Origin of the sequence: Proteus sp. G2618 (assembly GCF_009915995.1) — a bacterium.
In the GTDB taxonomy this organism is placed as follows: Bacteria; Pseudomonadota; Gammaproteobacteria; order Enterobacterales; family Enterobacteriaceae; genus Proteus; species Proteus terrae.
Genome location: NZ_JAABNI010000026.1, coordinates 1 through 57,671, shown reverse-complemented (window position 1 = coordinate 57,671; position 57,671 = coordinate 1). Strand labels below are relative to the sequence as shown.

The 57,671-nt window shown below is 39.1% G+C and carries 53 protein-coding genes (1 of these 53 running past the window's edge); 8 read left to right on the top strand and 45 right to left on the bottom strand.

The window, feature by feature from the left end:
- Both ligA and zipA read right to left on the bottom strand, forming a co-directional pair.
- Positions 1–377, bottom strand: partial view of an NAD-dependent DNA ligase LigA gene (ligA, locus tag GWJ01_RS16800; RefSeq protein ID WP_161711351.1) — the 5' portion only. The gene continues 1,651 nt to the left of window position 1, outside the view; only the first 377 of its 2,028 coding nucleotides appear in the window; its start codon is at positions 375–377; the stop codon falls past the left edge of the window.
- Positions 378–434: 57 nt separating this feature from the next.
- Positions 435–1,463, bottom strand: a complete 1,029-nt coding sequence (gene zipA / locus GWJ01_RS16795; RefSeq protein ID WP_161711350.1) for a cell division protein ZipA — start codon at positions 1,461–1,463, stop codon at positions 435–437.
- A gap of 223 nt (positions 1,464–1,686) precedes the next feature.
- Here zipA and cysZ point away from each other — a divergent pair, with 223 nt between their 5' ends.
- On the top strand, positions 1,687–2,457 hold the full coding sequence (gene cysZ / locus GWJ01_RS16790) for a sulfate transporter CysZ (RefSeq protein ID WP_088495075.1): 771 nt from the start codon (positions 1,687–1,689) through the stop codon (positions 2,455–2,457).
- 112 nt (positions 2,458–2,569) lie between these two features.
- Here cysZ and GWJ01_RS16785 read toward each other — a convergent pair whose 3' ends face one another.
- The gene (locus GWJ01_RS16785) at positions 2,570–3,100 is read right to left on the bottom strand and encodes a hypothetical protein (RefSeq protein WP_161711349.1); all 531 of its coding nucleotides are present in this window, start codon (positions 3,098–3,100) and stop codon (positions 2,570–2,572) included.
- Between the two features lie 235 nt (positions 3,101–3,335).
- On the opposite strand from GWJ01_RS16785, the gene cysK reads away from it, so the two are divergent.
- From cysK to crr, 4 genes are all read left to right on the top strand, one after another.
- Positions 3,336–4,289, top strand: a complete 954-nt coding sequence (gene cysK / locus GWJ01_RS16780; protein ID WP_109393010.1) for a cysteine synthase A — start codon at positions 3,336–3,338, stop codon at positions 4,287–4,289.
- Between the two features lie 331 nt (positions 4,290–4,620).
- Positions 4,621–4,878 (top strand): phosphocarrier protein Hpr, encoded by a 258-nt coding sequence (gene ptsH / locus GWJ01_RS16775; protein ID WP_006533407.1) that lies wholly within the window; start codon positions 4,621–4,623, stop codon positions 4,876–4,878.
- A gap of 141 nt (positions 4,879–5,019) precedes the next feature.
- Positions 5,020–6,747, top strand: a complete 1,728-nt coding sequence (ptsI, locus tag GWJ01_RS16770; protein ID WP_109393009.1) for a phosphoenolpyruvate-protein phosphotransferase PtsI — start codon at positions 5,020–5,022, stop codon at positions 6,745–6,747.
- A gap of 49 nt (positions 6,748–6,796) precedes the next feature.
- Positions 6,797–7,306, top strand: a complete 510-nt coding sequence (crr, locus tag GWJ01_RS16765) for a PTS glucose transporter subunit IIA (protein WP_036935451.1) — start codon at positions 6,797–6,799, stop codon at positions 7,304–7,306.
- A 207-nt stretch (positions 7,307–7,513) separates the two neighbouring features.
- Here the strand turns inward: crr and cysM are convergent, their stop codons facing one another.
- From cysM to GWJ01_RS16725, 8 genes are all read right to left on the bottom strand, one after another.
- Positions 7,514–8,398, bottom strand: a complete 885-nt coding sequence (gene cysM, locus GWJ01_RS16760) for a cysteine synthase CysM (RefSeq protein ID WP_109393008.1) — start codon at positions 8,396–8,398, stop codon at positions 7,514–7,516.
- A gap of 177 nt (positions 8,399–8,575) precedes the next feature.
- Positions 8,576–9,664, bottom strand: a complete 1,089-nt coding sequence (gene cysA, locus GWJ01_RS16755) for a sulfate/thiosulfate ABC transporter ATP-binding protein CysA (protein ID WP_109401875.1) — start codon at positions 9,662–9,664, stop codon at positions 8,576–8,578.
- Positions 9,665–9,694: 30 nt separating this feature from the next.
- Positions 9,695–10,537, bottom strand: a complete 843-nt coding sequence (cysW, locus tag GWJ01_RS16750) for a sulfate/thiosulfate ABC transporter permease CysW (protein ID WP_109393006.1) — start codon at positions 10,535–10,537, stop codon at positions 9,695–9,697.
- A complete protein-coding gene (cysT, locus tag GWJ01_RS16745; protein ID WP_109393005.1) occupies positions 10,537–11,370 on the bottom strand; it encodes a sulfate/thiosulfate ABC transporter permease CysT in 834 nt (277 codons plus the stop codon). The genes cysW and cysT overlap by 1 nt, the downstream gene beginning before the upstream one ends.
- On the bottom strand, positions 11,370–12,389 hold the full coding sequence (gene cysP, locus GWJ01_RS16740) for a thiosulfate ABC transporter substrate-binding protein CysP (protein ID WP_161711348.1): 1,020 nt from the start codon (positions 12,387–12,389) through the stop codon (positions 11,370–11,372). The genes cysT and cysP overlap by 1 nt, the downstream gene beginning before the upstream one ends.
- A 237-nt stretch (positions 12,390–12,626) precedes the next feature.
- Positions 12,627–13,523: a Dyp-type peroxidase gene (locus tag GWJ01_RS16735; protein ID WP_109401877.1), complete on the bottom strand. Its 897-nt coding sequence runs from the start codon at positions 13,521–13,523 to the stop codon at positions 12,627–12,629.
- A gap of 120 nt (positions 13,524–13,643) precedes the next feature.
- Positions 13,644–14,261 carry an RpoE-regulated lipoprotein gene (locus tag GWJ01_RS16730; RefSeq protein ID WP_227003132.1) on the bottom strand — a complete coding sequence of 206 codons (618 nt, stop codon included), beginning with the start codon at positions 14,259–14,261 and terminating at the stop codon, positions 13,644–13,646.
- 334 nt (positions 14,262–14,595) lie between these two features.
- Positions 14,596–15,033: a GNAT family acetyltransferase gene (locus tag GWJ01_RS16725; protein ID WP_109401878.1), complete on the bottom strand. Its 438-nt coding sequence runs from the start codon at positions 15,031–15,033 to the stop codon at positions 14,596–14,598.
- A 133-nt stretch (positions 15,034–15,166) separates the two neighbouring features.
- Between GWJ01_RS16725 and hemF the strand changes: the two genes are divergently transcribed.
- Positions 15,167–16,075, top strand: coding sequence for an oxygen-dependent coproporphyrinogen oxidase (gene hemF, locus GWJ01_RS16720; protein WP_109393002.1), 909 nt, complete (start codon positions 15,167–15,169; stop codon positions 16,073–16,075).
- 89 nt (positions 16,076–16,164) lie between these two features.
- Here the strand turns inward: hemF and GWJ01_RS16715 are convergent, their stop codons facing one another.
- The 23 genes from GWJ01_RS16715 to trmJ all read right to left on the bottom strand — a co-directional run bounded on the left by GWJ01_RS16715 (position 16,165) and on the right by trmJ (position 42,543).
- Positions 16,165–16,512 carry a hypothetical protein gene (locus tag GWJ01_RS16715; protein ID WP_227003133.1) on the bottom strand — a complete coding sequence of 116 codons (348 nt, stop codon included), beginning with the start codon at positions 16,510–16,512 and terminating at the stop codon, positions 16,165–16,167.
- Positions 16,513–16,648: 136 nt separating this feature from the next.
- Positions 16,649–18,139, bottom strand: coding sequence for a ribosome biogenesis GTPase Der (gene der, locus GWJ01_RS16710; protein WP_098942308.1), 1,491 nt, complete (start codon positions 18,137–18,139; stop codon positions 16,649–16,651).
- Between the two features lie 119 nt (positions 18,140–18,258).
- A complete protein-coding gene (gene bamB, locus GWJ01_RS16705) occupies positions 18,259–19,431 on the bottom strand; it encodes an outer membrane protein assembly factor BamB (RefSeq protein WP_109393001.1) in 1,173 nt (390 codons plus the stop codon).
- A 14-nt stretch (positions 19,432–19,445) separates the two neighbouring features.
- Complete coding sequence (locus GWJ01_RS16700; RefSeq protein WP_109393000.1) at positions 19,446–20,066, bottom strand: YfgM family protein; 621 nt, start codon at positions 20,064–20,066, stop codon at positions 19,446–19,448.
- A gap of 10 nt (positions 20,067–20,076) precedes the next feature.
- A complete protein-coding gene (hisS, locus tag GWJ01_RS16695) occupies positions 20,077–21,360 on the bottom strand; it encodes a histidine--tRNA ligase (RefSeq protein ID WP_075670494.1) in 1,284 nt (427 codons plus the stop codon).
- 122 nt (positions 21,361–21,482) lie between these two features.
- Complete coding sequence (gene ispG, locus GWJ01_RS16690) at positions 21,483–22,604, bottom strand: flavodoxin-dependent (E)-4-hydroxy-3-methylbut-2-enyl-diphosphate synthase (protein ID WP_023581634.1); 1,122 nt, start codon at positions 22,602–22,604, stop codon at positions 21,483–21,485.
- Positions 22,605–22,650: 46 nt separating this feature from the next.
- Positions 22,651–23,622: a cytoskeleton protein RodZ gene (gene rodZ / locus GWJ01_RS16685; protein ID WP_109392998.1), complete on the bottom strand. Its 972-nt coding sequence runs from the start codon at positions 23,620–23,622 to the stop codon at positions 22,651–22,653.
- A 74-nt stretch (positions 23,623–23,696) separates the two neighbouring features.
- Positions 23,697–24,131, bottom strand: a complete 435-nt coding sequence (locus GWJ01_RS16680) for a hypothetical protein (RefSeq protein WP_109401879.1) — start codon at positions 24,129–24,131, stop codon at positions 23,697–23,699.
- An 88-nt stretch (positions 24,132–24,219) separates the two neighbouring features.
- The gene (locus GWJ01_RS16675) at positions 24,220–25,401 is read right to left on the bottom strand and encodes a bifunctional tRNA (adenosine(37)-C2)-methyltransferase TrmG/ribosomal RNA large subunit methyltransferase RlmN (protein WP_023581631.1); all 1,182 of its coding nucleotides are present in this window, start codon (positions 25,399–25,401) and stop codon (positions 24,220–24,222) included.
- 156 nt (positions 25,402–25,557) lie between these two features.
- Entirely contained in the window at positions 25,558–25,983 is a 426-nt protein-coding gene (ndk, locus tag GWJ01_RS16670; protein ID WP_023581630.1) for a nucleoside-diphosphate kinase, read from the bottom strand.
- Between the two features lie 345 nt (positions 25,984–26,328).
- Complete coding sequence (gene pbpC / locus GWJ01_RS16665; RefSeq protein ID WP_161711347.1) at positions 26,329–28,650, bottom strand: peptidoglycan glycosyltransferase PbpC; 2,322 nt, start codon at positions 28,648–28,650, stop codon at positions 26,329–26,331.
- 48 nt (positions 28,651–28,698) lie between these two features.
- A complete protein-coding gene (locus GWJ01_RS16660) occupies positions 28,699–33,792 on the bottom strand; it encodes an alpha-2-macroglobulin (RefSeq protein WP_161711346.1) in 5,094 nt (1,697 codons plus the stop codon).
- Positions 33,793–34,079: 287 nt separating this feature from the next.
- Entirely contained in the window at positions 34,080–34,505 is a 426-nt protein-coding gene (locus GWJ01_RS16655; RefSeq protein ID WP_098942299.1) for an enhanced serine sensitivity protein SseB C-terminal domain-containing protein, read from the bottom strand.
- 27 nt (positions 34,506–34,532) lie between these two features.
- Positions 34,533–35,828: an aminopeptidase PepB gene (gene pepB, locus GWJ01_RS16650; RefSeq protein WP_109392993.1), complete on the bottom strand. Its 1,296-nt coding sequence runs from the start codon at positions 35,826–35,828 to the stop codon at positions 34,533–34,535.
- A gap of 273 nt (positions 35,829–36,101) precedes the next feature.
- Entirely contained in the window at positions 36,102–36,296 is a 195-nt protein-coding gene (gene iscX / locus GWJ01_RS16645; RefSeq protein WP_006533441.1) for a Fe-S cluster assembly protein IscX, read from the bottom strand.
- A 15-nt stretch (positions 36,297–36,311) separates the two neighbouring features.
- Positions 36,312–36,647, bottom strand: coding sequence for an ISC system 2Fe-2S type ferredoxin (gene fdx, locus GWJ01_RS16640; protein WP_006533442.1), 336 nt, complete (start codon positions 36,645–36,647; stop codon positions 36,312–36,314).
- 2 nt (positions 36,648–36,649) lie between these two features.
- Positions 36,650–38,500, bottom strand: coding sequence for a Fe-S protein assembly chaperone HscA (hscA, locus tag GWJ01_RS16635; RefSeq protein WP_109392992.1), 1,851 nt, complete (start codon positions 38,498–38,500; stop codon positions 36,650–36,652).
- An 11-nt stretch (positions 38,501–38,511) separates the two neighbouring features.
- Positions 38,512–39,033 carry a co-chaperone HscB gene (gene hscB, locus GWJ01_RS16630; protein WP_109392991.1) on the bottom strand — a complete coding sequence of 174 codons (522 nt, stop codon included), beginning with the start codon at positions 39,031–39,033 and terminating at the stop codon, positions 38,512–38,514.
- A gap of 48 nt (positions 39,034–39,081) precedes the next feature.
- Positions 39,082–39,405, bottom strand: a complete 324-nt coding sequence (iscA, locus tag GWJ01_RS16625; protein ID WP_006533446.1) for an iron-sulfur cluster assembly protein IscA — start codon at positions 39,403–39,405, stop codon at positions 39,082–39,084.
- 89 nt (positions 39,406–39,494) lie between these two features.
- The gene (iscU, locus tag GWJ01_RS16620; RefSeq protein WP_023581622.1) at positions 39,495–39,881 is read right to left on the bottom strand and encodes a Fe-S cluster assembly scaffold IscU; all 387 of its coding nucleotides are present in this window, start codon (positions 39,879–39,881) and stop codon (positions 39,495–39,497) included.
- Positions 39,882–39,905: 24 nt separating this feature from the next.
- Complete coding sequence (locus GWJ01_RS16615) at positions 39,906–41,120, bottom strand: IscS subfamily cysteine desulfurase (protein ID WP_072063243.1); 1,215 nt, start codon at positions 41,118–41,120, stop codon at positions 39,906–39,908.
- Positions 41,121–41,188: 68 nt separating this feature from the next.
- Complete coding sequence (gene iscR / locus GWJ01_RS16610; RefSeq protein ID WP_006533450.1) at positions 41,189–41,683, bottom strand: Fe-S cluster assembly transcriptional regulator IscR; 495 nt, start codon at positions 41,681–41,683, stop codon at positions 41,189–41,191.
- A 131-nt stretch (positions 41,684–41,814) separates the two neighbouring features.
- Complete coding sequence (gene trmJ / locus GWJ01_RS16605) at positions 41,815–42,543, bottom strand: tRNA (cytosine(32)/uridine(32)-2'-O)-methyltransferase TrmJ (protein WP_088495051.1); 729 nt, start codon at positions 42,541–42,543, stop codon at positions 41,815–41,817.
- Positions 42,544–42,667: 124 nt separating this feature from the next.
- On the opposite strand from trmJ, the gene suhB reads away from it, so the two are divergent.
- The gene (gene suhB / locus GWJ01_RS16600) at positions 42,668–43,471 is read left to right on the top strand and encodes an inositol-1-monophosphatase (RefSeq protein WP_161711345.1); all 804 of its coding nucleotides are present in this window, start codon (positions 42,668–42,670) and stop codon (positions 43,469–43,471) included.
- Positions 43,472–43,535: 64 nt separating this feature from the next.
- Here suhB and GWJ01_RS16595 read toward each other — a convergent pair whose 3' ends face one another.
- The 4 genes from GWJ01_RS16595 to glyA all read right to left on the bottom strand — a co-directional run bounded on the left by GWJ01_RS16595 (position 43,536) and on the right by glyA (position 48,171).
- A complete protein-coding gene (locus GWJ01_RS16595; protein ID WP_161711344.1) occupies positions 43,536–44,207 on the bottom strand; it encodes a CerR family C-terminal domain-containing protein in 672 nt (223 codons plus the stop codon).
- A gap of 26 nt (positions 44,208–44,233) precedes the next feature.
- Complete coding sequence (locus tag GWJ01_RS16590; RefSeq protein WP_109401904.1) at positions 44,234–45,502, bottom strand: M24 family metallopeptidase; 1,269 nt, start codon at positions 45,500–45,502, stop codon at positions 44,234–44,236.
- A 168-nt stretch (positions 45,503–45,670) separates the two neighbouring features.
- Positions 45,671–46,825, bottom strand: coding sequence for a 3-phenylpropionate MFS transporter (locus tag GWJ01_RS16585; protein WP_167394832.1), 1,155 nt, complete (start codon positions 46,823–46,825; stop codon positions 45,671–45,673).
- Between the two features lie 92 nt (positions 46,826–46,917).
- Positions 46,918–48,171 carry a serine hydroxymethyltransferase gene (gene glyA, locus GWJ01_RS16580; protein ID WP_109392988.1) on the bottom strand — a complete coding sequence of 418 codons (1,254 nt, stop codon included), beginning with the start codon at positions 48,169–48,171 and terminating at the stop codon, positions 46,918–46,920.
- 366 nt (positions 48,172–48,537) lie between these two features.
- On the opposite strand from glyA, the gene hmpA reads away from it, so the two are divergent.
- On the top strand, positions 48,538–49,737 hold the full coding sequence (hmpA, locus tag GWJ01_RS16575; protein ID WP_109392987.1) for an NO-inducible flavohemoprotein: 1,200 nt from the start codon (positions 48,538–48,540) through the stop codon (positions 49,735–49,737).
- 89 nt (positions 49,738–49,826) lie between these two features.
- Here hmpA and GWJ01_RS16570 read toward each other — a convergent pair whose 3' ends face one another.
- The 7 genes from GWJ01_RS16570 to tnpA all read right to left on the bottom strand — a co-directional run.
- Positions 49,827–50,474, bottom strand: coding sequence for a hypothetical protein (locus GWJ01_RS16570; protein ID WP_109392986.1), 648 nt, complete (start codon positions 50,472–50,474; stop codon positions 49,827–49,829).
- 267 nt (positions 50,475–50,741) lie between these two features.
- Positions 50,742–51,080 carry a nitrogen regulatory protein P-II gene (gene glnB, locus GWJ01_RS16565; protein ID WP_109392985.1) on the bottom strand — a complete coding sequence of 113 codons (339 nt, stop codon included), beginning with the start codon at positions 51,078–51,080 and terminating at the stop codon, positions 50,742–50,744.
- Positions 51,081–51,095: 15 nt separating this feature from the next.
- A complete protein-coding gene (locus tag GWJ01_RS16560) occupies positions 51,096–52,712 on the bottom strand; it encodes an NAD+ synthase (RefSeq protein ID WP_109392984.1) in 1,617 nt (538 codons plus the stop codon).
- Positions 52,713–52,785: 73 nt separating this feature from the next.
- Complete coding sequence (glrR, locus tag GWJ01_RS16555) at positions 52,786–54,123, bottom strand: two-component system response regulator GlrR (RefSeq protein WP_023581612.1); 1,338 nt, start codon at positions 54,121–54,123, stop codon at positions 52,786–52,788.
- An 11-nt stretch (positions 54,124–54,134) separates the two neighbouring features.
- Positions 54,135–55,178, bottom strand: coding sequence for a two-component system QseEF-associated lipoprotein QseG (qseG, locus tag GWJ01_RS16550; RefSeq protein WP_234566150.1), 1,044 nt, complete (start codon positions 55,176–55,178; stop codon positions 54,135–54,137).
- A complete protein-coding gene (locus tag GWJ01_RS16545; RefSeq protein ID WP_161711343.1) occupies positions 55,178–56,626 on the bottom strand; it encodes a sensor histidine kinase in 1,449 nt (482 codons plus the stop codon). The genes qseG and GWJ01_RS16545 overlap by 1 nt, the downstream gene beginning before the upstream one ends.
- Before the next feature lie 742 nt (positions 56,627–57,368).
- Positions 57,369–57,671, bottom strand: a 303-nt coding sequence (gene tnpA, locus GWJ01_RS16540; RefSeq protein ID WP_161710604.1) for an IS200/IS605 family transposase, incomplete at its 5' end; no start/stop codon positions are given.

The window sequence follows — 57,671 nt, the reverse complement described above, 5'->3', positions numbered from 1 at the left end:
TAAAGTAAACTGACTGCCAATCCATCTAATTTTAATTCACAGCAGAAAGTGATCTCTTCACTATTCTTTAAACGATCACGTAAACGCTTATCGAAAGCCAGATAGCTTGTTTCATCAAAAGCATTATCCAAAGAGAGCATTGGAATTTCATGTCTCACTTGCTCAAATGCTGTCAGGGGTAAGGCGCCGACCCGCTGTGTTGGAGAATCAGAAGTAATTAATTCAGGGTGTTCCGCTTCTAATGCTTTTAGCTCATTCATTAAGCGATCGTATTCAGCATCAGGTATTTCAGGTGCGTCCATGACATGATAGAGATATTCATGGTGACGTAGAGTAATGCGAAGTTTATCAATTTTTTGTTGAGTATTTTTATTCATGATTATCACCAAAGAAGAAAAACCCCCGCAAGCGGGGGCTTTTTTTACAGACAAAAGCTATTGATTTAAATCCAGCGTCCTGCGGATCCTAGATTTATAAAGCTCGATTCTTTGTGGCGTTAAGAGTTTACGTTCATCATCTAGCACAACACCACCTACATCAGATGCTATACGCTGAGCCGTAAGTAACATCAATTTGAAGTTTTGATTAGCATCACCATAAGATGGCACCATCATAAACATAGATACGCCAGGTGTGGTTAATTCAGCCATAGTATCAATGTTAAATGTTCCCGGTTTCACCATATTCGCTAAACTAAACAAAACAGGACCATTCGCTGTTGGATTAAGATGGCGATGGAAAATATTCATTTCACCAAACTGGAATCCAGCCTGAATGATACTTTGCATCAATAACTCACCATCTAACATTTGTCCATGATGTGCACTTACATTTAAAACAATAACCAGTTCTTTCTCCGCTTCTGTTGCTTGCGAAGCTGATTCAGCTTTAGGCTCTTCAACTGGTGCATCATGCGTAACCTCAGTTTCAACAGGAGTCACGTGAGCTCCAGTCTCTGAAATTGAAGGCTCAAAACTCGCTGATGGGCTTACTGTATTAACATGTGATTTTATTTCACTAGCAACATTAGCCGCAGGTGCTTGTTTTGGCTCATCCCTAACAATGGGTTCAGGCTCTTTTTCAATCACATCAAAAACACCAAGACTAGGCTCTTGCTGTAATGAAGTATCGTGAGAGCTCCCTTTTGTTTGGGGTTCAGACATTAATGGATCTCTATCAGCCACTGAAATTTCAGGTTCATGCAGAGGCTCCGATTTTATCGGTGGCTCACTCTCCCGCTTTTCAGTAGAGGATAAAGTTGATGTCTGATGACTAACCTCAGCGTATTGCGGTTCGTCATCGTTCTCATCTGACTGATAATTCTGTTTCTGACGTTTTACTGGGCGATTACGGAAAAGCTTAGAACGCTCTTTTCGACCAATCCATAAGCCGTGTAATAACAAAGCTATGATTAAAATCGCACCAACAACGATTAATATCAGACGCAAATTTTGCTGCATCATTTCTATCTCTGTTGTCTTGAGGTTTAATAGCCACGTTGGCAAATATTACTTTTTACTAAGAGTATTTGCCAATGCTCATAAGTGCAAGCCAATACTTAATTTTCTTGTCACAAAGATACACACATCAATCTCTTATGCGCATTTTTTAGACAATTCATGACTAGTAAGGCTGATTATCTCCCTATATGATACTAGCTTGCCCTCATTGGAGAGAATAGGAAGTATGACAAATTTGACAGAAACGAATAAAAATTTAAATGGATTTCATTATTTTGCTCTTGGTTGGCGTTTAATCACACGCAAAGGGCTAAAACGTTTTGTTATCTTACCCCTACTTGCCAATATTATTATTCTCGGAAGTGCCTTTTGGTGGTTATATGGTCAAATAGGTGGCATGGTCAATTGGATGATGGAAAAAGTCCCGGATTGGTTGCAGTGGCTGAGTTATTTAATCTGGCCATTATCCGTTATTTTTATTTTATTGGTGTTTACTTATTTCTTTAGTACTTTAGCCAATATTATTGCTTCCCCATTTAATGGATTGTTGGCTGAAAAGTTAGAAGGTCAAATAACTGGCATTGCACCACCAGATACGGGCGTTGCAGGTATATTGAAGGATGTTCCACGTATTTTAAAACGTGAGCTAACTAAAATAGCTTATTATTTGCCTCGTGCTATTGTCTTGTTATTGCTCTATTTTATTCCTGCTATCGGACAAACTGTTGCCCCTGTTTTATGGTTTGCTTTTGGTGCTTGGATGATGGCAATTCAATATAATGACTTCCCATTTGATAACCATAAAATTTCATTTGCAGCGATGAAATCTTCGCTGAAACAAGACAAATGGAATAATCTTCAATTTGGTATGGTTATTAATATTTTTACTATGATCCCTATTCTAAATTTAGTCATCATGCCGGTTGCAATTTGTGGTGCAACCGCAATGTGGTGCGATCGTTATCGTAAACAGCATGTACAAGATGGACAGTGGTAAATTTAATTTAACGACTTATTGATAAATGAGAAAAACCCCGTTTTATTAAGACGGGGTTTTATTTTATCGTTTTTTTCTAAATTGTAGTTTGGTTTATTTAGTTATGAGTGCATTACTCAATTAATGAGCGTATATAGTCTTTCGTTTCTTCCCTATCCATTGGCTCACGCTCATTAATGCCCATTTCAAAAATATTTAATGCACCATCTAATTTTTCCATAATTTCTTCATCATCTCGAATACAGAAAATATAAGCATTTTCAAATGGTGTGAGATCCACTAATCGTAATCCTTTATCTGTCAAAAAGTGGTTAATATATTCAAGATAAGGCAATTCATAAGGCAACATATAAGGGTCTACACTCACCTCATCCCAATTAATATTTTCAACTTGAGATAAAATCAATGCACTCGGTGATTCAGGCAAAGAGATATGCTCTAACGATTTTAGATCCGGAATATCACCAAAATATTCTGTCCACTCCACATAGTCCATTAATCCTTGAGCTGAGAGTGATTCATATAACCAATTAAGGACATCTTCTTGAGCATCTGACTCGGGTAAATTTTCACGCAAAGCTTGCGCGTCTAATTCAGGTACAGCGAGTTCAAGTGCGCTAATCAACTCTTCAATGGTTTCCATTATGACCCCTGTATTTGCAATAAATGTAGTTAAAAATAGATTATCAGCCATCAATATACTGTACATCTCTTGATTTATTAATTTGTGAATCGTCTCACTGACTCTTGATTAGAACCTTTTGGAATAAAAAGATGAAAAAGTTATAAGTATATTCATAAAGCTTATTTCCATCTTTAGCTTGATGGCGTATGGTATTTTCATCTGACCTTATAAAAATCATGTACCGAGGATAAAAATGAGCAAGATTTTCGAAGACAACTCGCAAACTATTGGACACACTCCCTTAATTCGCTTAAAGCATTTCGGAAATGGTAACATTCTGGCTAAAGTGGAATCTCGTAACCCAAGCTTCAGTGTAAAATGCCGTATCGGTGCCAACATGATTTGGGATGCAGAAAAGAAAGGTATTCTTAAAGAAGGCGTTGAACTTGTAGAACCTACCAGTGGTAATACAGGGATTGCTCTTGCTTATGTTGCAGCGGCTCGTGGCTACAAATTAACACTGACCATGCCAGATACCATGAGTGTAGAACGTCGTAAATTACTCAAAGCATTGGGCGCTAATTTAGTGCTGACTGAAGGCGCTAAAGGCATGAAAGGTGCCATTGATAAAGCCAATGAAATTCGCGATAGCGATCCTAAGCGTTTTCTTTTACTACAACAATTTAGCAACCCAGCTAACCCTGAAATCCATGAAAAAACCACAGGCCCAGAGATCTGGAATGATACAGATGGTGAAGTGGCTGCGGTTATTGCTGGCGTTGGTACTGGTGGTACAATTACGGGTATTGGTCGCTATTTGAAAAAGACTCAAGGTAAAGCGGTAACAATGGTTGCGGTTGAACCTACAGGCTCCCCTGTTATTACACAAGCCTTAGCTGGTGAAGAAATTAAACCAGGTCCACATAAAATCCAAGGTATTGGTGCTGGTTTTATTCCTGAAAACCTAGATTTATCGTTACTGGATCGTGTTATTCAAATCACTAACGAAGAAGCCTTTGATACAGCTCGTGAACTAATGACTAAAGAAGGTATTCTCGCAGGCATTTCTTCTGGTGCAGCGATTGCAGCAGCAGTAAAACTCGCAAAAGAGCCAGAATTTGCAAACAAAGAAATCGTGGTTATTTTACCTTCATCAGGTGAGCGTTATTTAAGCACCCCACTTTTTGCTGATATTTCTGACAGCTAAATCGCGTCATCTCAATTGTAAAATATTTATTAAAAAAGCACCTAAATGGTGCTTTTTTTGTGGTAGAGATCAAAGTTTGTCATCCAGACAGGTGATTTATTTCTTCGAGTTTAGTATTTAATCAATTAATTATTTCGAAGGTCGAAATTAATCAGAAAATAACCGAGATGACAAAAACAAACTCTTTTATCTTTCTGAACACTATTTTTATCAGATGACGCTTTACGACTTAATATTATCTGATATTGCTACGCAAAGCAGGACAAATTCATCTACACTTACTAAGTCCTGACTTAATGTGAACAATTGAGTTATAAAAGGAAAAAATCCTATGTACCAGCAAGAAGTTACTATTACAGCACCAAACGGCTTACATACTCGTCCTGCGGCACAATTTGTAAAAGAAGCCAAAACATTCTCTTCTGATATCACACTTATCTCTAGCGGTAAATCTGCCAGCGCTAAGAGCCTTTTCAAATTACAAACTTTAGGCTTAACCCAAGGTACTGTAGTGACTATCTCTGCTGAAGGCGAAGATGAAAAACAAGCTGTTGAAGCGTTAGTAAAATTAATGGCGGAATTAGAGTAATTCGCGATTAAGCTTTAACACAGTACTTATTCCCCTGAAACTATTCAGGGGAGATTAATAATCTCAATGATGATTTTAAAACAACAGTATTTTGCAATCCTATTCTTTTAAGATTATCACCAGCAAGTCGTAGGATAAATTATGATTTCAGGAATTTTAGCATCACCCGGTATCGCATTTGGTCAAACCCTTCTCCTCAAAGAAGAACCTATCATCATTAGCCAACGTAAGATCCAAAGTGATGAGATTGAGAATCAAATCGAACGCTTTAAAGACGGTCGTAACAAATCTGCACAACAACTAGAAATCATTAAAGAGCGTGCAGAAAAGAACCTTGGTGCGGATAAAGCCGAAATTTTTGAAGGCCATATCATGTTGCTAGAAGATGAAGAGTTAGAACAAGAAATTGTTACTCTCATCAAAAGCGACAAAAAAACCGCTGAAGCTGCAGTTCAATCTGTTATTGAAGATCAAGCAACTGCATTAGAAGCATTAGACGATGAATACCTAAAAGAACGTGCTGCTGATGTTCGCGATATTGGTAAACGCTTAATGCGCAATATCTTAGAGATGCCAATTATCGATTTAAGCGCTATCTCAGAAAAAGTGATTTTAGTTGCAACTGACCTTACCCCTTCTGAAACTGCACAATTAAGCTTAGACAACGTATTAGGTTTTATCACTGACTTAGGTGGTAGAACATCTCACACTTCTATCATGGCTCGTTCATTAGAAATTCCAGCGATTGTGGGAACATCTAATGCGACACAAACCATTAAAAAAGACGATTATCTCGTTCTTGATGCGATTAATAACAAAATCATTATTAATCCATCAGATGAGGAACTAGAAACATTAAAAGCTATCAAAGAAGAGTACCTGCACGAAAAAGAAGAATTAGCAAAACTCAAAGATTTACCTGCTATTACACTTGATGGGCATCAAGTCGAAGTTTGCGCTAATATTGGTACAGTTCGAGATGTTGCTGGTGCTGAACGTAACGGTGCTGAAGGTGTTGGTCTGTATCGTACCGAATTCTTATTTATGGATAGAGACTCTTTACCAACAGAAGATGAGCAATTCCAAGCCTATAAAGCGGTAGCAGAAGCTGTTGGAAGTCCTGCGGTCATTATTCGTACTATGGATATTGGCGGTGATAAAGACTTACCTTACATGAACCTACCAAAAGAAGAGAACCCATTCTTAGGTTGGCGTGCAATTCGTATTTGTCTTGACCGTAAAGAGATCCTTCATTCGCAATTACGTGCTATCTTAAGAGCATCTGCTTTTGGTAAACTACGCATTATGTTTCCAATGATTATCTCTGTTGAAGAGATCCGTGCATTGAAAGCAGAACTTGAGATACTGAAAAGCCAGCTTCGTGAAGAAAAGAAAGCTTTTGATGAATCTATTGAAGTCGGTGTGATGGTAGAAACCCCAGCCGCAGCAGTAATGGCTCGTCATATGGCAAAAGAAGTTGACTTTTTTAGTATTGGGACTAACGATCTAACACAATATACTCTGGCTGTAGACCGTGGAAATGAGCTGATATCTCATCTATATAATCCAATGTCACCTGCAGTACTCAACCTGATTAAACAGGTGATTGATGCATCACATGCAGAAGGTAAATGGACTGGAATGTGTGGTGAACTTGCTGGAGATGAACGAGCAACATTGCTCCTTCTCGGCATGGGATTAGATGAGTTTAGTATGAGTGCTATTTCAATTCCTCGCATCAAAAAAGTGATCCGTAATGCGAATTACGATGATGCTAAAGCACTGGCAGAACAAGCACTTGCTCAGCCAACTGCAAAAGAATTGATGGACTTAGTAGAAACTTTTACTAAAGAAAAGACACTGTGCTAATCGCATTAGCCAGAGCCCGGTCCCAACTACAATAATTAGGAGAAGATTCATGGGTCTGTTTGATAAATTAAAATCACTGGTTTCAGAGGAAAAGAAAGGCAGTGGCACGATTGATATTGTTGCACCACTTTCTGGTGAAATCGTCAATATCGAAGATGTTCCTGATGTTGTTTTCGCTGAAAAAATCGTAGGTGACGGTATTGCTATCAAACCTGCTGGTAATAAAATTGTTGCGCCAGTCGATGGTACTATCGGTAAAATTTTCGAGACTAACCATGCTTTCTCTATTGAGTCTGACAACGGTATCGAGTTATTTGTCCACTTCGGTATCGACACTGTTGAACTGAAAGGTGAAGGGTTTAAACGTATCGCTGAAGAAGGTCAGCAAGTAAAAGTCGGTGATACTATTTTAGAATTTGACTTGGCTGTCTTAGAAGAAAAAGCAAAATCAGTTCTAACGCCAGTTGTTATCTCTAATATGGATGAAATCCAAGGTTTAACCAAAATGACAGGCCCAGTTACTGTTGGTGAAACCGTTATAATTCAGATTAAAAAATAATTTTCTGTAAAGTTCTCTATTTAAACCGCCACCCATATGTGGCGGTTTTTTTATACTCAAAACCCCAAGACCAAAGACCAAAGACCAAAGACCAAAGACTCTAAATAATTCAAGATGTAGCTAGGCGACAAGGGAACAAGTCGCTAGGAACATACTCAAGTATGTGACTAGTGCGAATGAGCGCAGTCAACAACGCTACAACTTAAATTATGACGAGTAAACGCCTGTCGACAAATAACGATCCCCCCTATCACAAACAATCGCAACAATCACCGCACCAGGATTCTCTCTTGCAACGCGCAGAGCGCCAGCAACAGCTCCTCCAGAGCTTACTCCACAGAAGATACCCTCTTGTCTGGCTAAAAGGCGCATTGTTGATTCTGCTTCGGTTTGTGACATATCTATCACACTATCCACCAGCTCTTTTTTAAAGATTCCCGGCAAATAAGCCGGTGACCAACGACGAATACCTGGGATCTGACTTTTTTCCTCAGGCTGAAGACCAATAATTTGCACGCTATCAGATTGTGTTTTTAAATAACTACCCACACCAGTGATCGTCCCTGTTGTTCCCATACTCGAAACAAAATGCGTAATACGACCTTGTGTTTGTTGCCAAATTTCAGGGCCAGTGGAAATAAAATGAGCCCTTGGATTATCTGGGTTATTAAATTGGTCTAATACCTTACCTTCGCCCCGTTGTTCCATCTGTTGTGCGAGATCTCGCGCACCTTCCATACCGACTTCACGACTCACTAAAATCAACTCTGCGCCATAAGCTTGCATTGATGCTTGACGCTCTTTACTCATATTTTCAGGCATTAACAGCTTTAAACGGTAACCTTTTACCGCTGCAATCATCGCCAAGGCAATACCTGTATTACCACTGGTTGCTTCTATCAGCGTATCACCCGGTTTTATCTCACCGCGTAATTCCGCTTGTTCTATCATCGATAATGCAGCTCTGTCTTTTACTGAACCTGCGGGATTATTGCCTTCAAGCTTAACCCAGATTTCAGCATCTACCTCTTGTGTAAGTCGTTGTAGTTTTACTAATGGTGTATTACCAATAAATTGTTCTAACCCTGCCACAATAAGTTCCTGCTCATTTGTTTGTCTGTATTAATGAAGAAATCACATTTAACTTATTAACGCAATAATATTAACGTAATTCGACAAGTCTCTTTGTTTTCATAGAAACTAAAATACCCATGCCAAAATAAGCATGGGTGAAAAATCGCGAAATGAAATGATAGATTAATAATAAAATTAGGCGGTATAGGCTAACGACACCGTATTTAAGGTAGTATCCCCCGTATATAAACGGGCTTGAGCACCTCCCATATAATAGGTATTTCCTTTTGTTGGCGCCGAAGAAATATCATTCCAGACTGCAGTAATCGGTGCTTCACTCCATCCTAATGGCTGTAAAATCAACTGCCAATAATGCCCTTTTGGTGAGACCTCAATAACCTTAACAGGCAATCGGCAAACACTATTGGCATGTACACTTAATGCTATTTCCCAAGGACGTAAAAACACATCTACTGAACCTTGATAAAGCGGTGTCACCGATAATGGCAAGTGATATCCGCCAATCTGTAATTGAGCGCCATTAATTTCGCCTTGTAGATGATTCACATCACCTAAAAACTCTAAAACAAAGCGACTTTTTGGTGATTGCCATACTTCTTGTGGTGTACCTACTTGCTCTATTTTACCATTTCCCATAATCACAATGCGATCAGCCACTTCCATTGCTTCTTGTTGATCATGAGTAACAAAGACACTGGTAAATTTAAGCTCTTCATGCAATTCACGTAACCAACGGCGTAATTCCGTTCTTACCTTGGCATCTAAAGCGCCAAAAGGCTCATCGAGTAATAAGATTTGAGGTTCGACAGCCAAAGCTCTTGCTAAAGCGACACGCTGTTTTTGTCCACCAGATAATTGTGCTGGATAACGTTGCGCTAAATGAGGTAATTGGATCATCTCTAACAACTGCTGCACTTTTTTATAAATAGCTTCTTTGTTAGGACGCTCTCGTCGAGGCAATACCGTTAGACCAAAAGCGATATTCTCAAATACAGTCATATGGCGAAACAGCGCATAGTGCTGAAAAACAAAACCAACTTTGCGATCCCGAGCATGTAATCGACTAACATCTTGCCCCTCAAAACAAATACTTCCTTGGGTTTGATGTTCAAGGCCTGCAATAATACGCAAAAGCGTTGTTTTACCTGATCCTGAAGGCCCTAACAGCGCCACCATTTCACCTGAGGCTACATCAAGGTTGACATCATGCAACACTTCAGTGCGATCAAAATATTTTGTGACACTATTAATTTCAATACTCATATTTTGCCTCTACTTTGTGAAAATATGATGTCATTGCTGACGAGCTAAATGCCATTGCAATGCACTTTTAAACATTAAGGTGAATATCGCCATCATGGCGAGTAATGCAGCCGCAGTAAATGCCCCAACGGTATTGTAATCTTGATGCAGTAATTCAACTTGTAACGGTAGTGAATAGGTTTCGCCACGAATAGCACCAGAGACCACAGAAACTGCACCAAATTCACCGATGGCCCTAGCGTTGGTTAATACCACGCCATATAACAATGCCCAGCGAATATTTGGTAACGTCACTCGCCAAAACATTTTCCAACCGCTCGCTCCCAATAACACGGCGGCTTCATCTTCTTGACTGCCTTGGCTCATCATCACTGGTACCAGTTCTCTCACCACAAAAGGACAAGTGACAAATACCGTAACTAATACCATTCCTGGCCATGAGAACATAAGTTGGATATCAAACTGAGATAACCATTGCCCTGCCCATCCATTGCTACCGTAAAAAAGCAGATAAAGTAATCCAGCAACCACTGGAGACACTGCAAATGGAATATCAATCAATGTCATTAATAGCTGGCGCCCCGGGAAACGAAAACGTGTGACGAGCCATGCCATGCTGACACCAAACAACATATTGACAGGTACGGTGATTAACGCGATGAGTACGGTTAACCAGACAGCGTGTAACATATCGCTGTCCAATAAGTTCTCAGTAAATATTTCAATACCTTTTGAAAACGCGGTCATAAAGATCCACGCAATAGGCACAACTAAAAATAAAATGGATAACACAACACCGGTAAGGATTAATCCCCACTTCACCCAATCAATTTTACGACAATCAACAGAGCGTTGTTGCATAATATCTGACATCAATGCCCCCTCAACCGTTGGCCAAATCGGCTTTGCAATCCATTAATTGAAAACAGTAAGACTAATGAAACAAGTAAAATCACAGAAGCAACAGCACTTGCCGCAGGATAATCAAATTCTTGTAATCGAATAAAAATCATCAAGGAAACAACTTCTGTTTGCCATGCAATATTGCCAGCAATAAAAATAACAGCACCAAACTCACCTAAACTGCGTGTAAAAGAGAGTGCGGTTCCCGCTATTAGTGCTGGTGATAACTCAGGTAATACAACCTTACGAAATGTTTGCCAACGACTTGCTCCTAGCGTTTCAGCAGCTTCTTCATACTCAGGGCCTAATTCTTCAAGCACTGGCTGAACGGTTCTTACAACAAAAGGTAAACTGGTAAAAGCCATCGCAACAGCTATCCCAATCCATGTATTAATAACTTTGATATCAAATTTATCCAATACAAAACCGTACCAGCCTTGTGTTGAAAAAAGCGTCGCAAGCGTGAGGCCAGCAACAGCCGTAGGCAAAGCAAAAGGTAAATCCATTAAACCATCAAGCAGTTGTCTACCTGGAAAACGGTAACGAGTAATGATCCACGCAAGCAACATACCGAAAACTGCATTAAAAATACTGGCAACGCCTGCTGCGAGTAATGTGACTTTATAAGCAGCCACAATTTGGGGATGCGTTATCACCGCCCAATACTGAGGCCAACTCATATCAGAAAGTTGTACAACCAGCGCACTCATTGGTAACAGTAAGATCAAGCAGGTGTAAAACAGTGTTCCACCTAAACTTAATCCAAATCCTGGTAATACCCGTTTGCTGGCTGTAGTAAACATTATTGACGTCCTTGCGCTAACAACTTATCAAGCATGCCATCTGTCGTGAAATGTGTTTTCATCACGTTATTCCAGTCACCAAATACCTCTTCAATCGTAAATAATGATGTTGCTGGGAACTGTGCGGATTTTTGCGCCATGACCGCTTTATCATTTACGCGATAATTAAATTGCGTGATGATCTCTTGTGCTTTAGGACTGTATAAATAATTGAGGTAAGCTTTTGCCAGAGCTTCAGTGTCATTACGTTGTACATTTTTATCAATCCAAGCGACTGGAAACTCAGCTAAAATATCAACAGGTGGCACAATAACTTGATATTCATCTTCGCCATATTGTTGACGAATATTATTAACTTCGGATTCAAAACTGATTAGCACATCCCCAAGCCCACGCTCAATAAAAGAGGTTGTGGCGCCACGTCCTCCTGTATCAAATACCTCAACATTCTTGAGGAATTTCTTCATCGCTTCTTGGGTTTTTGCATCATTACCATAAGCTTTTTCGAAAGCACCCCACGCCGCTAAATAAGTGTAGCGACCATTGCCAGAGGTTTTAGGATTAGGGAAAACCACTTTGATATCTTCACGTGTTAAATCTTCCCATGAAGTAATGTTCTTTGGGTTTCCTTTGCGTACTAAATACGCCATAGTGGAATAATAAGGCGAGCTATTATTAGGAAGGCGTTGTTGCCAATCAGCAGGAATTAATTTGCCTTTATCATGCAGAATTTGCACATCTGTAACTTGGTTATAGGTCACTACATCTGCGGGTAAACCTTGTAATATTGCAAGTGCCTGCTTAGATGAGCCTGCATGTGATTGTTTGATGGTGACTTTATCATCAGGATGTTGAGCATCCCATTGCGTTTTAAAATCGCTATTTAGCTGTGTGAATAACTCTCTTGCGATATCGTAAGAGCTATTAAGTAATTGAGCAGCTCCAGCATAACTACTAACAACCAAAGACAATGCTGCGGTTGCTTGTAATGCAAAGGTTCTAATTGTGTTTTTCTTCATCAAAAGTACCCATCATTGTAAGTTTTGTTCTAATGGTTACTCTATCGACTTTATTTATAACAGTGTAGTTAGCTTTTGTTATTTGATATAACTATAAGTTATCAAAACTGAATAAAACTCAGGCTAATTAATTAAATTTACATCGATTGTTATTAACGTGAAAAAAATTCAGACAAAAATGCCCGCATTTAAAGCAGGCATTTCATTAATAAAAACGTATTTAGCACGAGATAATGATTACAGCGCTTTTAATACTTCATAAGAAGGTGCGAAGTAATAACTTCCTGTTACAGGTTTACTCATACGTAAGAGATCATCATGTTTGCCATCTAATTCACCAAACATACTCAATAGTTGTTGTTCGATATTATATAAACGACCACAGTAAGCTAAAAAATATAAACCATGTTTACCGCTTGCTGTACCATAAGGTAGGCTGTGACGTAGAATGGCTAATTCTTCACCATCTTCTTCAATCACAACACGAGAAACGTGAGATGTGACATTTCGTTCAGATTCATCAAGTTCAACACTGTCTTTTTTAGTACGACCGATCATTTTTTCTTGATCTGATTCACTAAAACGAGCCCATTTCTTCAGATTGTGCTCATAACGTTGAACTAAAACATAACTACCACCAGCATCAATACCATCATTAATCAGTGCAACACCATAACGCTCATCATCTTGTGGATTTTCTGTACCATCAATAAAACCACTTAAATCACGTTCTTCTATCCAACGGAAACCATGGATTTCTTCTTCAACTTTGATTGCATCACCAAAGGCTGCAATTGCCGCTTGTGCTAATGAGAAATTGACATCATGACGCATAGATTGAATATGAATCAGAAGATCACGCTGTGTTGCAGGCGCTAAACCTTTGCCTAAAGGGCGAAAAGGTTTCAGTTCTGGTGCGCTATTTTCATCGGAAAGTTTTTTCCAAAGATCAGAGCCAAATGCAACAACTGCGCCTAGCGATGCATCAGGAAATTGCTTTTGTAAATCAGATAATGATTGCATGAATTTCTGGCATCCTTCACGCAAAGCTTCTAATTCACCTATGACCATTGCTTCGATAAAAAGACCAAATTTACTATGTGCGACTAAAATGCCACTTTGTGCATGAGACATATTGCTTTCCTAATCAATAATCAAAACACCTAGAATGATGCAGATTATATCGAATATTTTTTCCTGAAGATTTGCCTTTTAACAAAAATCGGGCAGTCTAATTATAAAATCTTCCTTATTTTATAAGGAATAGCGTGAAGGTGATTTGTTCTGCCAAATAATTTGCGTTAATGTCCAGTTAGCTAAAACTTCATCAGGTGGCATTAATCCATCAGGGCCATCCCATTGACCACTAAAGACATAACTCACTGATTTCGCTTCTGCGGATTGGCATAAAATAGTTCTCTGTTTTTCATCTTTAGGGCCTTTGCTACATGCACCAAATGCTTTTTTATAGATATCTTTAAATGGTGTACCCATCGTTGTGCCCCAATCCGTCGTTGCTTTGGCATCAAAGACTTCTATTTTTTCAACAGTACCTTTCTCTTTGCCATAGAAAGCCACTTGAACGTTCTTATCTTCGAGAGCTTGGATGACAACAATAATATCACTACCTTGCATCTCCATACCTTCACGATAATTGAAGCTACCGCCTAGCTCATTTTTTATTTCACTTTCTGTTATTTTTGTCGAATTGGTGATATTACCTAATCCATTGGCAGAAACAGTTAGCGTATTATTTGAAAACCAATTCATCGGATTTAATGCAGAAAAAGACATTCCTCCCATGGATGAACAGCCACTTAATAGCAAAACACTTGCGCTTAAACACAAGGGTAACCAAAACTTAGGCATCATTTGTTTCTCCGTTAAACTTCTTCGTCACACATTAAAATAGATACTGAGGTATTAAACACACCTTATCTTACTCTTTGTATCACCTCAATCATCAGGCTAAAACAGTCGCACTAAGTCAGCATAACAAAATATCTACTGATTTGATCTTAGATAACCACATGAAAAGAAAGCCTAGTTACGACCATTAACAGAACATTTTGTTCCACAGAAAAGGTAATATCAGATTTTACGCATAAAATGAGGGGTACAAAGGTAAGAATAGAAACAAAGAAAAAAGAGATAAATAGAAAAAAAGAGAAATAACCCCTAAAGATATCAGGGGCTTTAAATACAATTAAAGATCAAAATCCTGATCAACAATTAATCGCTTAGTATAAGTTGTGCTTTCTTGGTTTTGATCTTCATACAACAACTTCTCAAACATACAAATTGTTGCATCATTTTCTTCTGGTACAACTAATGTAATTTGAGGACACCCTTTCGCTATTAGCTTTTTCTCTAATCGAGAAATCAATGCATTCGCAATGCCTCTTCCTCGAAAGTCTGGGTGAACGCCTAAATAGTATAAAGAGCCACGATGACCATCGTAGCCTCCCATCACAGTACCCACAATCTCACCAGCCACTTCTGCTATCAGAAATAAATCGGGTGAGTGGTTTAATTTTCTTTCAATATCAATTTCAGGATCGTTATCAGGCGATATCAAATCGCAACGCTCCCAAAGTGTAATAATTGCCTCAAAATCATCTTGGCGAAATACACGTATTTCCATGGTTTTGCCCATTATCGGTCATATAAATCTGAATTTATTATCGCTTGTTTGGTTTATGAATCAACTTGAAAATGAGAACATAGACAATATGGAGTTCTATTTTTAATAAATATGATAAAAATTGTAGGTTATTATGAATTTACCTGATATTCATCGCGTTAAAGAGTTTTTCTTATCACTACAAGATACGATTTGTCACTCTCTTGAAAACATAGACCAAAAAGCCACTTTTCAGCAAGATAACTGGGAAAGAAAAGAAGGAGGTGGCGGTCGTACTCGCGTTTTAACCAATGGTGCTCTTTTTGAACAAGCTGGTGTTAATTTTTCGCATGTTTATGGCGACACATTACCAAAATCTGCCACGGCACATCGTCCTGAATTGGCGGGACGCCGTTTTCAAGCAATGGGTGTTTCCTTAGTTATTCACCCTCTTAATCCTTATATTCCGACTTCTCATGCCAATGTCCGTTTTTTTATTGCTGAAAAAGACGGTGAGGAGCCTGTATGGTGGTTTGGTGGTGGTTTTGACTTAACCCCTTATTATGGATTTGAAGAGGACGTCATTCATTGGCATAAGGTTGCTAAATCAGTTTGTACACCTTTCAGTGAGGATTATTACCCTCGTTATAAAAAATGGTGTGATGATTACTTTTATATTAAACACCGCAATGAACCTCGTGGTGTAGGTGGTCTTTTCTTTGATGATTTAAATACCCCTGATTTTGACCACTGTTTCGAGTTTGTCCAACATGTAGGACTTGGTTATCTTGATGCCTATTTACCTATTGTTGAAAAGCGGAAATCAATGCCTTGGAGTGAGCGTGAACGCCAATTCCAACTCTACCGCCGTGGTCGTTATGTTGAATTCAATTTAGTCTGGGATAGAGGTACATTATTTGGTTTGCAAAGTGGCGGTAGAACAGAGTCAATCTTAATGTCTATGCCACCTTTAGTCCGTTTTGAATATGATTACTCCCCTGAACCAAATACCCCAGAAGCAAAGTTATACAGTGACTTTTTGATCCAAAAAGAGTGGGTGTAGAGAAAATAAATCATTAACGATAAAGCCACATTATAAGTGTGGCTTTATTGAAGTAAAACTACAGGTTTAATGACAAAAATTTTCTAAAATTAATTAAACAAAAACGCCAATACCCCTGTAACTTTATTTTTATTTTCCCAGCCTTCTCCTCTCATACAGGTATTAAAATAATCCCTACGCTGCCATTCATTCGCATCTGAAGAAAAAGATGTCCCAGCCCCTGAATTTGGAATATCTTTACCATTTATTTTCATTGGAGCAAAAGAAGGCTGACTTGAAGCCACATATCTCGCAGGATATCGCGTATTGGCTTCTTGCATACACATATTTTTAGCGATATCTAAAGGAGATGGTGTGCTGGTGTTTGCTTCCCATTTTTCGGATGTTGCACAAGCAGAAAGCATTAAAATTGATATAATGATAATTGTTTTTTTCAAAGTAATAGCTCATTAATACGAATAGGGATTAATTACATTTTAAATTATTATTTAAAAAATTAAATTAAGCTTTTATGAAATATAAAAAAGCCACATAAAAATGTGGCTTTTCATTTAAATAAGAAATTTAATTATCTTATTTCGATTTCTTCAAATGTGACATTAAACGCTTACGTTTACGCAACTGAGATTGTGTTAATTTATTTTTCTTATCCGCATAAGGGTTTTCACCCTCTTTAAATTGAATACGGATCGGCGTACCCATAACTTGCAGAGTACGACGGAAATAGTTCATCAAATAGCGCTTATAGCTATCTGGTAAATCAGTTACCTGATTACCATGGATAACCACAACTGGTGGATTATAACCGCCGGCGTGTGCATATTTCATTTTTACGCGACGTCCACGGACAATCGGTGGCTGATGATCATCTTCTGCCATCTTCATGATACGAGTCAGCATAGAAGTCCCTACGCGACGCGTTGCACAGACATAAGCCTCTTGAATAGATTCAAAAAGATTACCCACGCCACTACCATGTAATGCAGAAATAAAGTGAACACGCGCAAAGTCAACAAAGCCCAATTTAAGATCAAGCATTGCTTTAACTTGTTCGCGATCGTCTTGTGTCATTCCATCCCATTTATTGACAGCAATAACTAATGAGCGGCCAGCATTCAGAATATAACCTAATAATGAAAGATCCTGATCTGAAATACCTTCACGAGCATCAATAACCAGTAATGCAACGTTAGAATCTTCAATAGCTTGTAGCGTTTTGATAACAGAGAATTTTTCTACTGTTTCTTTTACTTTACCGCGTTTACGAACACCCGCAGTATCAATGATGATATATTCTTTCTCATCACGTTCCATTGGGATATAGATACTATCACGCGTTGTACCCGGCATATCGTAAACAACCACACGGTCTTCACCAAGCATACGGTTTGTCAGTGTTGATTTCCCAACATTAGGACGACCAACAATCGCTAATTTTACTGGTAATGTAGAAGGATCGAAGTCGTCTTCTTCCTCTTCTAATGCTTGTGCTTCTTGTTCTGCTTCTAAGGCAGCCCAATAAGCCGCATTCTCTTCTTCTTCAGTTAGCTCTAGCTCTTCTTCCACCACTTTACCTGTAATTGGTAATAGTGCTTGTTCAATCAATTGAGCAACACCACGACCATGGGATGCCGCGATAGGGAAGATCTCACCTAAACCTAAAGAATAAAAATCAGCTAATGCAGTATCAATATCGATACCGTCAGTTTTATTCGCAACTAAATACGTTTTTTTCTCAACACCACGAAGGTGTTTTGCAATACCTTGGTCTGCGGGCATCAAACCCGCACGTGCATCAACTAAAAACAGTACGATGTCAGCTTCTTGAATAGCCTGTAGCGATTGTGATGCCATATGGGTTTCAACACCCTCTTCAGCACCATCAATACCACCGGTATCAATAATAATAAATTCTTCGCCTTCTAACTCTGCTCGGCCATATTTACGGTCACGGGTGAGGCCTGGAAAATCAGCAACTAATGCGTCTCTTGTGCGTGTTAGTCGATTAAATAACGTGGATTTACCCACGTTAGGGCGCCCTACTAAGGCAATAACGGGTATCATTTTTTGATGCCTCATAAAAATACAATCACGAACCTGATTGTATTTTACATGTAATTACTAAAAAGACGAAACGGCTCCTTTAAAGGAGCCGTAAAATAAATAGATTTGTCAGCAATTAATTACCGACTATAAAGATAAAGCTTACCGTCACGAGCTTGGATCATCAGTTTATCTTGTACCGCTTGAGGGCGACTTAACAAACCTGAACTGTTCACTTGGTTTTGTGCAATAAATTTACCTGTGTTGGTATCAATCCAATGGAGATAACCTTCTGCATCGCCAACCACTAAATAGCCATCAAAAATAGCTGGTGCAGTTAAATTACGATGCAATAAATCTTCTTGTGTCCATAATGTCACACCATCAGATTTACGAACAGATAAAACTCGGTCATTTTGGTCAACAAGGTAAAGATTATCACCTAACAGCACCATATCATTGACTGAGCCTAAATCACGTTTCCAAAGGATTTGTCCTGAACGCATATCAAGGCTAACTAAATTACCGTTATACGCCATTGCATAAACGGTATTTTCATCAATGATTGGTGTGATATCCACATCATTTAATCGGCTAATTTCAGTAGAGCCTTTAATTTGTGAAATATTTTGTTGCCAAATTAATTGTCCTTGAGAAAGAACAACTGCACTGACGCGACCATTATCTGCACCAATGATAGCTGCACCATAAGCGACAGCAGGAGCAGACTCACCACGCAGAGATAATGATGGAGTATCTAAGTTAATAGTCCACGAAATTTCACCCGTTAATAAATCGAGTCCTTGCAACATGCCATTACTGGTATGAATAAGTACTAAACCATCACTCACAACAGGTTTTGAAATGGCTTCACCAGCAACATCTGCTTCCCAATCAATAGAGCCATCCTCAATGTTCAGTGCATATACTTTCGCCTTCTCAGTTCCCACAAAAACGCGAGTACCTGAAACGGTTAATCCACCAGAAAGTAATGCAGACTCATTGGATGAAAGAAAACCTGTTTTAATAGAGAGATCTTGTGACCAAAGCTCTTTACCTGTTTCTACCTCTAATGCTTTAACTAAACCATGGCGATCAGCGACATAAACAACTGCGCCATCCCATGTAGGTGACAAGTGAGAATAGTATTTACCAATACCATTTCCAACTGATTTGTCCCAAACCGCTTTAGGTGTAAATTGGCTCTGCACCTCAGGCAATGGAGACATTGTCACATTATCCTGTTCACTAGAACATCCTGCCAACAAAGCAGATGCTAGTAGACCAACCAGGAGAGTTTTACGCAGTTGCATGTCTGAAGATCCCTTTAATTGGATAAATTATTGAGTTTAAGTTCAACCAGTGAACGAATAGCACCCGCATTTTCATCGGTTAATGCGCTACGATAAGCGGTTGCTGCACCTGCGTTATCGCCTTTTTTCGCTAAGACATCACCACGGATATAATTTTTCATTCCATTCCATGCTTTGCCTTTCACTTGCTCTAACGAAACTAAAGCAACATCTGTTTTATCTAATGCTAATTGTACGCGAGCTAAACGAAGATTAAGCATATCTGCAAATGCGTCATTTTTTACTTTTGCCACAGCATTAGTTAGATGACGTTCACCGGTAACTAAATCATTAGCATCGATAGCGATTTGGGCAAGCTCTAATGAAGCTAAAGCGCCATAGATATCATTCGTATCAGTAACAAATTTTTCAGCTAATGCAATATTTTCAGGTGTAGGCTTAGCAAGTGCCTCACTGACAGTTGCAAAAGCACCCGCACTTTCTTGCAGACGATTAGATTGATGCGATTGCCAGTATTTCCAACCAAACACACCACCAAAACCAATAACAGCGGCTAAAACGATAGTTAAGCCGTAGTTTTTAAAGAACTGTTTAATTGCATCAACTTGTTCGTTTTCGGTGCTATAAACTTCCACAAGTCTCTCCTTAACCTAATAACAGAGTCAATTGCTGAGCGAGCTCATTGCGAGCAACGATTGTTTGTTCCCCTGAACGCAAATCTTTCACTGCAACAGTGCCGGCATTAATTTCATCTTCGCCTAAAATCAGCGCAATTTTAGCGCCTTGTTTATCAGCTCGCCCTAACTGCTTTTTAAAGTTACCATTACCGTGATTCGTCATTAAACGTAATGTTGGTAATTGATCACGAATTTCTTCAGCCAGCATTAACGCTGCGCTTTGGCTCTTATCGCCAAATGAGGCAAGATAAACATCAGCCACATTGGTGTCTGCAACAAATTCAGGGTTAACCGCTTGAACCAATAAGATCATGCGCTCCATACCCATTGCAAAACCTACAGCTGGTGTTGGATGTCCACCAAGTTGCTTTACAAGACCATCATAACGGCCACCAGCACACACTGTTCCTTGCGAACCTAATGCACTAGTAACCCACTCAAAAACAGTACGGTTATAATAATCTAAACCTCGAACTAAACGCTGATTAACACGGTATGTAATACCAACAGCGTCAAGTAGTGCACAAAGACCATCAAAGTGCGCTCTTGATTCGTCATCAAGATAATCGAAAAGTTCAGGAGCATCATTCAATAAAGTCTGAATTTCTGGATTTTTTGAGTCTAAAACACGTAATGGGTTAGAATACATACGACGTTTGCAGTCTTCATCTAGCTTATCAACATGCTGTTCTAAGAAAGCCACTAATGCTTCACGGTAATTAGCACGCGCTTCTAATGAACCAATAGAGTTAAGTTCTAATGTTACGTGCTCTGCGATACCTAACGCTTTCCACCAGCGCGCAGTTAACATAATTAATTCCGCATCAATATCTGGACCTTGTAGACCAAACACTTCTGCACCTAACTGATGGAATTGACGATAACGACCTTTTTGAGGACGCTCATAGCGGAACATTGGCCCCAAATACCATAAACGTTGTTCTTGGTTATAAAGTAAACCATGCTCAATACCCGCACGAACACAACCCGCTGTATTTTCTGGGCGTAATGTCAGGCTTTGGGCATCTTCACCGCGATCGGTAAAAGTATACATTTCTTTTTCAACAACATCGGTCACTTCACCAATTGCTCGCTGAAATAGAGGGGTATGCTCTACGATAGGTGTTCTGATTTCACTAAAGCCGTAACCCGCTAAAATTTGTTTTAGCGTATTTTCAATTTTCTGCCATACACGAGTGTCAGCAGGTAGATAGTCGTTCATACCACGAATGGCTTGGATTTTTTGTGCCACTTTTCTTCTCTAATAGTTATTAATTGATTGTTAGGCTGATTATAGAAGCGAAATCAATCAGTATTCAATGTGAAATCAATAGTAAAACTGGCTCATTGATTAATGAGCCAGTTTTTTGAGTATTATTTGTCCAATTGATTTATATTTATACGCATACTGTCATCAAGCATTGATGCCTTAGCGCGAATTTTCGCTTCTAATAAATCAATCATATTAACGTTATCAAGACGCTCTTTTTGTCTCACGCCATCTTCATAAAAACCACTACGTGTTTTAGCGCCCGTTACACCTAACGTTGAAACTTCAGCTTCACCTGGTCCATTAACCACACAGCCAATAATAGAAACATCCATAGGTGTGATGATATCTTCCAGACGCTGCTCTAATTCATTGACTGTTCCAATGACATCAAATTCTTGACGTGAACACGTTGGGCAAGCAATAAAGTTAATTCCGCGAGAGCGAATGCGTAATGATTTTAAGATATCAAAACCAACTTTAACTTCTTCAACCGGATCTGCAGCTAATGAGATCCTTAATGTATCGCCGATACCTTCTGATAATAAGATCCCAAGACCAATCGCTGATTTAACCGATCCTGCTCTTGCACCACCAGCTTCGGTGATCCCAAGATGCAGTGGTTGATCTATTTTTTTCGCTAACAAGCGGTATGAATCAACGGCAAGAAAAACATCAGAAGCTTTTACACTGACTTTAAACTGTTCGAAATTTAGTCTATCTAGAATATCCACATGACGCATGGCTGATTCAACTAACGCTTCTGGTGTCGGCTCGCCGTATTTCTCTTGAATATCTTTTTCAAGCGAACCACCGTTTACACCAATACGAATAGGAATATTGTTGTGACGAGCACAATCAACAACTTGGCGAATACGTTCTTCACTACCAATATTACCTGGATTGATGCGTAAACAATCAACACCATATTCAGCGACTTTTAATGCGATACGGTAATCAAAGTGAATATCAGCAACTAAAGGTACATTAACTTGCTGCTTAATTAACTTGAATGCTTCCGCAGCATCCATTGTTGGTACAGAAACACGAACAATATCAACCCCAACACGTTCCAGTGATTTTATCTGGCGAACAGTCGCTTCTACGTCTGTCGTTCGTGTATTCGTCATCGACTGTACCGCGATAGGAGCCCCATCGCCAATAGGTACATTACCCACATAAATTCGTGTCGATTTGCGACGAATAATAGGTGATTCTTTATGCATTGATTAATTCTCCCATGCTTCCATGCTTGCTCAAATGTGTGTCAGATTAAGCGCTCGGTACTGTTATTTTTGCTATTTTTCCAGTAAAACGGCTTAAATCAACTGATTCACCATTAAACTGTAAGCGAGTAACAGAAGGGGCGCCTATTTTTAGTTTATAAGGTTGCTCACCATCAAATTCCAAACGATCACCCGCTTTCTTAATACCATTAAATAAGACTTTATTTTGAGCATTACGAATTTCTAACCAACATTCACCATCAAACATAAGAACCAATTGATTCGCAATAGCAGTTGCTTCTGATGAGGTAGCTTCTTGTGCTGAATTTGCACGAGAAGTTGTTGATGTTGTTAGAGGTGATACGGGTAATGGAACCGTTCTCACTTCTGTTGATGCTGGTGACGTCGTTTCAGTCGTTGGTGATATAGCAACATTATTCGTCTGATTATCAACTAATGGCGACGCAGGTACTTGTAAATTATCACCTTCAGATGTTGACGTATTATCTAAGGTGGCTGCTAAAGGAGAATCTATCGTGTTGGTGTTTTCTTGAGTACTATTTTGCCCTATGTCTTGAGAAGCCATAGAGACTAATTCTTGTTGATCAGCCTGATGACCTTGCCACCACCAAACCCCCACAAAAGCAACCATAACAATCAGAATCACCCATGTGAGTTTCATCAGCCAACCTTCACGTTTTTTATGACGTTTGCCTAATGAGTAATTTTGTGTGGTTGTCATTCTAATTTGTTTGACAGGAGCTTGCTGGTCGATAAAACCAAGGATATCTTTTTCAGGAACGCCAACTAACTTAGCGTAAGAACGCATGTATCCGCGTAAAAATGTTGGTGCAATATCAGAAGAAACTGAGTCTGTTTCAATTTCGCGAACTGTCGATAACTTCAAACAAAGTCGATCAGCAACAGTTTGTTGTGTTAGCCCCACCTTTTCTCGTGCCTGGCGTAAAAGTTGACCTGCTGTTAATTTCACTTCTTCGGTTTTGTTTTCAGTATTCATTAGCAATCTAGGCACTGTGGCTATTGGATGTTTAACATTGATGAACTCGCAAAAGCACAAAGTACCTTAACGTATCACCGCGAATTTTTTGATATTTTATTATCACTTTGCTGACAGACCAAATAATCTGGCGGTATATCCTCAATTAACACACTATTATTGTTTAATAGTTTTTGTTCACAAAGGAAATTACCATAAAGCCTTAATACATTAACATTTACTGGCTTCGAGTTCATCGCTATTTTGTAATAATCTAACGCTTGAATAGAATTTCCCAATAACTGCGATGTTAACGCCATTCCTAAATTTGCATCGGAGTGATTTGGCATCACCGATAACACTTTTTGGAAATGATATTGTGCTATTTGATATTGTCTTTCAGCTAAATAAGCATCACCTAATTGTAAACGTGTAGACACTGCAACACGCTCTTGATTGGCTGATGATTGACAACCTAGTGTCAATAACATCAAGCCAATAGTTATAACTACTGATAATATCCTTATCATCGTTATATTCCTTAAATAAATTCATCCTTGTTCTCTTTACATTGAAATTGTGTAATACACCTCACAAAGAAAGAGATATCCAACTGTATCAGACTGCTTTTACTGAAATTAGTTCACCTTGTTGGCGTTTTTTCAGTGTGCGTTTTGTACGGTCAATAACATCACCCGCTAATTGCCCACAAGCCGCATCAATATCATCGCCACGCGTTTTACGTACAATTGTCGTAAAGCCATATTCCATTAATACTTTAGAGAAACGGTCAATTCGGCTATTAGAACTACGTCCGTATGGCGCACCCGGGAACGGGTTCCATGGAATTAAGTTAATTTTACATGGCGTGTCTTTTAAAAGTTCAGCTAATTGATGAGCTTGATCTGTGCTGTCATTTATATGATCAAGCATGACGTACTCAATAGTCACTCGCCCTTGGTTCGCGTTTGATTTAGCAATATAACGGCGAACACCTTCAAGAAACATTTCAATATTATATTTCTTGTTTATTGGAACGATCTCATCACGAATTTCATCTGTTGGTGCATGTAATGAAATGGCTAAAGCCACATCAACTGCATCACCTAGTTTATCTAATGCAGGTACAACACCTGATGTAGAAACAGTAACACGACGTTTAGATAGACCAAAACCGAAATCATCCATCATGATTTCAAGTGCTGGAATAACATTATTTAAATTCAGTAATGGCTCACCCATTCCCATCATAACAACGTTAGTAATAGGACGACGGCCTGTCTCTTTTAATGAGCCAATAATTTTAGCTGCACGCCAAACTTGCCCAATAATTTCAGATACTTTCAAGTTACGGTTAAAGCCTTGCTGCGCAGTTGAACAGAACTTGCACTCTAAAGCACAACCAACTTGTGAAGAAACACATAATGTTGCGCGATCATCTTCTGGGATATACACAGTTTCTACTTGTTGATCGCCAACTTTAATTGCCCATTTAATCGTGCCATCTGTTGAACGTTGTTCTTCAGAAACTTCAGGTGCTTTAATTTCAGCAATTTCTTTTAATTTATTGCGTAACACCTTGTTGATATCTGTCATTTGATCAAAATCGTCATAACAGTAGTGGTACATCCACTTCATAATTTGGTCAGCACGGAAAGGTTTTTCGCCCATAGAGACAAAAAGCTCACGCATCTGTTTACGATTTAAATCTAACAGATTAATTTTAGTTTTTTGATTCACAGTATTTTCTTTAGAAACAGCGACAGAAGCGCTTGGCGCTGGGGTGGTAGATTGGGTCATGACATTGCCTCGTTGTTACACTATGCGGCCTGCATTAGCATTGATGCTAATGGGATACTTATATATTTGTATAATTAAACAATAATAAAAAACGCCCTGTTAATTATCAAACAGGGCGTCGCATTGTACTGTTTTTCGCGTAGAGATGCTAATAAATTAGCGCGCGCAAACTTCGTTTTCAGTGAAGAAGTATGCAATTTCGCGAGCAGCAGAAGCTTCTGAATCTGAACCATGTACCGCATTTTCAGTAAAGCTATCAGCGTAGTCAGCACGTAATGTACCCGCTAATGCGTTGTCTGGATTAGTTGCACCCATCAGATCACGGTGACGTTGGATCGCGTTTTCACCTTCTAACACTTGAACCATGATTGGGCCCGAAGTCATAAATTCAACTAAACCGTCAAAGAAAGGACGGCCTTTGTGTTCTTCATAAAAGCCTTCAGCTTGTTCGCGCGTTAAATGCAACATTTTAGCACCAATGATGCTAAAGCCTGCGCTTTCAAAACGGTGATAGATAGCACCGATAACATTTTTTTTCACTGCGTTTGGTTTGATAATAGAAAATGTGCGCTGAATAGCCATGTCTTACCTCTAAATTATTTTATTAATGATAACTTTTGTTATCTCTTTTATCGCAGATCATGGAAAAACGAATCAAAAACCGCATTCCCTGCAAAAAATAGGGCTCGATTATAGGAGGATAAAAATGAATTGCACAGATTGAATATCCTTTTTTTTTAAAAAACTGTGGCAAAAAAGTTATAAATTATCGATCTAATCACATTTTTGACGGTTTCCATGTTCAAACTTGAAAATAAGAATAAAAAAAGAACCGAAATGAAACACGATAAATAGTCTCTTTATCTTTATCGAAAAAACTAATTTAGTGAAAAATCACTCAGTTCTCGTTTATTTTATCGTTTTAGTTTAACGAAATATAAAATTAACCATATCCGTTTGACCACTTAGATCAAGCACTGAAAGTTGGTATTTACCTCGTTTCTCTAATAAATAAGAGAATGTTTCTCCGTTTTCTGTCTTACCTATTTGCTCACCATTTAAAAACCACCATTGCATACCACTTCCACCTTGTGTAGAAACAGTTATTTCAAGAGTAGTTTCGCCAGGTAATGGTCTTAATAAATCACCTGCACGAATACCCGAGATAAACAGAGGAATAATATCTTCTTTAATTGGCGGACAAGTTTCAGAAATCGGTGGCAGTCGTTTTGCTCTGCGTTCTTTCTCAGGCAACCATGCTTCTAATGCTATCGGCCACAAGGCGATATCTTTTAACTCTGCATTAGGGCAATTAGGCCCTGTGCGTTTGCCTTCATTATCTAACCAAATTTTTTCGTTGATCCCCAAAATACCTTCTTGGCTATCATTTAACAAAGTTGGTGGAATGGTATTATCTAAGATCCAGCTTCGACGACTGACTCTACAGTTGCTATCTTCTTTTGGTAATGCCTTACCTGTCGGCCAACAAATAGTGGCTGCCGTTACACTGTTAGGGCGTAAATCTGTTGGTGGTCTTTGCTTATTTTGATAGAAGTAGCCCGTTAATAAGTTATTGACCTGATTCATAATAGGAACTGCTGTCGCAAAACCAAACTGTCCTGCAACAGGTGTTCCATCAGGTCTACCTACCCAAACACCTATGGTATAGCGTGCATTCACACCAATAGACCATGCATCACGATAGCCATAACTTGTACCTGTTTTCCAAGCCAAAGGAACAACAGGCGAAATTGCGCTATCTGGACGAGGTCTGGCTTCTCCGGCTAAGATACGTCTAATAATCCATGCTGCTCCTTGTGACATCAATACTCGGTCTTCTATTATTTGTTCCGGTTTAAAACGTAACGGTGCTGTTTTTCCTTGCCTTGCTAATGCGCTAAAGGCAGAAACAAGCTCATCCATTCGCGTCGCAGTTCCTCCTAAGATCAGTGCTAAGTTTGGCTCTGAACCATAAGGAAAGCGCATTTCAAGATGATTATGACGTAATTTTGCTGCAAATTTCTTTGCACCATACACTTCAATAAGTTGTACCGCTGGCAGATTCAGAGAGCGACTTAATGCTTCACTGGCACTGACGGCTCCATTAAAATCGGAGTCAAAATTACCAGGACGATAATTATCAAATCGACGAGGAACATCTTGTAAAAGCGATTCTGCATGAATAAGTCCTTCATCTAATGCAAGTGCATAAATAAATGGCTTTAATGTTGAACCCGGCGAGCGCCATGCACTGATCATATCAACATGACCAAAGCGCGAATTATCATTAAAATCAGCAGAGCCGACATACCCTTTCACACTCATATCCGTATGATCAACAACTAAGATAGCTAAGGATGTTTTATCCGCTAATTGATACTTCCATTGATTCGCAATATCTTCGAGCTGTCGTTGAATATTGATATCAATCGTTGTTGTAATAACAGGTTCTCGCTTTTCGTTATACATACGACGAGCCAGCAATGGTGCTAATTGTGGTGTTTGCCTTGGTGCTAATAAAACCTGCTCTTCCTTAATTTCATCAACTTTTTCTTGTGGCCATATTTGATATTCTGCCAGTCTATCTAATACTTTATCCCGTGTAGCTTGAGCGCGTTCAGGATATCTATCTGGTCGTAAACGGCTTGGCGCTTGTGGTAATACCGCCATCAAAGTCGCTTCTCCCGCAGATAAATCAGCGGGTGACTTACCTAAATAAGCCCAGCTTGCCGCACCAATACCTTCTAACGTGCCGCCAAAGGGTGCTCTATTGAGGTAAATCTCCAGAATTTCATCTTTTGAGTAATACCACTCTAATTGCAAGGTGCGCCAAAGCTGTTTGATTTTCCCCCCTAAAGTACGAGAGTGAGGATCAACAAGGCGAGCCACTTGCATTGATAGCGTACTTCCGCCTGACACAATTCTTCCTGAACTTAAGTTTTGCCATGCTGCACGTAATATCGCCATCGGATTAACACCGGGATGTTGATAAAACCAGCGATCTTCATAAGTCATTAAGGCTTCTAAATATTCAGGAGAGACATCAGTGAGTTTGACATGATAACGCCATACCCCTTCTTTATCGGCAAAGCGCCAAAGAGGTGTACCATCTTGCGCTGTAACAATAGTCGCAATTTGAGGTTCAGGATCAGGGAGGGGCCAAATTTTATCTGCGATCCAGACTAAAATAGGTGTTGCTAGCAAAAAAATAATGATAACAGCAATAAGCCGTTTATATCCTAGTTTCATTCATTCACTCAAAGGAAAAAGCCCTTTCCGAAGAAAGGGCTACAAGACTTAAGGAACAACGTCAATCTTAGCTTCTGTTGATCCTATTGCACGCCAGTAAGGTACATACATAGATTCAACTTGTGGTGGTGGTACTTGATAGCTACCCGGTGTTACGGCTCTTGCTAAATAGAGCAATGTTGTTGGGCGATATTTATCAACAGAGATAGCGGCAACAAATCTATCATCACGATATTCGAGGTGTTTGATATTGGCTTGTCCCATATCGTCGATAAATTCCTGCAAGTCTGTCGCACTATCACTTAAGCTTGCACTACTTGATGCTAAGTTTTGGTTTTCGATTTCCAGACCTGCTGGTAATAAATCAACAACTAATGCATCAGGTACGTCTCTATCAGCAGAAACTTCCAGTTTAACCACCAGCATTTCACCACTTTGTAAGCGATTAGGATGAACGCGGTTTCCTTTCAAATCATAGTAACTACGATGAACATTTAATACATTACTATAAGGAGCAGGAGCAACTTTCGGATAACCCACGATATTCATACGAGAATAAATCGCGGCACCACCACGGTTATTTAGCTCTAAGCCTTCTTGTAATTGTGCTGATGTTAATGTCTCATTGACTGCTCGATCGCTACTGATTGCAGGGACTTGACGATTAACAGCAACTTCCCAAGGCTGTTCCGCCATATTAATAAAGAAGCGTCCAGCAAGGTATAATGAGTTACTTTCTTGGGTTGAGAACCATTCACGGCTAGTTAAGTTATCAGATAGTGCAATCACACTTGCATCACGAGATTGTGTTTCAAGGTTATTTTCACTTAACAATGCAATAATTAATGCTTGGTCACGAATGGTGCTACCATAATCACCCAATCCATAATTATATTTACGTGTTGTTGTCACACCTTCAGCAATCAAGCTTTCAGCGCGGCTGCTATCACCCATTAATTTTAATGCGATACCTAACTGAACTAAAGCTAAGCCACTTCCTGCTTGATTACGCTCAAGATAGAGACGACGTAATTCACCTAAAGGTGCTTTTTGCTGATTTGCTAATACTAACGCAGCATAAGCCCTTGCTGAGAATCGCGCTGCATCTTGGTTAACTACATATTCATAGTTAACTAAGTTTTTATCTTGTAAATAACGTAATAAACGATCGTTCGCACGTTTTAATGAATCAGCAGGAACTGAGTAACCTTGTTGTGATGCACGGAATAAGAAGTCGGTTGCATACGCAGTTAACCAATATTCTTCACGTCCACCCTGATCCCATAAAGAGAATCCACCTTCTGATTTTTGCATCGTCAGTAGATGAGCAATACCTTTCTCGATAGCTAATTTTCTATCAGCATCAGTTTGCGTTTTAATTCCCAACTGTTTCAACTCTTTTTCTGTTGAATACAGTGAAGGATAAAGCCCACTGACTGTTTGTTCTAAACAACCATAAGGATAAGCAAACAGCTCTCTAACATAACGCGCCACCTGCAACGGAGGACGACTTGTCAGTAATAATTCACCTTCAAGCGTTGAGCTATTAAAGCGACTTAAAATTTCTGATGGTAAACGCCAAGTATCACCATCTTGCAATGTACTTGCATAGTGAATAGTTTCTGCTGGGAATGCAGGGCGAACACCAATATTCCATGTATTGTGGTAAGGTTTAATCTCTTCACCTGGTACTTTAATACCATAAATAGACAGTGAGAATTCACCTTGCCCAAAACCATGTTTCGCTTTTACTGGAATTTGAACTTGAGTACGTTCACCTTTCGTTAGCGAAACAGTTTTGCTTTCAGCGCCATCTAATCCCACCAAACCTGAAGCGGTATAGTTTAAGGTAATAGATTGCGCATCATCCGTTAGATTAGTTAAATCTAAAGATAAAAGTGCATTATCACCACCAGCCATAAAGCGAGGTAATGAAAGCTGAGTGACTAATGGTGCTGCAATAACAACTTTACCTTCTTGGCTACCAAATTTATCTGCAGTCCAAGCTTGTGCCATTAAACGAACTTCACCATTAAACTCAGGAATAGGTAAAGAAACTTCACCTTCACCTTGTGCATTTAATTTTACTGGAGCCGTTTGTTGGGCAATGATTTGCACATCAGTTAATGGTTTTTTACCACCACGAGATAATGCAGCAGCTTCACCACCATCACCACCAAAGCGCAAATTAGCTAAACGCCCTTGCCCTTCAATTAATTGCCCGTAAACATCATATTGGTCGATGCTGTAACGTTTACGACCAAAGAAAGCATCGTAAGGATCCGGCGTTTTATACTCTGTGATGTTTAATACACCAGTATCAACCGCAGAAACTAATACATTAATATTTTCAGGTAATGGTTGACCTGCAACTGGATTCGCTTTAATGCGGATTTTTAAATCTTGGTTAGGGCGAATTTTTTCAGGTGCATCAAGTGAGATATCAATACGACGGTTTTTATCCTGCAATGGTAAATGCAAAATACCCACAGCACGTTTTACTGTCGCTTGTTTTGACGTATCTCCCGGTCTTACGACAACAGAAGTCAGATAGAGATCGTGTCTTGCCCACTCTTTATTAATAGGTACTTCAACATCAAGCCCTTTTTCTGGCACATCAATTTCCTGCCACCATAAAGGCCCATTACTTGATTCTAGTAATACATAACCTTTACCCGGATGAGGTGCAACAATATTTAACTTAACTTTTTCACCCGGTAAATAACCTTCTTTATCCAGTTTAAGCTTAACTTGGTCTGGTCTTACCGCACCTGTTCCGCCGGTGTTATCCATCCAAGAATAACCCGCCCAGAAACGTAGGCTACTAACTAGTTCTGTTTTAGGATCGACAACTTCGATACGATAAGAACCCCATTCAACAGGAAATGCCACTTTTGCAGTGCCATCTTTTGCAATCTTGATTGTTTGCTCATCCATTTGAAGATCTTTTTCGTTATAGCCAGATTCCCAACCATTCGAACTAGACCAACGCCAGTAATAATCATGACGTTCATAGATAAACTTCACTTTAAGATCATTAGCAGGTAGTTTCTTACCATCTTGGTCTGTATAGACAATTTCAAATTCAGCCATTGAATTTTCATCAACGCTGTAACCTGATTTATATTTGTCCGTACGATAGTCATAGACTTCTTTTTTAGGGAAGACTGGGCGAATACCAGCAAGATGAGTAGCAGGCCAAACAGCTTGTTGATAGCGACGTGTAACAGGGCGTCCGCCAGCTTCAAGTAAGCTTGCTTGTAAAATAATATTGATAGGTGATTTCAGCTCTTCATAGCGTTCACTATCAACATTCACTCCACCCTCACCATCAGAGTCTAAATTAAGTTCAAACTCATCCAGTAAACGGCTGAAGTTTTCATCTTTTACAGCACCAAATTCATAGCCCGGTAATTTACTGACAGCTTCACGAGAGGCTTTTAAGAAAACTTGCCCTTGTAAACGATTATCGGCAGCTGGTGCGCCATAAAGATAGCGACCTTTAATGTCAAAGTAAGCGTCATGACCGCTTAGTATAATCCCCTTCATACCCGTGATTTCTAATGCCATACGTTCTGGCATAAAATCTTCGACCTGAAACTCATAGAAACGAGGAGTACCATCGCCTACATCAAAACGTAAGGTACGTGTACCAGTATTTTCATCAGCAGGAATAACTAATTTTAATTGGTAAAGACCATTCTCTGGTTGCCAAACAAGACTACGAGAAACTTGCCCGTCTGTTTTAAGTAGATCGACTTTAACAGGCTGCTCTTTAATAGGATTACCATCACCATCACGTAGCAATGCATTAACGATTAATGTTTCACCGGGGCGATAGAGATCACGAGGACCAAAAGCAAAAAATTGTTTGCTATAACCTTGTGGCCCACCAATATCAAACTCAGAAAGATCAAGCGCAGGTTTACGCAAATCAATCATACTGGTTTGCCCATCACGAATAGCCATTAATAAACGTGCTTTATCACTCTTCTCAAGTGTGGCATGCCCTTGGCTATCGGTTTGCGCTTTAGAAATCAAGCCGCCTTTTTCATCTAACAGACGAATTTCTACTTTATCTAACGCTGAGCCATTTTTAAGTGATTGGGTAAAGATATCTAACGTATCGAGATAACTGTGCATTGACAGCCCGATATCACTAAATGTGAATACCGTTGCTGGCACTGTATAAGAGTATTTACCCGCTTGTTGCATAACTGCAATGTAGGCACCCTCTTTTTTCAAGGCATCTATCGATTTTAGCGGTAACAATACGTTTTCACGGGTATTTGTTTCTGTGTTTAATTCGAAACGACCGGTATAAACCAAATCAGCTTGGGATAGAAACTCATCTGATTCCCAATAGTTAATATTAGAACGGCTTTCCCATTGCGTTAAGAATTGAGCTAGTTGCTCATCTTTAACGCGGAAAAAGTTTACATCAACTTGCCCCACATTTAGCGCAATAATCGGTAGGCCTTCAGCCGCTTCAAGTGGTAGTAACGATCCTTTACTAGTGAAACCAACAGATGGGAAAATTTCTTCTGTCGTTAATTTCTGGCTAAAAGGTGTCGTTAATGTACGTTCATTAATACCTTTGATTTTTTCATCAATCGTTAAGTTTAATTCTGTTGATGGAGGTAAATGGCGGAAACGCAGTTCCATTAAGTTATCCGATAACTCCCACGCACCTTCTAACTTCCCTTTTTTGGTATCAACAAGATGAATAACATCATCAAACTTTTGGTCAGGATCAAGCGGCACAGAGAAAGTCACAACCATAGTACTCGCACCATCACGTTGTAACTCTGATGCATCTAATACGGTGACTTCTTTGCCTGCAAAACGCATTGCCAACTCATCACGGACTTCTTTGCTTTTTAATGCAGTTTCGTTATTCGTTTTTGTTGTAACTGCAAGTTTTTCGCTTGTTTGAGTCGCGGTGCCTGATGTGCTCTGAGCAGTGTCTTTTTGCTCGGCAACTGGTGTATTTTGTGTCTTATCAGCAGATGGTGCATTTTCATCCGCTTTATCATCACAACCTGTAAGAGCTAATGCTGATGCCAATACAACAGCAAGAGAGCTCCAACGATAACCTCTCTTTTCTGTATATTGTCTAAACTGGTTTTGGTTCATATCCATTTCCTTTAATTCAACCCCTGAATAATGCGATGTTTTATGCAGGCAGAGATAATATATGTATTTCTTCATTCTAATAAGATAAAAAATAACGAGATAAGCTATTTTTTATCGCGTAAAACAAAATAATTTACTACACAAAATCGCCTTATTTTTACTTTAAAAACAAAGTTTATCTAAAACAAAGCATTATATAAAAATGCAAACAATTTGCTAATTTAGTCAATTCTCTATTATAGGATAAAAAAAGCGATATCTGATGAGATATCGCCTAAATTTAGAGGGCTAAATTAACTATCCAGATTAACTATTGGGATACCTTTTCTTAAGAATCCCCCAAGTTTGCGTTGATAAAAAGGTGATACGTGGTGGATCATAAAATGACTTACACCTTTTTCATCTTTATCCACAAAGCAAAAATCTAGAGATTGCCCTTCTTCTAAATATTCAAAAGCTGATTCAGCCGCTTGTGGGAGTATCTGTGCAATCACCTCTTCTTCACCTGTTATCTCTAAACCAATAAGATAAAACGACTCTTCATTATCTTGCTCCTGAGCATTAACAATAAAGGCACGGCGGATCGGTTTATGCTCACCAAAGAACTCGCTAAGTGCGGTTGTTAATTTTTCAGGTTGTGGTTCTAGAACGCTTAACTTTAAAGAAGAACCTTCAACAGAAACAATTTCTTGTGTCTCAAATTGTTCAGATACACCCATTACAAACTCCAAATCAAATAACGTTTATTATTTTGCTTTTGCTAATAACAGATTCGCGATAGAACGCACACCGTAACCCGTCGCGCCTGCTGCCCATTGCTCTACAGAAGATTTTCTGTACGTTGCAGAACAATCGATATGAACCCAACCTTTTTTGTAGTTAGTTACAAAGTGCGATAAGAATGCAGCGGCTGTACTTGCACCCGCAGTATGAGAAGGTGCAGCGATATTGTTTAAATCAGCAAAACTAGAAGGTAATTGGCTACGATGGAAATCCGCTAATGGTAGACGCCAGAACAATTCATTTTCTTGTTCAGCACTAGTCAGTAACTCTGCTGCCAATTTATCATCAAAGCTCAATACAGAGTGGTAATCATTACCTACTGCAACTTTAGCAGCACCTGTTAATGTTGCTGCATCGATAATCAATTCTGGTGCAATATTGCTTGCATCAATTAAACCATCCGCTAAAACTAAACGGCCTTCAGCATCGGTATTCATGATTTCAACTGATTTACCATTACGGTAACGGATAATATCACCTAATTTAAAGGCATTACCGCTAACCATGTTATCTGCAATACAGAGAAGTAATTTTACGCGCTTATTTAAACCACGAGTAACCGCTAATGCCAAAGCACCCGCTAACGTTGCTGCACCACCCATATCAGCTTTCATTGAATTCATGGATGATGAAGGTTTGATGCTATAACCACCTGAGTCAAAAGTAATACCTTTACCGACTAAGCAAGCAAATACAGGGGCATTGCTATCTTTGGTTGGATTGAAATCTAACGCTAAATAGACTGGATCACGAGAAGAACCGCGACCTACTGTATAGATACCTGCATAGTTTTGATCGCGTAGATCAACACCTTTGGTGATCTTATAGCTAATATCTTCTTTATCAAGACCACAGAAAAGATCAACTGTACGTTGTGCTAGTTGTTCTGGTCCTAATTCTTCAGCAGGTGTATTGATAGTATCTCTAACCCAATCAACAATGCGAATACGTGATTCTAGTTCGTGTTTATCTGCATCATTTAATTGTGGCCATTCGATTGAACGAGCGCCTTTAGGTGCCCTAAAACCTAACCAGAAAGCCCAACTACGTTCTAAATCCCAGCCGTCGCCAACAAGTGCAACATTACGAATGCCTTGACCATCAACTTTACGTCCACCACGCTGAATAGCGCCTAAACGGTTTTCCTCCGTTAAGTGGATTGTCATGCCGGTTTCGCTAGTGCTAATTAGTGCTTTTTCACCCCAACATGCAGCAGCTGGTTCATTTGACAGCATGATAGGCATAATTTGTTTATTCATTTATTGTCTCACTTATTATTACTGGTGGCAGTTAACCTATTCAGACTACCAGATATTTAGCGTTTAGCGTGATCAATTTACTGCAAAAACCAAGAGGTCACCATTATCATCCAGTGATCTTCCGTATTTACATGATATTCCTCGAAGAAGATCGCATAACAAAATATCTCTACTACCAACTTTATGGTTATTTTTAAATCAGTGACAAGGTAAAAGGTCATAATGCAAAAAGACCGGCAATAAGCCAGTCTTTTAAATTTACGATGTCGTCAATTATTCAAATTCATCAAGCCAAACAAGTAAAATAGCCTCAAGAATTTTTTCATTAGATTTCTGTGGATCATCATCAAAATCTTCTAAATCACAAATCCACTGATGCATATCAGTAAAGCGTACTGTTTTAGGATCAGTGTCAGGGTAAAGATCAAATAACGCTTCCCCTATTTCACGCGTGTCACTCCATTTCATACTCGACTCCTAAAATTAATGCTCTCTTGCGTGGTTAATCGAATATTTAGGGATCTCAACAACTAAATCTTCGTCAGTCACTTTTGCTTGGCAGCTTAAGCGACTTTCTGGCTCTAAACCCCATGCTTTATCTAACATGTCGTCTTCAAGCTCAGAGCTCTCTTCGAGTGAATCAAAACCTTCACGCACTACACAGTGACAAGTTGTACATGCACAAGACATTTCACAAGCATGTTCAATCTCGATACCATTGCGTAATGCGACATCTAGAATAGACTCACCTTCTGTTGCGTCAACAACAGCACCTTCAGGGCACAGTGTGCTATGGGGTAAAAATACAATTTTAGGCATAGTTATATCTCATCCACAGAATGACCTGCCAACGCTTGTCGAATAGATGAATCCATACGACGCGCTGCAAAATCCTGAGTTTGCTTATCCAGTAGTTTAATCGCGTTTTCAATAGCAACAGGATCTGTTCCTTCAACGCTCTCTATTAAGGTATCTACAACTTTGTCGATAGCCATTTTCTCATCTTCATTTAACAGATGAGCATCTTCTTCTAATGCTGCGGTTAAACTTTCTAACACACGAGCTGCTTCGACTTTTTGCTCGGCTAAACGACGAGCTTGTAAATCTTCTTGGGCATTTTCCATCGAAGATTGGATCATCTTAGCGATTTCAGTATCACTAAGACCATAAGAAGGCTTGACCTGTACTGAGGCTTCAACACCCGTTGATTTTTCCATTGCACTAACACTGAGTAAGCCATCAGCATCAACTTGGAATGTGACACGAATATGTGCGCCACCAGCAGCCATTGGCGGAATTCCACGTAGTGTAAAACGAGCAAGAGAACGGCAATCGCTCACCATTTCACGCTCACCTTGAACGACGTGAACACTCATTGCGGTTTGACCATCTTTGAATGTCGTAAACTCCTGCGCTCTAGCAACAGGAATAGTGGTATTGCGAGGGATCACTTTCTCAACTAATCCCCCCATTGTTTCAAGACCAAGAGAAAGAGGAATAACATCCAGTAATAGCATTTCGCTATCAGGTTTATTACCCACCAAAATATCAGCTTGGATTGAAGCACCAATGGCAACCACTTTATCTGGATCGATAGAGGTTAAAGGTTCACGTTTAAAATAATCACCAACCATTTGACGAACCAATGGTACACGCGTTGAACCACCAACCATAACCACTTCTAAAACTTCATCTATTTCGACATCTGCGTCTTTTAAGGCCCGGCGAACAGATAATAGTGTACGCTTCACTAATGATTGAATTAATGATTCAAACTCAGCACGCGTGATCTCACCTTTCCATCCATTAATGTTGATATCTGCAACATCGTTATCACTCAGTGCAATTTTAGTTTCTGATGCAACATCCAGTAATTGACGTTGTAATACAGCGTCTTTCTGATGTCCAAAACCGGCACGTTCTCTTATCCAATCTGCCAGCATCATATCAAAATCATCGCCACCTAACGCAGTATCACCGCCAGTCGCTAAGACTTCAAAAACACCTTTAGTTAAACGAAGAACAGAGATATCAAAAGTACCACCACCTAAGTCATAAACAACGATGGTGCCTTCTTTTCCTGAATCTAGGCCATAAGCAATAGCGGCTGCTGTAGGTTCGTTTAATAAACGTAAAACATGCAAACCAGCGCGGCGAGCGGCTTCTTTTGTGCCTTGACGTTGAGCATCATCGAAATAAGCAGGTACTGTGACAACTACACCATCAAGTTCTCCACCTAATGATTGCGTTGCACGCTCAGCCAATGTTTTTAAGATGTCAGAAGAGACTTGAATAGGATCAACGATACCTGCCGCTGTTTTGATCAGTGGTAAACCATTGTCATTTTCATGAAAATGATAAGGAAGATTTGGGTAACGGCTTGTCACATCACTCAGTGAGCGACCCACCATTCTTTTAATTGAGCTTATCGTGTTTGCAGGATCTTTTTCTGCTTCTTTTTTAGCATTCCAGCCAACATTGATATTATCAACTTGATACTGCACGACAGATGGCAATAAATAGCGACCTTCGCTGTCAGAAAGCGCTTCGGCTTGCCCACTACGCACAGTGGCAACTAATGAGTGTGTCGTACCTAAATCAATACCCGCTGCGAGCCGGCGTTGATGCGGTGCAGGCGTTTGACCGGGTTCACTAATTTGTAATAATGACATAACTATTTCCCTTAAAAACCATCAAACAAGCGTTCTTCAAGTTGTTCTACTTGCTCTTTTAATTTCGCGAGAAAACGTAATTTTCTCACATTATCTGCAGCAACATCCCAAGTTTGATCCTCTAGCGTTTTAACCATTTCATCATGGCGTACTATGTACATTTTTTCTAAACGCGCAGAAAAGTCGGTTAACAAACTTTCGGCTTCAGCACTATGTTCGATGTTATCCAGCTCTTCACGTAATGTGAGTTGCTCCATTAAAAAAGCAGTATCGTGCATCGTTTGTTGCTCATTAGCAATATCGATACCGTGTAATGAGAGCATGTATTCAGCTCTTGAGAGTGGATTTTTTAAGGTCTGATAAGCCTGATTGATGGTTGAAGCAAGCGAGATTGCTTGAGCCTGTTCTTTTTCAGACTGACCTGCAAAACGATCTGGGTGATATTGACGCTGCATATCTTGATAACGTGTAGCAAGTTGCTGTTTATCAATATCGAAACGATTAGGCATGCCTAATAGTGTGAAATAGTCCATACATCTACTCTTGGATTAATTAACGTTAATACTGTGTTTTAACACAAATTACACAGTGAAGCTTTCACCACAACCACACTCATTCGATACATTTGGGTTGTTAAATTTAAAGCCTTCGTTTAATCCTTCTTTGACGAAATCAAGCTCTGTTCCATCTAAATAGACCATGCTTTTACCATCAACGATAACTTTCACACCTTTGTCTTCAAAAACAGTATCTTCGTCATTGATGACATCAGCAAACTCAAGAACATAAGCCATTCCAGAACAACCGGATGTTCTTACGCCTAAACGTAAACCTTCACCTTTTCCACGGTTAGACAGGAAAGAGCGAACACGATTAGCGGCGGATTCTGTAAGGGAAATTGACATGGCACACCTCACTCATAAAGAACGAAAGCGGATACTGAAAAAAAGTTTCAGCATCCGCCAATATTTTATTTTTTTATTATAAAAGACAATTACTTGCCTTGGCGTTTGCTTTTATAGTCTGCAATCGCTGCTTTTATTGCATCTTCTGCAAGAATTGAACAGTGAATTTTCACTGGTGGTAATTCTAATTCTTCTGCAATTGCTGTGTTCTTAATAGATTCGGCTTCATCTAATGTTTTGCCTTTCATCCATTCTGTTACCAGTGAACTTGATGCAATTGCGGAACCACAACCATAAGTTTTAAAACGCGCATCTTCAATTACGCCATTATCGTCAACTTTGATTTGCAGTTTCATAACGTCACCACAAGCAGGTGCGCCAACCATACCACTCCCTACAGTAGGGTCATTATTATCAAATGATCCCACATTACGAGGGTTTTCATAATGATCAATTACTTTATCGCTATAAGCCATGATTTAACTCCTGAAAACGTCTGATTAATGGTGAGACCATTCGATACTGTTGATATCAACACCTTGTTTATGCATATCCCAAAGTGGAGAAAGATCACGTAAGCGACCAATCGCACTGTGTATTTGTTCAATTGCATAATCTATTTCTTCTTCTGTGGTGAAACGACCCAGTGAGAAGCGAATAGAACTGTGTGCAAGTTCATCAGTTAAACCTAACGCACGCAGTACATAAGAAGGTTCTAAACTTGCTGAAGTACAGGCTGAGCCTGAAGAGACAGCAAGATCTTTCAGTGCCATCATTAATGATTCACCTTCAACATAGTTGAAGCTCACATTAAGAATGTTTGGCGCAGTGTGTTCTAAAGAACCGTTGATATAAACTTCTTCGATATCTTTAATGCCATTCCATAAACGTAAACGTAGTTCGTTTAAGCGTTTAGTTTCATCAGCCATTTCTTCTTTCAAAATACGGTAAGCTTCGCCCATGCCCACAATTTGGTGAACGGCTAATGTGCCTGAACGCATACCACGCTCATGTCCGCCACCATGCATTTGTGCTTCTAAACGAATACGTGGTTTACGACGAACATAAAGTGCACCGATACCCATAGGACCGTAAACTTTATGTGCAGAAAGAGAAAGTAAATCAACTTTTAACTTAGAAAGATCAATCGGTAATTTACCAACACTTTGTGTTGCGTCTACGTGGTAAATAATACCTTTGCTACGGCATAATTCACCGATAGCAGCAATATCTTGTACAACACCAATTTCGTTATTTACATGCATGATAGAAACTAAAATAGTATCTTCACGCATCGCTTCTTCAAGCTCTTTCAGGTCAATCAGACCATCACTTTTTGGTGCTAAATAAGTGACTTCAAAACCTTCACGCTCAAGTTGACGACAAGTGTCTAAAATGGCTTTATGTTCGGTTTTAGAAGTGATGATGTGCTTACCTTTTTTCTGGTAAAAGTTAGCAACACCTTTTAGTGCGAGGTTATCAGCTTCAGTCGCGCCTGATGTGAATACGATTTCACGAGGATCTGCACCGATTAAATCAGCGATCTGATTACGTGCAATATCAATAGCTTCTTCTGCTTGCCAACCAAAACGGTGTGAACGAGAGGCTGGGTTACCAAAAATGCCATCAATAGTCAGGCATTGCATCATTTTTTCAGCAACTCGTGGATCAACAGGAGTGGTTGCTGAATAATCTAGATAAATGGGTAATTTCATTGCTCACTAACTCCAAAGACGACGGATCTTCTTTAATAATTTTGTTTTTGCCTACCTAGAGAGCGCCGTTAAACTCGCATATTAACAATGGTTTCTTGTAAACGGCCATTGATAGCATGGCGTTTTTCATTGTCTTGACGATCGGCGACATCCATAACCTCTTCGTTATTAACTAACTCTTCAAGGCTGATACTGCTTAGGAAACTGGTTATACGATCACTTAAATCACGCCACAAAGTATGAGTCAGGCAACGATCGCCACCTTGACAACCTTCTTTGTTACCCTGACAACGGGTAGCATCGACAGATTCATCAACCGCAGAAATAACTTGAGCAACAAAAATTTGCCCTGCATCACGGCCTAATAAATAACCGCCTCCAGGACCACGAACACTTGCGACTAATTCATTTTTGCGCAAACGTGAGAAAAGCTGCTCAAGATAAGAAAGGGAAATCCCTTGACGCTCTGAAATATCAGCGAGGGGGACAGGGCCTTGCTGTGAATGCAATGCAACATCAAGCATTGCAGTAACTGCGTAACGCCCTTTTGATGTCAGTCTCATAACAAATACTCCGTGGTGAACAATAATCAAATTGTGTCATTCCCGAGTAATTTAGTCAACTATTTATCCGAGTGTTTTAGTCAAGTATTATACTCAGCCAAAAGTTGACTTAAGTTAATCAACTTTGCCCTCTATTTCTTAGCCCATTTCTCAACTGACGTTAGGATACCACGTAAGATATGAAGCTCTTGTGTTTCTGGACGTGCACGCGTAAATAGACGGCGTAAACGGCTCATCACTTGTCCCGGATGTTTAGGACGAATAAAGCCAGATTCATTAAGCACCTGCTCTAAGTGAACGTAAAAACGTTCTATATCGTCTGCTGGTGGATAATCAATCTCTGATGGGCTATTTTCCTCTTGTTTTTCTTCTTGGGCAAGTGCTGCCATACGAATTTCATAACTAACAAGCTGAACTGCCATTGCTAAATTTAAAGAACCATATTCTGGATTAGTCGGAACATATAGATGAAAATCACATTTTTGTAATTCTTCATTGGTTAAGCCCGTGCGCTCGCGACCAAAAATAACAGCAACAGGCTTATTTTTAGCTTCCATAACACAACGTTCACCACATTCACGAGGTGCAAGCATTGGCCAAGAAAGTGTACGGCTACGGGCACTTGTTCCTATGACTAAACCACAGCCTTCAATCGCTTCATCGATACTATTAACAATATGTGCATTGCCAATAACATCACTTGCACCTGCAGATAGGGCAATAGAATGTGAATCTGGTTTTTCTTTTGGATTAACAAAATAAAGATTGGTTAATCCCATGGTTTTCATAGCACGAGCTGTAGAGCCCATATTGCCTGTATGCGAGGTTTCTACAAGGATGATGCGAATATTTTCTAACATTGATTTCTTGTTAATTGCTTTGTGATCCATCTATTTTATCACAATTGTAGCCAGAAACACGAATGCCTGTTATACTCTCGCACGTTTTTTATCCCCGTTCTTTAACATCTTGTGGAAGATAACCATGCATCCGATGCTGAATATTGCCATACGTGCCGCACGTAAGGCTGGTAATTTAATCGCCAAAAATTACGAAAACCCTGAATCTGTAGAAACTAATCAGAAAGGTACCAATGATTTTGTCACTAACGTTGACCGTGACGCGGAACAAGCAATCATTGAAATCATCCGTAAATCTTATCCAAAACACACCATCATTACGGAAGAAAGTGGCGAGTTACTCGGTGAAGATCACGACATACAATGGGTTATTGATCCACTTGATGGCACTACTAACTTCATCAAACGTCTTCCACACTTCTCTGTTTCTATTGCTGTACGCATTAAAGGCCGTACTGAAGTGGCTGTTGTTTACGATCCTATGCGTAACGAATTATTCTCAGCTGTTCGTGGTCAAGGTGCGCAGTTAAATGGTTATCGTCTACGTGGCTCTAACGCTCGCGATTTAGATAGTGCTGTTCTTGCGACTGGTTTCCCATTCAAAAGTAAGCAACATTCAGCCGCTTACATGAATATGTTAGGCAAACTGTTTGTACCTTGTGCTGATTTCCGTCGCACAGGTTCAGCGGCTTTAGATTTAGCTTATGTTGCAGCAGGCCGTGTTGATGGTTTCTTTGAGATTGGCTTAAAACCTTGGGATTTCTTAGGTGGCGAATTAATCGCTCGTGAAGCAGGTGCTATCGTTTCTGACTTTACTGGTAATCATGGCTACCTACAAACAGGTAATATCGTTGCAGGTAACCCACGCGTTGTCAGAGCACTATTAGCTGAAATTCGTAGTGAATTGACAGACGCATTAAAACGTTAATTTCGTTGATACGAATAAAAAATATAAGAGAAAAAGACCATAATATTATGGTCTTTTTTATTGCCTACTGATTTATCGTTAATAGTGCATTTACTGATAATTGGCTAATTTCTTGGGCTATTTTATCTAATAATTGCGATGTCATTTCTTGTTTATCAATACGTAATAAAAATGCTTTTCTTGCGATCACAAACCCAAGTATTTGCCCAATAACTGCATGAGCACGAATAGTAGTAGTTAATGTATCACTCTTTTTATCGATTAATTCGATGAGATGAGAGAGCCGCAAATGAAAAGGCTCAATTAAGTTATGATAAATCAACTCATAATTTTCAGTCGGTTCCAATTGCTCACGTAAAATCAACTGACTGTAATAATGACGTTCAGGTGCTAATAAAGCGCGCGTTAATCCCGTGACTAATAAAGAGATCAGAGAAGCAAGTAATTCACGATCTAACTTATTTTCTTTTAATAAAAACTGAAGCTTATTATCAAATTGGTCAAAATGAATTTCTGACGCTAATTCTGTCGCAATATATTGAATAACGGCGGTATAAACGCCTAGTTTTCCACCAAAATGATAAGGAATTGCTGATTGATTAACACCAGCATCCTGCGCAAGTTGTCTCGTTCTCAACCCACTAATTCCATGTAGTGCAAAAAGCTTAATACCTTCTTGTACTAACTTTTCTTGAGTCTGTTCTGTACTTATCGCGGTTTTACTGGTGTTTTTCATTATTTATTAACTATTTATTATTAGGCTTATAAATCAGCCCGCATTAATTGTGTTGAGTTTGAATTTAACTCAATCCCTTTACTTTTACCAACTACAACCGTACCACCTAAGTTACATAAGTGATGACCAAAGCCACAGTTAGGCTCAAACGCAAACGTCATACCTTCTTGTAATACAAGCTCTCGACCTGGATTTGGTAATCGTTCAATTTGTTTATAACGACTCGCCAATGGTAATGATTCGATACCCGGAGCAGTACCAAAACCAATAGGTCCATAAGGATTGATGCTATGGATAAGTGGATGCACATGCCATCCTCCTGATTGTAATAATGGTTTTTCCATTAAATCAACCACTTCACCAAAAGTAACGCCCGCTTTTAAATGCTCAACACCTATTTCATAACATTCTCGAGCAACCAAAGCGGCTTTTTCTAAATTCTCATGAATTTTACCCACTGCAACAGCGGCTTGGTGTTGTGTTTCATACATTCCATATAAAGCGAAAATTTCTGATAATACAATGTCGCCCATTTGAATTTCACGTGGTGCTTGTGAGCGATATTGCCAAGCTGGAGGACCCCAACCGATATATTCAGAGCCTGATCCCATTAGAATTTCAGCCGTAAACCCACCTCTGGATAAGCAAGTTGCAGTAATAGCTGCCGCAAGATCGGCTTCTGTCGCCCCTGGTCTGGTTGTGACGCGCATTGCTTCACTCATTGCTTCACCAATAGCAGCAGCATATCTTACATATGTCAGTTCTTCTTCACTTTTAACGGATGCACGTTTAAAGAAATCACGATAAACACAGCTAAATTTCGCATAAGGGAATGCATCCTTAATACCGTTTAGAGTATTAAATGGCATTGCACCATCAAAATAGAATGGAGGATAAGGCTCTAAGCCAATAACACCAATATGTGCATTTTGTTGCACCCCCATTTCTTTCAGTAATTGAGCAATATTACGCCCTGTTTTTCCTACAACAAGATTGTTTTCATCAATCCACTGTAAATCACCACGTAGTTTTGCCTGCATGTGATCAGCGATCATCATTGGTGCAAAAGTGACTATCAATGGTTTTTTATCTTCATGAAAAATAACAACCGACCCTAGTCGGTCATTTGTAAAATAGTGGTCAATACAAAATGGCGCTGGTGCGGCGGATTCTCTATCACCATAGACAATCAATGTATCTAACTGATTATCTTTCATAATATCTCTAGCTAACTGCCAGCGTCTGTCTCTTTCTTGTAAAGAAAAACTGGCTGGGATCACCGATTTATTGCTCATAATAATACCTTTTCCATATTCATTCATTTGAATGAATTAAATCTAAACCTAATATTTAGAATGGTCAATTATTTGCTTGATCAAAAAATGCGCATTTTAAAGGAGAAAAGAAAAAGATCTGTAATATCAAAGAACATTACAGATCTTAATTTTTATGAAATAGAGGAATTAGGTATTTTGAGGTTGTACTCTTGGTCTAATAAACATAGCAGGGATCGTTAATGCTGCCATTAACCAGAAGATCAACGACTCTTGATTAGGAAGTTTTTCATACAACCAACCAGAGACAATAGTCATGATCGCAATACTTCCGCCCATCGCTAAAGCCGAATATACCGCTTGTAGACGAATAATTTCGTGCTCTTGACGTGCGCTAATAAAGCGCATTGCCGCTAAATGGCACACCGTAAACGTACCACTATGTAAGATTTGAACAACAATAAGCGCGGGTAATGCGGTAAAACTCCCCATTAATCCCCAACGTAGAAGCCCAGCAAAAGCGGAAAGTAAGAGCAGATTTCTTGCGCTCCAGCGACGGAATAAGCGGTGGCTCAACATAAAAACAACCACCTCTGAAACCACACCTAATGACCAAAGATAGCCGATTGTTGCGGTGTCATACCCTGCTTTTTCCCAATAAAGTGCACTAAAACCATAATAAGCAGCGTGCGCACCTTGCAGTAAAGAGACACACAACAGAAAACGCCAAACTGGTCCATCTGAAATGAGTTTCATAAAGGATACATTGCTGTGTTCTGCTTTTTTTACTTTACCCTGTGGCATAACTTTAGGGCGGAGCATAGATGTTAGAAATAGTGCAAAAGTACTGGCAATCAATCCATAAAGAATAATGGGATGCCCAAAAACATCAATTAAAACACCTAGCAATGATGAGCTAATAATAAAAGCAATTGAGCCCCAAACGCGGATTTTCCCATAGTCTAAAGGAAACTGTTTTTGCCACGTTCCAGCTAGAGAATCCCCTAAAGGCACCATCGGTGAAAAGAAAACGTTAAATCCTGTCATCACAAAGAATAACCATGCCCAATGGCTACCCATCATAAATGCAACAGTAAAAAGTAATGAGAGAAAAGCAAACAACCTCAATGCAGTGATAAGTTTTGACGGATCCTTTACCGCAGGCGTTAAAATTAGGCTACCAACAAAACGTGCGGTTAAACCTACACCTAATAACAGACCTATCATTGCCGGATCGACGCCCTCTCCTTTTAGCCATATGGACCAAAAGGGTAAAAAGATGCCGTATGAAAAGAAATAGGTAAAATAATCTAAGGCAAGCCACAATGTTGATGGAATAACCATCCAATCCCCCATTTTTAAGATGCAAAAAAACCCGCCAAGAACAAGTTCTCGAAGCGGGCTTGTACAACGGGTTTTATTATATCGTTACAAACTTATGCGTAAACTGGAAATTTAGCGCAGATATCCAAGACTTTTTGTTTCACTTTCTCAATGTTCGCTTCATCATTGATATTATCAAGGACATCACACATCCAACCGGCTAATTCACGAGCTTCCGCTTCTTTAAAACCACGACGTGTAATCGCTGGAGAACCGATACGAACCCCAGAAGTTACAAATGGGCTACGTGGATCATTTGGTACGCTGTTTTTGTTAACAGTGATATTTGCACGACCCAGTGCAGCATCTGCATCTTTACCTGTAATATCTTTATCAACTAAATCTAATAAAAACAGGTGGTTTTCAGTTCCGCCAGACACTACTTTATAACCGCGATCTAAGAAAACTTCTACCATTGCTTTCGAGTTTTTAGCAACTTGTTGCTGATAAACTTTAAATCCTGGCTCCATAGCTTCTTTTAATGCAACCGCTTTACCTGCAATAACATGCATTAAAGGGCCACCTTGAGAGCCTGGGAATACAGCAGAGTTCAGTTTTTTATAAAACTCTTCATCGCCACCTTTAGCAAGGATAAGACCACCTCGTGGACCTGCTAAGGTTTTATGGGTTGTTGTTGTAACAACATGTGCATGAGGAACAGGGTTAGGATAAACACCTGCTGCAACCATACCCGCAACGTGTGCCATATCAACAAATAAGAATGCACCAATACTGTCTGCGATTTCGCGCATTTTAGCCCAGTCAACCATACCAGAATAAGCAGAGAATCCGCCAATGATCATTTTTGGTTGATGTTTTTTAGCTTGAATAGCGATGTCTTCGTAATCAATTTTACCTGATTCATCAATACCGTAAGGTACGATATTATACAGTTTACCAGAGAAGTTAACTGGTGAACCATGAGTTAAGTGACCACCTTGTGCTAAGTTCATACCTAAAACGGTATCACCTGGTTTTAACAATGCCATATAGACAGCCGCATTCGCTTGAGAGCCTGAGTGAGGCTGTACGTTAGCGTAATCTGCACCAAATAATTCTTTTGCACGATCGATAGCCAGTTGCTCTACAACATCCACATACTCACAACCGCCATAGTAACGTTTACCCGGATAGCCTTCAGCATATTTATTTGTCAGCTGAGATCCCTGCGCCTGCATAACACGAGGACTGGTATAGTTTTCAGAAGCAATAAGTTCGATGTGCTCTTCTTGACGAGTCACTTCACCTTCCATTGCATTCCATAATTCTGGATCGTAATCAGCAATATTCATTTCACGTTTTAACATTCACATCTCCTGACTCAGCTAACTTCACTAAAGACAAACTCCCATGCGGGAGAAAGAATGGCATACAGTGTAAACTCTTTTTCTTCATTGAGATAGCCCCTAATGAAAAAATACGCAATCGTTTGCCATCCAACTATAACAGCATATTATTACTTTTTAACAACCTCATTTTATCCTGTGCTTATTTCCCTTTTTGAGGCACATCTCGCCTTATTTTGCAAACACCCCGCATCATTCGCTAAGAATTGAGATTTTTTGTTAAAAAATAAAATCAGGGATTTACAAAATAATCAAAAAGAGATAAGTTGCATATAAAATACAATTTATAAAAATTCACAATAAACTGAAAATTTTTCAGGAGCAATTATGTTAGATGCACAAACTATCGCGACAATTAAATCGACCATTCCCCTCATTGCTAAAACAGGCCCTGCATTAACCGCCCACTTTTATGACCGAATGTTCTCTCGCCATCCAGAATTAAAAGATATTTTCACCATGAGCCATCAAAGCAGTGGTGCACAACGCGAAGCCCTATTTAATGCGATTTGCGCTTATGCGACGAATATTGAAAACTTAGCCACTATATTGCCTGCCGTTGAGAAAATTGCACAAAAACATGTCAGTTTAAATATTCTTCCTGAGCACTATCCCATCGTTGGTGAAAATTTATTAGCAACAATTGATGAGATGTTTAGTCCTGGGCAAGAAGTATTAGATGCTTGGGGTGCCGCTTATCAAGTATTGGCAGATGTCTTTATCAATCGTGAAGAGCAAATTTATCAGCAAAAAGAACAAACAAACGGGGGTTGGAGAGGATTACGGAACTTTAAAGTTAAACATAAAATAAAACAAAGTGATGTCATTACCAGTTTTGAATTAGAGCCTGAAGATGGACTCGCTGTTACTCCTTATCGATCCGGCCAATATTTAAGCCTTTATATCCGTCATGAGCGTCTTGAAAATCAAGAAATACGTCAATATTCATTAACTCAATCCTCAAATAATAAAACCTATCGCATTGCAGTAAAACGCGAAGAGAAAGGTATTTTATCGAATTTTCTTCATGACCATATTCAAGAAGGTGATACTTTACAAGTTGCCGCACCAGGGGGCGATTTCTATTTAGATATATCACCAACAACACCAGTAACTTTAATTTCAGCAGGTGTGGGTTTAACACCAATGCTGTCTATGTTGCACACGCTTTCAGCTCATCAAGCTAATATTAATTGGTTACATGCGGCTGAACATGGTGGTGTCCATGCGTTTAAAGATGAAGTTAATCAAGCTGGCAATCAACTTTCACACTACCAACAAGCGATATGGTATCGCGTGCCACGCACTGAAGATGTACAAAATAAAGATTATCAATTCGAAGGCTTAATGACATTAAAACAAGTTGAAGATTGGCTAACGATTCCTGATATGCATTTCTATTTTTGTGGCCCCTTACCTTTTATGCAATCTATTGCTAAACAACTTATTGAACTAGGTATTAATAGTGAAAAACTTCATTATGAATGTTTTGGTCCTCATGCTGTTATTACACAAGACTTACAATAAAAATACCTTCATTAACGTTCAATTTTAAATTAAACAAAAAAGCGCTGATTATATTTATCAGCGCTTTTCTTGGTTATTTCACTGCCTTCTTATGATCGATATTTATTTTCAATCGCAGCAGGAATAACATGATCTTTAGCAGAAAAACCGTACCAAATAACACTAACTAAACAGAGCGTATAACCAAATAGTTCACTGCCCTCTTCCACCATATTTTTAACGGCGCGATTATAATCCTCACCCAATAATTTATGCCAAAGTATTCCCATACCAAATAGACGAGAGAACAGTAAAACACATAATAGGCCAGCAACTAACATCCCATGGCTTGGATGAGTAATAAAGTGAATTAAGCCTTTTAACGTTCTCTTACCTTCTCTAATTGCGATAGCAATACAAATAAATGTCACCGTTAGAGCAAACCAAACCCAAGAACCGTGAGCAATCTGATCAAAAACGCCATCTAACTCACGAATTAAAATACACAAGAAAAAGCCCATAATAAGCGTGAACGCTCCCCGTTGTTCACTGTTTTGACATGCTTTAATAAAAAAGAATAAGCAAATAATGGCGACGATGATTTCTTGACCTAATTCAGTTACTGACGTTTCAGAAATACCATTATCAAAAACCAAAATATCAAGAAAAATAAACCCCGTAGTGATGGCGATTAACACTGCTGCACATAAAAATAAAGCAAGACGCTTTAATAAATAATTAAACATTATTTTGCCCATACCTTAATAATTTTTTAATGTCGATGATAATAACTTTACTTAAAAGTTATTGAATAACATTTTGTGCCTTAAAATTTATAAAAAATAGTAAAATAAATTGTTAATAATCATCAATAGACTTGCATAAGATATAAATAGCATTTTAGGTAAAACATAAAAAAATTAATTATGCGCAATAAAATGAAAAAGCCCGATATTTTGATTAAAAAATATCAGGCTTTAATAAAAATAAATAATGTAACTATTTAGCTTAAGTTTGAACAATAATTAAATAGCTTCTTCGTCTTGCTCGCCAGTACGAATACGAATAACACGATTCACATCAAAAACAAAAATCTTACCGTCACCAATTTTACCTGTTTGTGCTGTTGTCATAATTGTATCTACACAGGTTTCAACAATTTCGTCAGCAACAACAATTTCAATTTTTACTTTAGGTAAAAAATCGACCATGTATTCCGCACCACGGTAAAGTTCAGTATGCCCTTTTTGACGACCAAAACCTTTTACTTCTGTTACGGTCATTCCCGTGATACCCACTTCGCCGAGTGCTTCTCTTACATCATCTAATTTAAACGGCTTAATTATCGCTTCAATTTTTTTCATCGTATTATCCTGCTATTACCAGTTGTGGCGACCAAAACCGCTTGTAATTGGGTATCTGCGATCTTTACCAAAATTACGACTTGTAATACGTGGCCCAACAGGGGCTTGACGTCGCTTGTATTCATTAATATCGACTAATTTTATCACTTTACGGACTGTCGCTTCATCAAATCCAGCCTCAACTAAATCAGATACAGATTTATCTTGCTCAACATAGCCCTCAAGGATCGCATCCAAAATATCATAAGGAGGCAAATTATCTTGGTCTGTTTGTCCCGGTGCAAGTTCTGCTGATGGCGGTCTATCAATAACGCGTTGAGGAATAGCCGGCGAAAGCGTATTACGATATTTAGAAAGCTCAAAAACCAATGTTTTAGGCACATCTTTTAGTACATCAAAACCACCAGCCATATCACCATACAATGTGGAATAACCCACAGCTGATTCGCTTTTATTGCTTGTAGTTAACACTAAACGACGGCGTTTATTCGACATTGCCATTAAAATAACAGCGCGGCAACGTGCTTGTAGATTTTCTTCTGTAGTATCTGCGGCAGTATCTTTAAACATAGGTGCAAGCTGCGCCATGAAAGCATCAAACATAGGTTCAATAGAAACCGTATCAAACTCAACACCTAATAAATCGGCTTGTTCTTTAGCGTCATGAATACTCATTTCTGAAGTATAACGAAATGGCATCATAACAGCCTGAACACTCTCTTTGCCTAAGGCATCAGCTGCGATAGCAACGGTTAACCCAGAATCAATACCACCAGATAACCCTAGAATTGCCCCTTTAAAACCGTTCTTAGTGACGTAATCACGTGTTGCAAGCACTAATGCTTGATAAACTTGTGCTAAAGGTGAAAGTTCCGGAGCAGGATCTGCCATTGGAATAATGTTTAATTCGTCGAATTCAACAATAGCAGTCTGTTCATCAAATGCAGCTAAACGATGTGTAATAGCCCCCCGTTCATCAAATACTTTTGAACAACCATCAAATACCAACTCATCCTGACCACCAATTTGGTTAAGATAGATCACTGGAAGGTGTGTTCTTTGGCAATGTTCTTTAATTAGCTGTGTACGAACATGAGGTTTTTCACGATTATAAGGTGAAGCATTAATAGATAGAACGAGATCAGCACCCGCTTGTTTTAATGCATCAATAGGTTCATTGATCCAGATATCTTCACAAATTAACAAACCTAGGTGATAACCTTTAAACGGTACCACACAACGCTCATTTCCTTGTTGGAAATAACGCTTCTCATCAAACACACCATAATTAGGTAATTGCTGTTTGAAATAACGCGCTTGTAATTCACCTTTATAGAAAAATGAAAGTGCGTTATAAATTTTGCCGTTTTGCCACCAAGGATGTCCAACAACAATCGCTATTTTTTTGCTTGCTTGTTCTAAACGCGTAAGTTGTGTTTCACAACGCTGTTGGAAATCAGGACGAAATAGCAGATCTTCAGGAGAGTAACCGCATAAAGCCAGCTCAGAAAACATGACCAGATCGGCCTCTTCTTGTGCTTTAACGGTAGATAACATGCGTTCGCAGTTACCTTCAATATCACCAACAACCCAATTAAGTTGAGCCATGGCGAGTTTTAGTTTTCGACTCATAAATATTAGTCTCTCCGCTATCTTCCGCATAAAAAGAAAGTTAGTTTAAAAATATATTCGTTATCTGCAAAGGTTATTCTTTAAAATCATTCGCATCTAGCTCATGACGAGATAACAATTTATAAAACTCAGTTCGATTGCGCCCAGCCATACGTGCAGCTTGAGTCACATTGCCTTTTGTCATTTGCAAAAGCTTTCTCAAATAGGTCATTTCAAAATGTCCTCTTGCTTCTGCAAATGTGGGCAGAGCCGTATTTTCACCTTGTAAGGCCTGTGTTACAAGCGCTTCACTAATCACAGGGGCTGTTGTTAACGCAACACATTGCTCAATAACGTTAACCAATTGACGCACATTACCCGGCCAACTTGCTGTCATTAAGCATTTCATCGCATCAGTTGAAAAGCTTCGAACAAAAGGTTTATGGCGTTTAGCAGACTCTCTCAATAAATGATTAGCAAGAATAGGAATATCTTCAGCTCTCTCACTTAATGTAGGAATACGTAAATTAACCACATTTAAACGATAGAACAGATCTTCACGAAATTCATTACGTTCCATCGCTTTAGGTAAATCACGATGTGTTGCAGAAAGGATACGTACATCAATATCAATATCGCGATTACTGCCTAATGGGCGAACTTTTCGCTCTTGTAAAACACGCAATAATTTAACTTGCAATGCCATTGGCATGTCGCCAATTTCATCTAAAAATAGTGTGCCACCTTCGGCTGCCTGAAATAATCCTTCACGACTACTCACTGCTCCTGTAAAAGCACCTTTCGCATGACCAAATAGTTCAGATTCTAAAAGTTGCTCAGGTAAGGCACCACAGTTAATGGCAATAAAGGGTTTTTTCGCCCTAGGGCTTGCGCGATGAATGGCTTGAGCAAGGACTTCTTTACCTGTACCACTTTGACCATTAATAAGCACGCTGACATCAGATTGAGCAACTAGCTTTGCTTGCTCTAATAAACGTAGCATTTGTGGGCTACGTGTCACGATATCTTTTGACCACTCTTCATCTGAAACAATAGTTACAAGTTCCAGCGCTTCATCAATCGCTTTATAAAGTGCGTCTCTATCAACAGGTTTAGTTAAGAAGCTAAATACACCTTGCTGCGTTGCAGCCACGGCATCAGGAATAGAGCCATGTGCTGTGAGAATGATCACCGGCATACCGGGCTGTTGGCGTTGTATCTCAGCAAACAGCGCCATACCGTCCATTTCATCCATTCGGAGATCACTGATAACAAGGTCTATTTTTTCTTTTAAGAGAAGTTTTAGTGCTTCTTGTCCACTTTCAGCAGTGAAGATATGGAAACCTTCACTTGTTAATCGCATACCAAGTAATTTTAATAACCCAGGATCGTCATCGACAAGTAAAAGATTTGCTGATTTATGGCCAGCCATGCACATTCTCCTTATTTAGATCCTGCTTCAGTCGGTTTTGAGCTTTGTGTGTCAGTGTTAGTTTTGACTGGCTCTGGTTTTATCGCCTCGGATTTCGTAGATTCTGGTTTTGAAGGCTCTGGTTTAACCGCTGTCGCAGAAGGTTGTTTTTCCTCACCCTTTGGCTTCTCTGTTATCGATTGCGTCGAAACAGGTTTTTCAACAATTGGTTTTTCAGTAATAGTTTTTTCGGTAACAGGTTTATTTGCATTCACTTTTTCTGTTTCCGCAGATGCTGCTGTTGCACTTTCCGCTAAATCTTCATTTTGCGATAGCGAATCAACAGAGCCACTCTGTTTTCTATTCGATAACTGCCGTTCAATTTGGGTAAGGCTTTCAAGCTTTTTCAGTGTAATACTTAGTTCATGCTGTAATGCATTATTCTCTTTTCTTAGCGCATCAATTTTATTATCTGTTTCTGTAGTTAAACGACGATAACGATTCTTTTCTTCCGCTAAAGAGAGAATGAGCGTTTGGTTCTCAATCCATGTCGATAATAGAACTCGCACAGAACTCGGAAATTGTAATTTATAGCTTTCTAATAACACTAATTGTGTTCGACGATCGGCAATCGTCATTCCAGCACGCTCTAATAAAATACTTTTATAAAATGCATCATCCCACCCAGTAACAACAACACTGTTTGCTTGGCGTTGTGCTTCCGTCGTCATTATGCGGTTTGTACATTCAATGGCTCGTAACCAATAAAGTGCGTTATTGATGCCTTCATCATAAAATGAGCTTAATGTTTTACATTCAGCCCAACGATAATCAATCGTTTTTTGTTTAACAACGGGGATTTCTGGCTCTGGATCTTGTGCCTCCGTTAGCGACTTTGGTGTACACCCAGAAAGGACCAGTGGAAACATAATAAACAAGAAACACTGCTTCCAATTTAATGCGATTTTTCTAGCTGATGCAGGGGCCATAGATAACAATTCAATACCAAGCATCTTCTTATTTATTTTTTTATACTCATGATGAGGAGATGCTTGTTTTTGTGACCTGATATGCATTATTTAATCTCAGAAAGTAGCGGTAATTCAATACGAAAACAGACATCGGCATAGTCAGAAGGAACAACACTTAATTCACCTTCCATTCTCTTGATGCAGTCATGAGCAATACTTAAACCTAAACCACTTCCTTTTACAGCTCCTTTGCGTAGCAAAGACCCTTGGAAAAAGGGTTCAAAAATCATTTTTTGTTCAGATTCAGGAATAGGTGTTCCTTTATTGGCTATATCAATAACTATTTTCTGTTCAACTTGATAACTGGAGATCCAGATATTACCTGATTCAGCACCATAGTGCACCGCATTCGAGTAGAGATTGTCGATAACTCGTGATAATAATGTTGCTTCTGCTCGACAAGTGGTTAGATTAAGCGAAATTATCGTTTTAATATCTTTAGCTCTCGCAGGTAAACTGTGGGCTAACACCACATCATTCACTAATTGAGTCAAATTAATCTCTTCGATTTGTTGAGGAACTTCAGATAGTTTACGATTATAATCAAGTAGTTGTTCAATTAATAACTGTAACTGCTTACTGCTATTATCGAGAATTGAAACGACTTCTTTTTGATCAAGAGTTAAAGGGCCCGCAACTTCATCAGCTAATAATTCCGTACCTTCTCGCATACTGGCTAACGGTGTTTTCAACTCATGAGAAATATGACGCAAAAATTCATGACGTTGCGATTCAAGCCATGCTAAACGCTCACTTAACCAAATAATACGTTGTGCTAATGAACGTAGTTCTCGTGGCCCTTGGAAAGTATCTAAATTATTACTAAGTGTTCGACCTTCACCTAATCGATTAATCATCTTTTCGATCCCTTTAACAGGGCCAATAATCATTCGAGTAAATAACGCAATGAGGATCAGGCTAAAAACAAAAACGATAAGACTTTGCCAACCGAAATAGCGCCCTTTCTCAGCGATTGCCATCTGGAGTTGTTCGCCACGGCTAAAAATAATCTCTTTAGTTAATACAACAATACGGTTATTGGCATAAGAGAACTGTTCTAGGGCTTGTTGCATCTCTTTTGTTGGTTCGCTACTTTCGCATTGAATGGATTTTAATTTTTCAAGAGAAGTATTAAGCACATTCGCTTCTTTAGAGGCAGAAAGAGAAATAATGGTTTGTTGTAATGTCGAGAAGAGTTTGGTGTATTGCTGGTAGCGTTGCTGATACATATCATCATCGGTTTTATCCCGTAAAACACAATATCGACGATAGTTTCCTTCCATTTCAATCGCTAGATTTCGCATCACTTCACTACGTTCAGTATCTGCAAGTGCATTTTTATTAGTAATAGCCGCCTGATTACTTAGTTGATCAAGACTTTGATAAGCCTGATAAGCAAGTACAAGCAAAGGTAATAGCACCATCCAAAATGCCATTATCACGAGCTGTCTTAAAGAACGAGGGAAAATACGCCACTTTTTCAATGAAATCATCTCAACACCTATTAGAGTAATGCGATGCTACATGACTTGATAACAAGAAAAAAGTCCGACATTGGGAAAATCAGGCATAGAGAACAAACACAGACGAGGAAATTTGACAGGCTCTAGAAGTGGGAGAGCGGAATATCTTATTGAGATATTCCGCTCGTCAATATTTCATCTCTTTTTTCTCTAAAAGAGAATGAAGGTGGTGCCTCACTCCACGTGTCGCCCTGTGTTTGATAAGGTCCGAAGACGAGTATCATGATGTTGGACGGTAGGCACCTTACTCTGGCGTCATTCCTGGCTTATGTGGTATGTTCCCACCCATATTGTGGACCGACATAAAAAGTTGAATGAGCAACTGATTTATATAATGCACAAGGCGTGCCAACTTTTAAAAAACAAATCTAACAAATTGAAAAATAACAAAAAATAAAAACACACATCTAATATTTTATTTATAGCTCTTTTTTATCTAGTTATAAAACAACCAAGCTGTCTCCATATCCAGACAGAGTTACCCTAAATTTAATAATTACTTATATTTCAATTAATTAAATGTCGCCAAAAAGAGACACCAAAAACAATAGGTGTCGTCTTTTTTACACAACAAAAAATAATTCTTTTATTATCAATCATAACCACCCGTAAAACGGGTGGTTTGCTCTTGCCCTATAAGGGCTTGTTACCGACTGCGCCTAAATGACGCTGCTTTCTCTTCGTTCAAGCTCAGTGTCTTTGCTACTTTGGCTTACCCCTTGAAGGGGTTTTCATATTCTTTATTGCTCAATTTATCCGAGATTAAATTCGACTTTTCTTGCTCTCTGATATACTTTTGAATTGTGGCTTCATTGAGTCCAACTGTTGTGACATAGAACCCTTCCGCCCAAAACTTTCTGTTGCCAAATTTATATTTGAGATTGGCATGTCTATCAAAGATCATCAACGAACTTTTATCTTTCAAATATCCCATGAAGCTTGATACGCATATCTTCGGTGGAATACTCACTAACATATGAACATGATCTGGCATAAGGTGCCCTTCGATTATTTC

Bases quoted from the DNA above. Each gene is read 5' to 3' on its own strand.
- zipA (WP_161711350.1), bottom strand. From the start codon at position 1,463: ATGATGCAGCAAAATTTGCGTCTGATATTAATCGTTGTTGGTGCGATT.
- cysZ (WP_088495075.1), top strand. From the start codon at position 1,687: ATGACAAATTTGACAGAAACGAATAAAAATTTAAATGGATTTCATTAT.
- GWJ01_RS16785 (WP_161711349.1), bottom strand. From the start codon at position 3,100: ATGGAAACCATTGAAGAGTTGATTAGCGCACTTGAACTCGCTGTACCT.
- cysK (WP_109393010.1), top strand. From the start codon at position 3,336: ATGAGCAAGATTTTCGAAGACAACTCGCAAACTATTGGACACACTCCC.
- ptsH (WP_006533407.1), top strand. From the start codon at position 4,621: ATGTACCAGCAAGAAGTTACTATTACAGCACCAAACGGCTTACATACT.
- ptsI (WP_109393009.1), top strand. From the start codon at position 5,020: ATGATTTCAGGAATTTTAGCATCACCCGGTATCGCATTTGGTCAAACC.
- crr (WP_036935451.1), top strand. From the start codon at position 6,797: ATGGGTCTGTTTGATAAATTAAAATCACTGGTTTCAGAGGAAAAGAAA.
- cysA (WP_109401875.1), bottom strand. From the start codon at position 9,664: ATGAGTATTGAAATTAATAGTGTCACAAAATATTTTGATCGCACTGAA.
- cysW (WP_109393006.1), bottom strand. From the start codon at position 10,537: ATGTCAGATATTATGCAACAACGCTCTGTTGATTGTCGTAAAATTGAT.
- cysT (WP_109393005.1), bottom strand. From the start codon at position 11,370: ATGTTTACTACAGCCAGCAAACGGGTATTACCAGGATTTGGATTAAGT.
- cysP (WP_161711348.1), bottom strand. From the start codon at position 12,389: ATGAAGAAAAACACAATTAGAACCTTTGCATTACAAGCAACCGCAGCA.
- GWJ01_RS16735 (WP_109401877.1), bottom strand. From the start codon at position 13,523: ATGTCTCATGCACAAAGTGGCATTTTAGTCGCACATAGTAAATTTGGT.
- GWJ01_RS16730 (WP_227003132.1), bottom strand. From the start codon at position 14,261: ATGATGCCTAAGTTTTGGTTACCCTTGTGTTTAAGCGCAAGTGTTTTG.
- GWJ01_RS16725 (WP_109401878.1), bottom strand. From the start codon at position 15,033: ATGGAAATACGTGTATTTCGCCAAGATGATTTTGAGGCAATTATTACA.
- hemF (WP_109393002.1), top strand. From the start codon at position 15,167: ATGAATTTACCTGATATTCATCGCGTTAAAGAGTTTTTCTTATCACTA.
- der (WP_098942308.1), bottom strand. From the start codon at position 18,139: ATGATACCCGTTATTGCCTTAGTAGGGCGCCCTAACGTGGGTAAATCC.
- bamB (WP_109393001.1), bottom strand. From the start codon at position 19,431: ATGCAACTGCGTAAAACTCTCCTGGTTGGTCTACTAGCATCTGCTTTG.
- ispG (WP_023581634.1), bottom strand. From the start codon at position 22,604: ATGCATAAAGAATCACCTATTATTCGTCGCAAATCGACACGAATTTAT.
- rodZ (WP_109392998.1), bottom strand. From the start codon at position 23,622: ATGAATACTGAAAACAAAACCGAAGAAGTGAAATTAACAGCAGGTCAA.
- GWJ01_RS16680 (WP_109401879.1), bottom strand. From the start codon at position 24,131: ATGATAAGGATATTATCAGTAGTTATAACTATTGGCTTGATGTTATTG.
- GWJ01_RS16675 (WP_023581631.1), bottom strand. From the start codon at position 25,401: ATGACCCAATCTACCACCCCAGCGCCAAGCGCTTCTGTCGCTGTTTCT.
- ndk (WP_023581630.1), bottom strand. From the start codon at position 25,983: ATGGCTATTCAGCGCACATTTTCTATTATCAAACCAAACGCAGTGAAA.
- pbpC (WP_161711347.1), bottom strand. From the start codon at position 28,650: ATGAAACTAGGATATAAACGGCTTATTGCTGTTATCATTATTTTTTTG.
- GWJ01_RS16660 (WP_161711346.1), bottom strand. From the start codon at position 33,792: ATGGATATGAACCAAAACCAGTTTAGACAATATACAGAAAAGAGAGGT.
- GWJ01_RS16655 (WP_098942299.1), bottom strand. From the start codon at position 34,505: ATGGGTGTATCTGAACAATTTGAGACACAAGAAATTGTTTCTGTTGAA.
- pepB (WP_109392993.1), bottom strand. From the start codon at position 35,828: ATGAATAAACAAATTATGCCTATCATGCTGTCAAATGAACCAGCTGCT.
- iscX (WP_006533441.1), bottom strand. From the start codon at position 36,296: ATGAAATGGAGTGACACGCGTGAAATAGGGGAAGCGTTATTTGATCTT.
- fdx (WP_006533442.1), bottom strand. From the start codon at position 36,647: ATGCCTAAAATTGTATTTTTACCCCATAGCACACTGTGCCCTGAAGGT.
- hscA (WP_109392992.1), bottom strand. From the start codon at position 38,500: ATGTCATTATTACAAATTAGTGAACCCGGTCAAACGCCTGCACCGCAT.
- hscB (WP_109392991.1), bottom strand. From the start codon at position 39,033: ATGGACTATTTCACACTATTAGGCATGCCTAATCGTTTCGATATTGAT.
- iscA (WP_006533446.1), bottom strand. From the start codon at position 39,405: ATGTCAATTTCCCTTACAGAATCCGCCGCTAATCGTGTTCGCTCTTTC.
- iscU (WP_023581622.1), bottom strand. From the start codon at position 39,881: ATGGCTTATAGCGATAAAGTAATTGATCATTATGAAAACCCTCGTAAT.
- GWJ01_RS16615 (WP_072063243.1), bottom strand. From the start codon at position 41,120: ATGAAATTACCCATTTATCTAGATTATTCAGCAACCACTCCTGTTGAT.
- iscR (WP_006533450.1), bottom strand. From the start codon at position 41,683: ATGAGACTGACATCAAAAGGGCGTTACGCAGTTACTGCAATGCTTGAT.
- trmJ (WP_088495051.1), bottom strand. From the start codon at position 42,543: ATGTTAGAAAATATTCGCATCATCCTTGTAGAAACCTCGCATACAGGC.
- suhB (WP_161711345.1), top strand. From the start codon at position 42,668: ATGCATCCGATGCTGAATATTGCCATACGTGCCGCACGTAAGGCTGGT.
- GWJ01_RS16595 (WP_161711344.1), bottom strand. From the start codon at position 44,207: ATGAAAAACACCAGTAAAACCGCGATAAGTACAGAACAGACTCAAGAA.
- GWJ01_RS16590 (WP_109401904.1), bottom strand. From the start codon at position 45,502: ATGAGCAATAAATCGGTGATCCCAGCCAGTTTTTCTTTACAAGAAAGA.
- GWJ01_RS16585 (WP_167394832.1), bottom strand. From the start codon at position 46,825: ATGGTTATTCCATCAACATTGTGGCTTGCCTTAGATTATTTTACCTAT.
- glyA (WP_109392988.1), bottom strand. From the start codon at position 48,171: ATGTTAAAACGTGAAATGAATATTGCTGATTACGATCCAGAATTATGG.
- hmpA (WP_109392987.1), top strand. From the start codon at position 48,538: ATGTTAGATGCACAAACTATCGCGACAATTAAATCGACCATTCCCCTC.
- GWJ01_RS16570 (WP_109392986.1), bottom strand. From the start codon at position 50,474: ATGGGCAAAATAATGTTTAATTATTTATTAAAGCGTCTTGCTTTATTT.
- glnB (WP_109392985.1), bottom strand. From the start codon at position 51,080: ATGAAAAAAATTGAAGCGATAATTAAGCCGTTTAAATTAGATGATGTA.
- GWJ01_RS16560 (WP_109392984.1), bottom strand. From the start codon at position 52,712: ATGAGTCGAAAACTAAAACTCGCCATGGCTCAACTTAATTGGGTTGTT.
- glrR (WP_023581612.1), bottom strand. From the start codon at position 54,123: ATGGCTGGCCATAAATCAGCAAATCTTTTACTTGTCGATGACGATCCT.
- qseG (WP_234566150.1), bottom strand. From the start codon at position 55,178: ATGCATATCAGGTCACAAAAACAAGCATCTCCTCATCATGAGTATAAA.
- GWJ01_RS16545 (WP_161711343.1), bottom strand. From the start codon at position 56,626: ATGATTTCATTGAAAAAGTGGCGTATTTTCCCTCGTTCTTTAAGACAG.